The organism is Methanohalophilus euhalobius (assembly GCF_900215215.1).
In the GTDB taxonomy this organism is placed as follows: domain Archaea; phylum Halobacteriota; class Methanosarcinia; order Methanosarcinales; family Methanosarcinaceae; genus Methanohalophilus; species Methanohalophilus euhalobius.
The window spans coordinates 115,067-172,737 of record NZ_OBDR01000001.1 but is presented as its reverse complement, the minus strand read 5'-3'; the positions used below and the strand labels follow the sequence as shown (position 1 = coordinate 172,737).

Sequence of the window (57,671 nt, the reverse complement as noted above, 5' to 3'; positions counted from 1 at the left end):
AGAAGGCATAGGTATCCTTTCCTATGCCTCCATTATCGTACCCCACGATTATAAACCCGCTCGGGTCCCACCCCGTCAGGTTATGTTGAGAGAAGGTTTCTCCCAATCACCACATAAACTAATAGGATGTTTGTCTATATAGCATAATCTCTCTTGATTTTTAAATATCAATATAATATTATAGTCCCGTTAAAAATTACAAAGAGACATTAAATTCATCGTAGGAAATACTTATCCGAAAATAGCTTACAGGCAATTTTGATATTGTCATTGTATATACAGTAACATTGCTGCGACACTTAAAGATTTTGGATTTTTGAGAAGTTGGATGTGAATAATAGTTGATATTTAACCTGCAAAAAACCAAAAGTAGATTGAGAACATGGATGCCCAACCATGTTCTCATTTAATCCTCCACTCCATGTATCAGCCGTAGTCCCCCTACCCGGCTGATACAGCCCGGAACAATGCTGCACAAATCCCGGACAATTCTTACATTGTCATGGACAGATATAACACAACCGGATTGAAATAGGATAAAGACCCTGAAATTTTTTAAGAGTTAAAAAATTTCAAAGCCATATTAAGGCTTAATCTCATTCTTGCTTTCTGGATTCGATTATTTCCAGACTGCGACGAAGCATTACTTCTCCCAGGAAGAGCAACAGGGCAGCCAGGATAAAATACATCTTCCAGCTGACAGGCTCCATGCGACTCTGAAGAGAGTTCTGCCGGGCATCTGTGAGGAGATTTGCTCTGGCTTCCTTTTGGCTGTAGACCTTACCACCATTTCCGATAATTAGGGAAGGCAAGTCTTCATTGAGGCCAACATCCCTGTACTCAATGGCATAATTCACAGCAATTGGATAACCACTCACATAATGCATCCCTATTGTTTTTGGGAATATCTGGGCTTCATAGGTGTTTTTCCCAACAAAAGCCAGTTCCAGTTCATCACCCCTGTATGTAAGTTCCGGAACTTTCTCATCATACATTGTAAGAGTGATTGTGGCAGGTAGCCCGAACCATGTATCCGGTGCCTCCACAACCGCGCCTTCTTCAGGTTGTGGGTTGGCTATGGCCCAATTTACGGTTGCTGATATCAGCTGTGAGTTGTTACCGGAATACATCTGTGAACTCCAGCCTCCATCCTTGCCATTATCTGTGGTGATCGAAGCAACTCTTCCAAGTCCGTATCTCCATGTAGTTACAACAGGTTTCCCATTCGAAGCAACGACAAGCCTGTTAGCTCCGGGTTTTGGAGTGACATCATTGTAGCCGGTTATATTTGCTTTCACATTTGAATTCCGGGTTATGAAATGAGAGGGATTGAATTCGAAAAGCTGGTAAGATGAAGTGGATTCATTTTCATCTAATGGTGGTTCAATGGATTCATCTGAGATTATATTGGCCCGTTGCCCGGCATCCAATTTGAAGTAATTATTGGTTGTACCTTCTACGTTTTCAACAAGTTTTTCAGCATACACATTACCTGACTCATCTTGCTGGGAGGGAGCTGAAGACCGAATATGAACAAAATAGAAGTTCACATTATCTTTCTTCAGGTCTTTGGCCATGTTTAGGCTTTCTTCATAGGAATCTTCTATACCCCCGTCAGAAATTACCACCAGATCCAATGTCCCGGTTTCTGTATTAAGCCATTCCTGTGCAACTTCAAGACCCTGATGGAGCGATGTTTCACTTGTGGTACTTGGTCGCAATTGGCGTATTTCTTCTTCCAGAAATTCCCGGTTGCCTGCCGTACCAAGATACTTCAGTCCACCAGAAACATCATGTCCCTCCTTACCAAAAGCGATAACTCCCATATAGGCCCCTCTTAGTTCCTCCTTCTGGACCAGGTATATCGCATTACCCAGTATTTCTGGAAGAGTGCCGTGTTTTTCAGTACTAGGAGAAATATCAAGTACAAGGACAATATCCCTTCCTCCTTTCCATTGTGTCGGTGTGGAAGTTACCGGTAAGATATCCTCAATTGAAGAATTCAGGTAATCACCATATTCGTAAGATCGCTCTCCTCCGGTGACAACAACGCCTCCTCCATTGGATACATATTGTTTCAGAATTGATACATCTGATTCGGAGATTCTATTGGCGGGTATATTATCGATTACCACAGCTTTTTGTGAATCCAGATTAGAAATGTTGGAGTTGGTAGAGGTATCATAAAGGTTGTACAGGATATTGGATAGTGGAGAGTCCGGTTCATCAGTTATGTACTGTATTTTGGGTTTTGGTACCACGTAGACCGATTTAAGGAAATTATTATTAATATTATCGGCCTCATCCGCCTGTGTGCTCAGCTCAATTTTGATCTCATGTGCACCGAGCTCATTGAATCTATAAGGGATTTGATAGCTGCGTTGTCTGCTGCTCTGTGTGAAGGTGCCACTGCGTATCAATTCATCATCCGCATAGGCGTTGAATGTATATTCCACAGGTACTTCTTTAGCCTGGGATACAATTATTTCAAACCGGTATTCATTCCCTTTTACTGCGGTTTTGTCACCTTTTACCTGAATACTGAGATCGTTTGATTCAATTTCCGGTGTAACTGCATATACAGTGGATCCTATATTTTGTGCAAAATCCAGTCCTTCTTCAAGGTCCTTGCCGTAATTATTGTTCCCATCAGTCACCAGCACGACCTGGTTATCACTGCTGGCATACTGCACGATGGCATCTCCCAGAGCGGTTTTGTCACCTGTCAGCCTGACAAGGGTGGTCGGGGTTTTGGTGGTAAGGCTTTCATAGAGTTCATCGGCCACACCTTCCTCGAAGAGCTGCATACTATCGGTTTCATCCGAGATTATCACAAGCTGCGGGTTTTCCTGTTCTGTTACCTGGCTTACCAGAGTAAAGGGGGAAGCAAGGGCCACTATCAACAGGGACAGAACAATTGCCCTGGAAATGAGCAGTTTTTTGTTACCGCCCTTAAGCATAAGGTATAGGGCACCTGCCAGCACGGGTAATATTAATGCAAGTATAATGGGTTGTTCAAAGGAAAGCATCACAGTTCACCCCGGTTGCGTATAATCAGGATTTCAAGTATTGCCAGTAGGATAGCCAGTATAATCAGGTAATTGTCCAGATAGTTCTTTGCCTCATAACTATCCTGGCGGACGATATCTGGACTGTCCCTGTTCTGGTCTGAAACACGTTCCATTACCTCCGATCCTTGCCTGGTAGTATCCGATTCACGGTCACTGTACAGGTTGACCGCCACGGTGCGTCCTCCGATATTATATGTCCCGACCTGTTCGAACAATACCTTCTGGGTGGTTATTGTACCGGTAGGTGTCTGTACTGTCATTTCCCGGGCAAGGGATGTGACATCTCCGGTTTCCAGGTTATAATCACTTATATCCCCACTGCCACCGAGCCAGGCTGTAAGCCGTGCCCAGAGCACCGGGTATTCAGGCAGGTTGTGGAAATTGTTCCACGGCTCACCCAATTCATCATTGAAGCCGAAATATACCAGTGTCCCGTCTCCCACAGACCAGTGGGCAAGTAAAGGGTCTCCCTGCTCGGTTGCAACCAGAACGGTTGCATCATTGCGCGGTGTGGCATTGAGATATTTATACATGGCAATCTCGTTGAATTTGACATCATCGGTAAGACTTGAGGACTGGACAACTTCCAGATCGATACCCAGGATATTCTGTGTTTCAGCCACATCACCGGGTATAACCGGGAGCATGCTCTGGAACTGGTCTGTGGCATTGCCGCCTGCAAGCATCTGGCTGGCTATAACCACTACCCGGCCGCCATTGTTCAGGAAACTGTCAAGCCTTTCTACCTCGTTGGATGCAAGGGAGCGGTTTTTCAGCCCGATGACCATTATCCGGTAATCATCAGTGGAAGAAGGAATGCCCTCGGCCGTAGAAATATCCACAAACGCCAGTGTAGAAAGAGCAATTTTTGATGGTAACTTCCCTTCATCCGAAACAAACAAAGTTTTCGTATCCGATTGGGTTGGAATTACAACATATGCATTATTGTCTGCAGGCAAATTATCCTCATCTGCGATTGATATTGATGTAACCCCCGAAGAAAGGGGATTCACACGAAACTGGGCTGTATCCGAGGGTCCCACATTAAGAGAGCGCTTTACTGAACCAGCCGGGTTTTCAATTTCTACATCAACCCTTTCGGTAAAGTCATTATAATTCTTGACAACACAGGTATACACGTAATTACCATCTTCGATGCCTATCCAACCATCTATGATTCCCACATTACCCACTGCTGAGCCTACATCAACAAAAGCAGTGTCAATCCCATAGGACTGGGCAAGCTGTTTTGTAGATACCGGATCTTCTCCCTCCCAGCTGGCAAAATCGGACAGCACAACCATTGTACCGCCTCTCTGCGAAAGGAGTCTCATACCTTCGGACATTGCCCCAGAAATATCAGCTATCGTGTCGCTGGGCTCGATATTTTCAAGCGCATCGGATGCTTGCGATGAATCAGTGTTCTCAACAACAATTTCCGGACTGCTTTTGGCCAGTATTATACTGTTCTTCTTGCTGAGATATCCTTCAGCCAGGCGTGTTGCATCATCAAACCGATTGCCTGCCTGCATACTTGCGGAGGCGTCAATGACAATTACAGTATGTTCATCACTCAGCTCTTCCTGTGAAGTGTAAAATGGCGCTGCTGCAGCTGTGGAAAGCAGTATGAGTACAAGTAACTGGATAAGAAACAGTGGGTCCTTCAGAAATTTCCTGATCGATGAAAAACGTTTTTTCTGCTTTTCCACCTGCATTAAGAACATCAGGGAAGGTATACTGAGCTGGACAGGTTTGGGCCTGAGAAGATAAATTATTATTAAGGGGATCACACTTGCAAGAGCGGCAAGGGCCATTGTATTATCAAAGGGTATTACCATCGCCTCCTGCTGCTCAGTGTTTCAAGGAAAGCCTCAAAGATTGGTTTATCGTTTGAAAACTGGTAAAAATCCGCACCTACATGATCACAGGCTTGCTGTATCCTGTAGACATGCTCATTGAGCAATTCCTGATAATTCTTCTGGAAATTCTTGCTGACATAGGTTTGCAATTCTTCACCACTTTCCATATCAGTCAATTTTGCCAGACCATCAATTTGTAGGTCCTTTTCAGTTTTATCCATTACCTGTATTACAATAAGTTCATGGATTGAAAGCCTGTATATAGCGGATTCAATGGATTTTGGATCATCCAGAAAGTCAGAAATTATTATTGCAAGGGAACGCGAACGTATCGCTTTTTCATACTGTTTCACGCATTCCTCTATGGAGGTCTCGCCACCGGTTTCTGCTTCTGCCAGCCTGTCGATAGCTCTGAGCAGGTATTTCCTGCCACGTTTTGGCTGACTGAAGCTAACATTGGTGGCAAATGTGGAAATTGCGAATTTGTCATTATCTTTTGTTACAAGATAAGCAAACCCGATAGCAAGCATCGCCCCATATTCGAATTTGGTAGGCCCGTCTGATGAATATTCCATGCTGTTACTTGCATCCAGCAGGATATGGTTTGTCAGGGATTTACTTTCCTCAAATTCCCTTACATAGAGTTTTTCGGTACGTGCATAGGCATTCCAGTCAATAGTCCTTGGTTCATCACCCCAGTGATACTCCCTGTATCCTCTGGTATCCAGTCCCTTTCCGCTGTGAATTGAGCGACGGCTACCGGCGTACACACTGGATACGCGCTTGCGTACCATAAAGGAAAACCTGTCAAGTTCCTTCAGGAAACTAACATCAATGCTATGTCTTTTTTCAGTCATTGAAGAGGCCCTTTGTTATTTTTGGGAAAGTTCATTCAGTTCTTTTGATGATCTCATCAATAACTTTGTCCGGAGTAATACCTCTGCGCTCGGATTCGAATGTCAGCATTATACGATGCCTGAGTATTGGATAAGCCATTGTATCCACATCTTCCTTGCTTACATAATTACGCCCGTGAATAAGTGCGCGGCCCTTGGCTGCAAGTATCAATCCTATAGAGGCACGTGGGGAAGCACCGTATTCGAGGTGTTCTTTCCAATTACGTGTTGTCATGACGACTTTGATAGCATAGGCCTTTATGTCCTCAGCAATCGGTACTTCCCGGGTCAGGCGTTGCAGTTCCAGCACCGAACTTTTCTTGAGAACCCGGTTTACTTCAGGTATGTCCACCATGGTGTAACGGCGCACGATTTCCTTTTCCTCATCAAAAGAGGGGTAATCCAGCAGGATCTTGAGCAAGAACCTGTCCAGCTGGGCTTCGGGTAGAGGGAATGTACCTTCCATTTCTATGGGATTCTGGGTTGCCAGAAGAAGGAAGGGTTTGTCCAGGATAAATGTATCATTCCCAACAGTCACCTGTTTTTCCTGCATTGCTTCAAGCAGAGCTGACTGGGTTTTAGGGGATGCCCTGTTTACTTCGTCCGCAAGCACGATATTGGCAAAAACAGGTCCGGCTTCGAATTTAAATTCCTTGTGCCCGCCGCTTTCCTCTATAATATGAGTACCTGTAATATCTGCAGGCATCAGATCCGGAGTACACTGGATTCTACTGAATGTCAGATCCATAACCTTTGCAATTGTGGATATTGTAAGGGTTTTTCCCAGACCTGGATTACTTTCCACAAGTGTATGCCCATTACACAGGATAGACACAATAATCTGTTCCACTGTTTCTTTCTGTCCTACAATTACCTTTGAAATCTCATTGAAAAGATTGGTAAAAATATCACTGGTATTACGGTAGATATCCGTTTCACCTGATTGAGAACTTTTGTCCATATAATTACTCCTGCTACATTATCTGGTTAATTCTTCAAAATATGATTTTATGATTGGCTCATACCCTTCCGGAAATTCTTCACGATAAGCCGGAGCAGTCATCTGTCCGACTTCGTATGAAGAAGAGGGTTTGAATTTCGGTTGGTTTTCATCTTCCTGTCCGGTAGGTGTAAAGCCGGATTCCGATCCTGGTGGAATACTCAGGTCCACTTCTTCACCTTCCACCACGACTACCACAGGTTCACCTGTAATATTTTCCTTTCCCGCCTCATCTCCTTCTCCATCAGAAGGGAAATAATCTTCAGGGGTATTATCATTACCGGGAATCCCGGGGATGTTGTCGATTACTTCTTTCATTCCTTCGGGAGTTATGTCTGTGCGAAAATCCGAATATATAACTATACCCAGGGCCGAGATAGTGAAAATCAAAAGGATAAATACGACCTTGAGTTTTTTCCTGTCAAGAAAAGCAGATGAATGAATTTCCTTTGTACCTTCCAGTACTGAATAAATCAAATCATTGATTATAACATTGTTCAGATTGCGGTTATCGTAGGCTGTCCTGAGCCTTTCTTTCAGGATCGGATATTTCTCTTCTGCCAGTAAGATAACTGAAGTGTTTTTTTCTCTTCTATAGAGCAGCAAAGTTATTATTAGGGAAATTCCAATTGAAATAAGAAGAAGTGCAATAGTTGAAAATGAAATTGTCAATGAAGCAACATCATAACTTTTATCGGCATATAATTCCAGTGCTCTTACCAGTCCAAATGCGTTTTCCATATTTATCAAAAGCAGGATAGTATAAATGGCAAGGGTCAGGATGACAAATTCTGCCAGTTTAAACAACCGCCGGTATTTGCGAACAGCATTTTCCTGCCGATGAATGAATTGTTCAAGATCCTCTGCCCCGGTCATTGAATTTCACTCTTCCATGTAACTCTGGTAGGAACCCAGATTCTTTAACATATAAACGTTTTGATTCAAGCTATCAAGTGCTTCTTTTACATTGGGATCTTTTGTACTGCCGTTCATATCGATGTAGAACACATAATCTCCCAGGGACATTTTGGAAGGGCGTGATTCAATCCTTGTCAGGTTGATCCCTCTTGTAGCAAGTTCCCCCAGCATCTCATAGAGAGCACCCGGGTGGTCCCTGTCAAGATAGACAATAATTGAAGTTTTACAGTCATGTGTACAGGTTTGAATTCGCTTGTCTTGCTTTCTGGCAATTACTACAAACCGGGTGAGATCAGGTTTCCAATCCTGTATATCTTCTGCAAGAATGTCAAGCCCGAAACTTTCAGACGCTTTTCTGGAAGCAATGGCAGCCATTTCCGAAAACTCCGTTGCAAGTTTGGCAGCATGTGAAGTACTACCTGTAGTCCTGATTTCCACATCCGTATAATTCTTCCGGATGAAATGGCGACATTGTGCCAGTGCCTGAGGATGGGACAGAATTATTCTTATATCCTCTTTCTTCCCCTTTGAAAGCAGGCAGTGATGGATATGAACCACAACTTCCCCAATGATTGAAAATTCATGCTCCAGCAGCAGGTCAAGAGTAACACCGACAGATCCCTCTATAGAATTTTCTATTGGGACAACACCATAGTCTATGGAATTATCCTGAAGGGTCTCAAATACTTCTGAAATATCCTTCAGATATGAAATATCCGGATTAGTTCCAAGATGTGCTTTCCATATATTTGCAGCTTTTTCGGAATATGAACTTTCAGGCCCCAAAATGCCGATTTTCATTGACTTTTATAGAGTACTGATATTTAAAATAATTTGTGATAAACTAGCATATAGATAGATGTCTCCAAATCCCTTAAAAACCCATCAATTGCGCATTATCCTGAAAATCATTGTCAGACCTGTGAGATTAATAACTCCTATCAAAATCCCTCCCACAAGGTGCATGTTGTTTTCCGGAGAAGTAGTAGAGTCCTGATTTTCATCTTTTTCCTTTATTTCAATTACCCTATCGTTCTCGATAGATAGTGTATCCTTGTACGTCTCACCACTGCTATCAATTACTGTTTCCAGGGTGTATTGTTTATTTTTCTCCAGACCGGTTATGTAGTACATGGAATCATTGCTTCCAGAACAAACTTCTTTACCACTACTGCTAAGTTTCATGCTGGTAATTCCCGGTGACACGACTTTTAGCACTGCATATTCTTTCAGGTTTTTTTCCTTTCCCTCGCAAAAAGCAGGCCTATCCGCAATGCCAAGCGTACTCAACAGAATTGGTGCTACATCTTCCTGGCCAATCGTTTCCTGAATTCGTTGTTGTTTAATGTTGGGGGACAAAATTATCAATGGCACATTGCGAACCTCATTTGCAGAGGCATATTTCTCTGATTTTGCCCCACCTCTTGATTCAGCATCAGGAAATGCCATACCATGGTCAGACGTGATAACCAGTGCCAGATTGTTTTCCTGACATGTTTCATAAAGGGGCACGATCAGGGAATCAAGGTTTTCAATACACTGGCTATAACCTTCATAGCCCCTGTAGAGTCCTGCTGTGTCAAGTGCGGCAATATTGACGGTTATGAAGTATTTTCTATCCCTGCCTTCCTTTTCAAGGATATTGATAGAATCCATTGCAGCATCCAGGGCTAATTTATTGTAGGTATAATATCTCTGGATTGTGCCGGAAGGCGTATTTTCCACCCTGGATAGTGCCCGGGACGCGTGTGTCTCAAACTCTGTTGTAAGAAGTGGAAGGGGATGATCTATATCCTTATTTTCGGATGTCGAAATCTGCATTACAGGTTCATTTATGGAATTGGTTGTGTCATGGAGAACAAGGTCATTTTCTGCAACTACTTCTTCGGAGTCCCCTCTCTCCAGTACCCCAACTGTCAGGTATCCATGTTTCTTTACAACGTCATAAATACTGGCATTATCATAACCTACCATTGTGTCATCTGCATCCCTGTTACCTGTCATGATAACATTGTGTCCGCTATTACCTTTCAGTTTAGGGACATAAACAGAATCGAAAATCGCAGCCTGATTATATATTTTTGGAAGATTTGACAAAACGGGTTTTTTGAGAATGGAACCATCGATTGCTTTTACATCCAACTCAGGATTTATGTATCCGTTGCCAAGACCATCAACTATCAGTACCACTACACCATCAGGATTATTTGTATCTCCTGCTTCAATAAATGTTGCACATCCGGCCGGATTTATTGTTATGCATAAAAATAATAGGAGGAGAAGTATTTTCCCAACCTGCCAGATTTGCCTTCTGGAATATATCATCAAGAACAAAAATATTGTTTCATATTAGTATTTTATGCTATGATGTTTTATTTTTATGTTGATTGTTGCTTTCGAGTTTACTGATATATAAAGATATTCCTCTTCTTTGAAAGAGATTGAACTTTAATATTTCGTTTGATAAATAATCGGTACCAATAAGCATTTTATATTTATCAATTACATGATGTCGATTTGTAATTACAATTATTTTTATATATTAGTTTATAAGACGTTGATTTTAACTATAATATATAAGTATTTTTACTACATTTTATCTATTAGTACCTAATATACAGACAATAGTATTGAAAAATAAGTAGCAAAAAACATGTTTATTGATAATATAAATTCTTCATCTATGAATTGATATTTGCAAAACCTATATATGTAACATATAAGAGATAAAAACCTTTATATATAATAAAATTGCAAAATTAATTGATCATAAGGTGCCTTAGATAAGGCACCTACTCATAGATTGGAGTGTTGAAAGTATGTCAGAAATGACCCAAAAAACCAGATTAACGAATGCTTTAAAGGGCGAGTCTGTAGACAAAGCCCCGGTTGCCTCTGTTACACAGACCGCAACAGTAGAACTCATGGAAATGACCGGTGCATCCTGGCCCGAGGCTCATTCAGATGCTTCCAAAATGGCAAAGCTGGCATTGGCATCCCATACTGAAGCCGGGTTGGAAGCTGTAAGATATCCATTTTGCCTGACGGTTCTTGCCGAAGCCATGGGTTGTGAAGTAAACATGGGTACCCAGAACAGGCAACCCTCAATAACAGAACATCCCTACAAAAAAGGAATTGATGATCTCAAAATGCCTGATAACCTGGCTGAACTGGGCAGGGTCCCGGCAGTAGTTGAAGCTGCAGGCATTGTTAGGGATAGTGTAGGTGAAGATGTACCGATTATAGCAGGAATGGAGGGACCGGTTACCCTGGCCTCAGATCTTGCCAGTGTCAAGAAATTCATGAAATGGTCTATCAAAAAGCCCGATGACTTTAACGCCATCCTTGATTTTGCCACTGACGCGTGTATCGAATATGCCAATATCCTTCTGGATAGTGGAGTAGATATGATATGTGTGGCAGACCCGGTGGCTTCTCCTGACCTTATGAATCCAACCACATTCAATGATACCCTCAAACCCTGTCTTGCAAAATTTGCAGAAGCTGTTGATTGTGTAAAAATATTGCATGTATGTGGAAATGTAACACCAATCCTTGATATGATGGCAGATTGTAAATTTGAAGGCTTGAGTATCGAGGAAAAGGTAAAGGATGTTAAGGAGGCCAAAAAGACAGTTGAAGGACGCGCTACACTTGTTGGTAATGTATCCAGTCCTTTCACAATACTCAGCGGAACTCCTGATAAGGTAAAAGAGGAAGTGAAAAAGGCCCTGGATGATGGGATATCTGTAGTTGCCCCTGGCTGTGGTATTGCTCCAAATTCCCCACTTGAGAATGTAAAGGCACTGGTTGAAGGAAGAGATGAATACTTTTCCTGATTGTATAAGGGATGCCTGATCACATCCCTTTTAACTAAAAGAGGTGGTTATATGAAAGTGGGAGTTGCTATTGATCTTGGAACCAGTGGTTTCAGGGCTCAGAAAGTAGATATTGAAAGTGGTGAGATCCATAAAACCGTGATTACCATGAATAACCCTCTTCCGGGAGCCAATGTCATGGATCATTTGGATTTTGCCATGAATTATGGACAGGATCTTGCCCACGAACTAGTAATAGGTGCTTTCCGGAATATTCTTGAAAAACTTGGGATTCATTCATCTCCTGATAGAATCGCAATTTGTGGAAATCCTATCCAGCTATCCCTTTTTCAGGGCATACCAATTGATGACCTTGCATATGCGGGACAGAGAAAAAAAGCAAAATATAACATAAAAGAACAGGAACGCAAAGCTGCTGTTGTAAAAAGTATTTTTATCCCGGGTCTTGAAAATCTCGATAATTGCAGTGTCGTTATTCCTCCTGCAATCAAACATGAAGTGGGAGCTGATGCTCTTGCACTTATTGTTAAATCCGGTATGCTGGACAATGAAGACATTTCAATTGCAACGGATTACGGAACAAATGCAGAGATGGCTTTGAAAGTAGGAAATGTAATATATACAGGTTCAGCTGCAGCCGGACCGGCCCTGGAAGGACAGGAAATTTCAAATGGTACGATTGCCCGCCCTCATGCTATATCCGACGTGTCCTTTGAAGATAAAGCACTGCGTAATTATGTCCTTAATGATAATATGGATACTGTACAGGGTGACCTCGTAAAACCCGATGATGGTACGGTAATAGATAAGGGAGACATAGAAGCATATGGTATTACAGGAACAGGTGTAATTTCTTTAATTGATGAATCTATCAATAATGGTCTTGTAGTACTCCCAAAGATAAACCTGAAAAACAGCATCATCCAATTGCAGGATGGAATAAAGTTTAACGAACATGATCTTGTAGAAGCTGGCAGGGCGATTGGGGCTATCAGGGCAGGTCACATAACTCTTTGTAATGCTGCCAAAATAGCAATGGAGGATATAAAAACTGCATATATGTCAGGTGCTGCAGGAACCTATATGGATGCTATTAAGGCGCACAATATTGGTATGATCCCTTATGATGTAGACCAAATTAGCCAAATTGGGAACACATCCTTGATAGTTGCCAGAGAAATTTTGCTATCAGAGGACAGGTTATGGGAATTACAGAAAATTGCAGAGGAAATCGTTGGAACACATGTCATGTTTGCTATGGATGATGCATTTAAGGAAGCCTATATTCTCGAACTTTCCTATTGGGGAGAAGGCATGCCTTTCAAAGTCCTCAAAAAATACCTGAAGAAAAAGAAACTACCTACAATAGATGCTGTAAAATCGGTCCCTGCTATTGAAAAGCGTGTAGTGAAAGATATTCCTGTACTGGGGGAAGAAGGTCTTCACGTTCTTGACAAGGTTGGAACCTATCTTACGATGATCATTGAAGGCTGTGAAGCCTGTCATAAGTGTGTCAAGGTCTGTCCTAATGATGCCCTTACAATGGAGGACGAAGACAACAGAGTAATGATACGTACTGATTTATGCGATGGTGCTCATTGCCAGAAATGCATCCATGCCTGTCCCCATGATCTGTTTAAATGGGAAAATCTGGATATTATGATGCAGGAATCATCAATGGAACAATAATCTAGAGAAGGTTTAACGGATGAAAGTACTCGTGGTGGGAGGATTTTTAGGAAGTGGGAAAACCACTACAATTCTCCGCATTGGAAAATATCTTGGAGAAAAAGGCCAAAAAGCTGCTATAATAGTAAATGAAATAGGGGAAATAGGAGTTGATGGCGATGTTATTTCCAGTTACGGTTTTGACTCAGTAGAACTTACAAATGGATGTATTTGTTGTACCCTAAAACGAGATTTGAAATATACAGTATCACAGATTAAAAAAGACTTTGATCCACAGATATTGATCATTGAGCCTACAGGCATAGCTTTTCCTGCTACAATCAGGGATGAAATTATGCTGATGAATCTGGATGATGTGGATTTTGCTCCTCTGGTCACACTGGTCGACGGAAGCAGGTTCAAACAGGTGATGAAAGAAACAAAACAGTTTTCCCAGAGGCAAATTATTGATGCTGAAATCCTCGCAATAAATAAGATCGATTTAATTGAAGAACTATACATACCCGTAGTTGAGTCATCAATAAAGCAATTGAATCCAGAAGCAGAAATTTTGCGTTTTTCAGCAAAAGCAGATTATGGTGAATTATCCGGGTTTATTGAGCATTTACTGGGTGATGTAGTTTATCCAAGGCTTGCTGAGAGAAAAATAAATGCTGAGAGAAAAATAAATGCTGAGAGAAAGATGAATTCTATACAGTGTTCTAACATGGCCACTTATGCATCTGAATTTACATTAAATAATGGTTTTCTTGAAACTTCCAGAGCACGCTCAATTGCATCAATTTTGATGAATGGGCTAAAGGAAGAAATTGTAAAGATGAATCCGGAATTCGTTGGCCACTTGAAAATCATTTTCCAAACCGGTATGGTAAAGATCCGTTCCAGTGTTACAGGTGCCTGTGAATCACCTCAAACCGAAATGGTTGAATCGTTTTCTCATCAGCCATCCATAAAGATTCTCTCTGCCGTTTCAAATGTTTCTCGTTCAGAATTAATGGAACTTGTGGATTTCTTTGTCAAGGAAATTTTCACAAATCATGGTATTAAAATAGTGAAAACTGCTGTCCATCAGCACAACCACGACAATCACAACCACTCAGAAGGTGTGTAAGATGTAACTGTTGCTAAAAGATACGCTCACACCTTATGAACACGAATCATCGATTGGAGTGAAGGAAGCGAGTCTTAGGTGTGAGCATCGTTACCATTGAAAGAGGATACATATATTAGTTACGCAATACCCTTATAAACATGAGATTAATTTGCATTATATAGTATTAATTGTCAATATATTAGCAGGAACATTATGGAAAAACCTACTTTAAAAGAAGGGCAAATTAATCTGGAGCCCGCATTAGATTTTCTGGACACTGGTATTCTTTTACTTGATAGAAAATACAATATAATATATGCAAATTCCAAAATCAGCAGTTATTTAGGAATTCCAGAAAACCCTTATGGAAAATCAGTTTTTGATATTGGAATATGGCCCTTTACCAAAAAAGAAATTGTCCAGTCCCTCAAAAGTATCCCCTCACAAAATAAACCAACGATTCATTCCATTGAAGATAGCGCAGGTGAAGCCTACAAATTCACAGCTCATTACTTGAATCCTGATTCGTCTGATACACCTGCATTTATGCTCACACTAGAAAAACATCCCTTTTCTGAAAACGAATCTGAAAAATATAAAAACTTGCTCTCCATTTTCGCATCGGGTATTTCTGAAGGAATAATCATAATTCAAGATGAGAAAATCCAGTTTGCAAACCGCAAATTCGGAAAAATTGTTGGTAAAAAGTGGGATGAAATAAAAGGCACACATTTTTTGGATTATTTTCCGATTCAATATCGGCGAATGTTGTACAAAAAATATACCAAAGATATTGAAAAAAAAACATACAGGGAAATGACATATGAGGTCGAATTACTGTCAACATCAGGTAAAGTCACTCCTTTCGAACTTTCATCCTCACTCGTTGAGTATGGCAATCGGCCTGCATTAATGGTCGTATTTCGGGATATTTCGGCTAAAAAGGAAGCAGAAGAACATCTCAAAGAGGCTGAAAAGAAATACAGGTCAATATTTGAAAAGACACCTATTGGGATTGTTTATTTTGACAGGAAAGGCAGAATAAGCAACTCTAATGAAGCCTTCAATTCTATATTTAAGACTATTATTGATGAAAAGAAAGAACCTGAAATTCTTGATTATATTCCCGATAAGGATGTGTCTGGCCAGATAAAAAAGGTGCTTTCCGGAAACGCTCTTTCTTACAGGGGAGAATACGAGGTTAACACTCAATATTCATCCAAATCTATAAAAATTACATGCAATTCCTTGCTTCTGGATGGAGTTTTACAGGGTGGAATAGGTATCTTTGAAGACATTTCCCTGCAAAAAAGTGCTGAAGCCACTCTTCTAATGAACAAATCCCGACTTGAGGCCCTTGTAAAATTAAATCGGCTGGAAGTTTTTTCTTTCGATGAAATAGCTCGTTTTGCCCTTGAACTTACAGTTGAACTTACAGACAGCGATTGCGGCTACCTTTGCAGGATGGGAAAGGATAGCAACCCTGAAAAAATACTGTATACTCCTGATACAGAAAATCTGGAATCATTTGTATCTGGAAGATTTGAAAATCTTGATTTCAAAGATCGAAAGTCCAATGTTATGGATGCGGGAAAAACCATTGAAATACCTCTTTTTGAAAATGAACAGCTTGTAATTGTTGCAGGTTTTAGCAGGAATATAGCCTTCAAGGAAATGGAAATAAATCAATTAGAACTTTTTGTACAGGATATATGGACTACAATCAAACAGAAAATGGCCGAGAAATCATTACGTGACTCTGAAACCAAATATTCTTCCATTGTAGAAAACGGCAATGATGCAATAGTAGTAGTTCAGGATGGTAAACTTAAATTTGCAAATTCGAAGTTTTGTGAATTTGTGGGCAAAGATTGTGATTCAATACTTAACACGGATTTTAGGAATTATGTTGCTGAAGAATATCGTCGTATGATGACAAAAAAAATCCAGCAGTATATGCAGCAAAAGGAGATGTCTCATTCCAGGGATGAAATTGAACTTGTTACAAAAAAAGGCAAGAAAATACCTGTAATCATAAGCACATCTGTAATCGACCATGAAGGCAAACCCGCAGTAATGGCATTTATAAGTGACATTACACAACAAAAAGAAAAAGAAAATAAACTTCTTGAAACATTTGAAGTCCTGAAAGTACTTCAATCTGTAATTCGTACCAGTCCTGCAATAGTTTTCTTTTGGGCCCCGGAGGAAGATTGGCCGGTGGAATTTGTATCTGAAAACATTGAGAATTTTGGTTACAGGACCGATGAATTTACGTCCGGAAAATTACAATATGGAGATATAATACATCCCTCTGACCTCGATTATGTCCATCAGAAACTTGCAAAATATTCAGATGAAGGAATGTCGGATTACAATCTGGAATACCGCATAATCACAAAAAAGGGAGACGTGCGCTGGGTTGAAGAACGAGGTTCCATACAATATGAAAATAATAAAATAAGCCATTACCAAGGTATAATCCTTGATATCACTGAAAGAAAAAGAGTAAATCGCTTTTTGGATATAGATATGGATATTGGGAATTTCCTGACACCCACCGGTGATCTGCAAGAAATGTTTGATCAGCTACTCGAGCTGGCCCTTCATATCGAAGGTGTGGATGCAGGTGCTCTCTATATTGTTGACAAATCCAGTAAAGACTTAAATATTGTCTCTCATCGCAATATTTCCGATGAATTTGTTGAAGATAATTCTACAATTGAAAAGGATTCACTTAGAGGAAGATTCCTGTCAGTACAATATCCCGTATACAAACTCTATTCTGAGATCTATCCTTTCTCTAAATCCAAGAAAGGCAAGGATAGCCTCCTGGCAACAGCCATTATTCCTGTAATAACCAATGATAATTTATCTGCAGTACTGTTTTTGGCATCCCATAAAAATTATGAAATTCCATTTTCTATACGTAACTCGCTTGAAACTGTGGCAAACCAGATAGGTTCTGTGCTTGACAGGATTGAAAAAGAGGCAGGTATCCAGAAAAGCCAGTATGATCTACAAGTGCTCTTTGACACAATATCTGAGCTGATTTTTGTAGTGGATTCGGAAGGTTGCATCCTTTACACCAATCTCAATGTCGCAAAAACCCTGAAATATTCCAAACAGGAAATAACAGGTATGAATTTCATAAAAATTCATTCACATACTCAGGTACTTGATGCTGCAAACGCTTTCAACGAAGCACTCAATGGCAACAAGCAGAAACACTTGTTCACTTTGATGGACAAAAATAATAATCTAATAAATGTTGATACTACAATGCAAAAGGGGGAATGGAACGGTAGTGATGTAGTCGTAGTTGTCAATAGAATTGTTGAATAACAGATAAATTCATAAATTATTACTACAGAGTCATAGAAAATCATTAATGCATTTACAGTGGGGAAAAGATGATAGATATAAATCCTAAAAACATCTTGATACGCTACAACATATTGGTTGAAAGTGATATGACTCCAGAAGAGGTGGCAGAACAGCTGTTCCCCACAGATCCCTATATTCGTCAGATAGCCAAAGCTGTTTTTGAAGGCGATGAGGATGAAGTTGTCGCTGCTTTACAAAATACAATTGATTCAGGAGTAGACCCCCTTTCACTTATAAATGATGCCCTAATGGCAGGAATGGAAGTGGTGTCTACTCTCTATGATTACGGCTTGCTGTACCTGCCGGATGTTATTATCTCTGCCCAGGCAATGATCGAAGGTATAGAATACTGCAAGGAGCAATCCAAACAGGTTCATGAATCAAAAGGCAAGATCATTTCTTATGTTGTAGAGGGTGACATTCATGACATCGGGAAAAAGATTGTAACTGTTCTTTTACGTGCCAATGGTTATGAGGTTATTGATCTTGGAAAAGATGTCCCTGTTGAAGAGGTTGTGGCCGCAGTCAAAAGAGAAAAACCTATCATGCTCTCAGGAACCGCGCTGATGACCACGACAATGCATGCTTTCAAAGACGTGAATTCGCGATTGCTTGCAAGTGACATAAATGTACCTGTGGTCTGTGGCGGGGGTGCTGTTACCCAGGACTTTGTTTCTGATTATGATCTGGGAGTATATTGTGAGGAAGCTGCAGACGTACCAAAAATTGCAGATTCCATCCTGCAAGGGTTGGATATAAGGAAACTAAGGGATACTTTCCATAAACACTAAGGAGATCCGTATTATGTCTGTTAAACGTTATTCTTCCATGGAATATGATAATTTTGAAGACCTTCTTTTTGGCCACTCAAAATATCCTGTGAAAACCGGTCTTAATCTGGAAATTGGTGCTGGGTATACCACTGCTGAAATCAATTATGCCCCCCGTCCGGATGCGGCTGAAAATAAGGCAACGCTTGTGAACGAATATGAGCGTATTACCCGTGACATAATGGAAAGGATGGTTCAGGTTGGTTTCCCTTCAATTGTACTTGAAACCGAACATGTGCAACAGATGACACACAACCCTGAATGGGGGGCTGATATTGCAACTGCCCAAAAAGCAATCATGGAAGAGTATCATGATGAATATGGCATCAAATGTGCCCTCAGGCATACAGTTGGTGATGTCCGGGGAGACAGGGAAAGAATTGATCTGCGGGGGGATGCTTATTCCCGGATACTTGAATCGTTTGAGCAAATCGCTTCTTCAGGAGCGGATATGTTGTCGATTGAATCCCTGGGGGGTAAAGAAGTATTTGATCATTCAATCCTGAGGAATGACATGCGGGGAGTTGTCTTTTCAGTTGGTATACTTGGCGCTCTTGATGTTGAATATATATGGAAGGATATCTGCAGTATTGCAAAAAAAAATAAAGTAGTACCTGCAGGCGATACGGCCTGTGCACAGGCAAACACTGCAATGTTTGTTGCAGGTGGTCTGCTTGACTTCAAATTATCCCATAGCGTGGCATCTGTTGTAAGGGCAATTTCTGCATCAAGATCCCTTGCTGCATATGAAGCAGGGGCAGTTGGTCCGGGTAAGGATTGTGGATATGAGAATAATATTATTAAGGCAATTACCGGTTACCCCATTTCCCAGGAAGGCAAAGGTTCTACATGCGCCCACTCTGATTTGATGGGCAACATGGCCATGCAGTGTTGCGATCTTTGGTCAAATGAATCCGTGGAATACCGGGGAGATTTTGGAGGAACCACTGTGCAATGTTGGGGAGAAACTCTTTCTTACGATTGCAGCATGATGAATACCGCACTGGAAGCCGGAGTTGGCAAAACCTTGCGTGATGTGCTAATGGTTTCGGACAGATACAGGGATCCACAGGCATTTATACTATCTTATGATAATGCCTACCGTATTGGAGAAGTAATAACTGCCCATCCGGATGACATGTACCTGAGGGCAAAAGAGGCAGGCATGAAAGCTTGTGAACTAATCGAAAGTGGTTCCGAAGGATTTCTGGAGTTATCCAAGTTTGAAAAAGCTACAATAAAAAAGGCCCGGAATGACCTGAAATCATTAGACGAAAATATGGAATCTTTTATTTGTAATTGTCTGGATATCTATTCATCTGAAGTGGATACTTTTGATCCATCAAATTATGGCCTTTAATTTCTATAATTTTAACTACTAGTTTGGTGTTTCCAGATTTTTCCTATATATAGTTATTTCTATCTACCACCTAATAATTTAATTGTTTTTAATTTCATATTAAAAACGCTATGCAGCAAATCATGTATACTTCCAATTATATTTTATGTTTATTCGATTGTAGGTATCTATTTATATTATCTATTCAGCCAGTTCATTTCATTATAGTATATAATTATTAGTATAACTAATAATCCCTATTTTTTGAATTTGTGCAAATATACTCAAAAAAAAGCAATCAAGCAATGTATTTCTTACTATAGAAAATAGTTAATTTGAATTAAAAATAATGGACAACATTTATATACAACCATTGAACAATAGAAATGTTTATATAGTATAGAATCTCACTTTAAGATGAGGTTTGATTAAACCTCACAAAAGATTGGAGTAGGGCCAATCGCCATCAGGCATTGACCCTGAATATATTTGAAACAAATATGGAAGGAAGTGTAGAATGACCAGTTTGGACGTAGATCCCAGTGAAATTCTGGAAAGATATAACGTCAAAATGGAAAAAGCAATGACGCCGGATGACGCGGCAGCAGAACTTTATCCAAAAGACGATCTGATTCGCCCTATTGCAGAAGCAATCTATGAGGGAGAAGAAGATGACACAGTAGAGGGCCTCCAGAAAGCAATTGATGCCGGTAAGGATCCAATTGCCTTAATAGATGATGCCCTGATGGTAGGAATGGGAGTGGTAACAAAACTCTACGATGAAGGAATAATTTTCCTGCCAAACGTAATGATGTCTGCAGATGCAATGCTTGATGGTATTGATTTTTGTAAATCCCAAGCCAAGGAAGCACCTGTATCCAAAGGTAAGATCGTATGCCATGTTGCAGAAGGTGACGTGCATGATATCGGTAAATCCATTGTCTCAGCCCTCCTGAGAGCAAATGGTTTCGATGTAGTGGATCTTGGACGTGATGTACCGGTAGATGAGGTAATTGAAGCTGTGAAGAAAGAAAAGCCAATGATGGTGACAGGAACCGCTTTGATGACCACAACAATGTATGCATTCAAGGCTGTCAATGACAGGCTTCTTGAAGCAGGCATAAAAATTCCATACCAGTGTGGTGGCGGTGCTGTAAACCAGGACTTCGTATCAACCTATGAACTAGGAGTATACGGAGAAGAGGCTGCCGATGCACCAAAGATGGCAGAGGCAATTCTTGCAGGCGCAGATCTTGGCAAACTCAAGGAACAATTCCATCAACACTGAAGAGGTGAGCAAAATGACAGTAAACAGATACACCAAGATGGCATATGCCAGCGCAGACGATATGATTTTTGGAAAGTCCCCCAATCCTGTAAAAGCAGGGCTGGACTTAGAGATTGGTGCCGGTTACACCACACCTGAAGTAAACTATGCACCAAGGCCAGAAGCCGGTGAGACCAAAGAGAAACTTGTAAAGGAATATGAGCGTATTACCCGTGACATAATGGAAAGGATGGTCCAGGTAGGTTTCCCGGCAGTTGTACTGGAAACAGAGCACGTTCAGCAGATGACCAATAACCCAACCTGGGGTGGAGAGGTCGCAAATGCACAGAAAGCCATTATGGAAGATTACCATGATGAATACGGCATCAAATGCGCTCTGAGACACACTCCTGGTGACATTCGTGAAGACCGTGATTATATGCAGTTGAGGGGAGAAAAATACAACACCCTTATGGAATCCTTCGAAGAAGTTGCATCAAACGGTGCAGATCTCTTATCCATCGAAACTATGGGTGGTAAAGAAGTCTTTGACCGTGCAATTCTAAGAAATGATGTACCGGGTATGCTTTTTGCAATTGGTTGCCTGGGTACTATGGACATGGAATACATCTGGCAGGACATTGCGGGAATTGCCAAGAAGAACAATGTCGTCGCAGCTGGTGATACTGACTGTGCACAGGCAAACACTGCAATGTTCATTGCAGGTGGACTTCTTGACAAAAACCTGGCCCATACCCTTGCAATAATTGCCAGGGCCATATCCGCACCACGTTCCCTTGCCGCCTATGAAGCAGGTGCAGTTGGTCCGGGTAAAGACTGTGGTTACGAGAACACCATTGTAAAATCCATTGCAGGTGTGCCGATTGCCCAGGAAGGTAAAACGTCTACCTGTGCTCACTCCGATGTAATGGGTAACCTTGTAATGCAGTGCTGTGACCTCTGGTCCAATGAATCCGTGGAATATCACGGTGAATTCGGTGGTACAACTGTACAGTGCTGGAGTGAATCCCTTGCATATGACTGTGCACTGATGAATGTCTCCCTCCAGACAGGTCAATCCAAGAACCTCAGGGACATGATGGTTCTCTCCGACAAGTACAGGGATCCACAGGGATACATCCTGGCCTATGACAATGCCTACAAGATTGGTGAAGCAATTGTCAAGGATTCAGATGATATCTATCTGCGTGCAAAGAATGCTGCTGTAGAGTGTGTGAACCTGCTTGAAAATGCAGATCCCAAACTACAGATGACCAGATTCGAAAAGAATGCACTTGCCGATGCAAGCAAGGCTCTGGCCGGACTTACTGATGATTCAGATAAGTTCCTCAGCGACTCCCTTGAACAATACAAAAAGGAAGTCAAGGTATTCAGGCCGGAGAACTACGGTCTCTGAGCGGGCAAACATACAGAGTTTAGCTGTGGACTCTTTAAGGGTCCACAGTCCCAATCACCTTGTAATCTTCTATAGTAACTAACTACAAGGAGGAGATATAAAAGCAATGCAATACTTACAACCTCCCTTTACTCCTATTTTTTTAGTTTAAATTTGTGAGTTATTGTAACTTTTAGTCTGTATCGATCTATTAACTCAAATAATAGAGGTGATATTTATGGAAGGAAATATTGAAATGGTGCAAGCCGAAGTAGCCGATAAAACCGCCAACCCGGCTCCACTTGGTTTCACAGGTCTTGGGCTTTCAGCAGTTTTGCTAAGTCTGACATATGTAGGTTTATTCCCACTTGATTCAATGATAGTCTCAATGGCAATATTCCTGGGAGGATTTGCCCAGGTGTTTGCAGGAATAATGGCATGGAAGAAAGGAGATGTATTTGCCGGAACTGCTTTTAATGCATTCGGGCTTTTCTGGTTCTCATTTGCAGGGCTAATTATTCTGCAGGCTCTTGGATTGGCCGCTGCAGCTGAACCAATATCAATGGCTGCCTATCTTTTCATATGGGGTGTTTACACCTTTGTGATGCTTATAGGTACCTTGAAAATGAGCAATGGCAGCAGAGCCATGCAGTTTGTGTTCCTTACCCTGTTTATCCTGTTCATCCTGCTTGCAATTAGCAATGCTACAGGAATGAGCGGTTTACTTGTTATTGCAGGTATAGATGGATTACTCCTGGGATTTGGATCACTATATACAGCTCTTGCTATGGTACTGAATGAAATCTGTGAGAAACCTGTGGCTCCAGGTATTTAAAACAAAATATAGGGATATATTTATGTCATTTGTTTTGGAGGAATGGAAATGTGCAGGAAAACATTGCTGGAAAAATATTTTTTCATATTTGTTTTCCTGATTTTTTTTATTTCCATACCAAAGATATTGTATGGATATTTTTATGATATAATCTACCTGGAGACCAGTGGATATTATTCACTGTTGAGAGGATTTTCAATCGTGTCTATTGCCGGTAGTTTTTATGTCACTTCCCTTTCACCTAATTCCCTGCACCCTTATGGTTATTCTAAATATTTAAAAATGGGTCAGTTTTTGGTAGCTCTTGGAATTGGAATAATTTCTTTAATTTTAATAGGCCATTCACTTATAGGCAAATATAGTTATCAGAAAGTTCCGTTTATTGATATGTCCGGATACATTATAGTCCTGCTCTCTGTCATATTTTATCTTTTGTTAATTTATTTCATGAAAAAAGTTCAATTCTCATTGCAGGAAGAAAAAAAATATAATAATTCTAACAATATCAAAAAAGAAGTGGGTTTAACCATTATTACATTAATAGGTCTGGTAGGTATTGAACATGGATATTTTTTCCTGGATGTTGTCCTTTCAATCTTTTTCTTTTCATTTTTGGTAAAAGAAACCCTTTCTGTAATTTGGGAAAGCAGCCGTTTTTTGAGTGACACATTTAGCCTGGATGAAAAGCAAATATGCAATCTTGTAAACTCAATAGATGGGGCCAGTGAATGTCACAATGTAAGGGCACACGGAACTGATTCCGACCTTTATGTTGATTTACATGTATGTATGGATCCAAAAATAAAGATCATCCAGACCAAACCAATTGTTGAACAAATAGAATCATCCTTAAAAGCAAGTTATTCATCAGTCAGGGATGTTACCGTACATATTGAACCTGCAAAAAAGAAGGGGAACTTTATATGAAATATAGTCTGGGCATAGATGCCGGTGGAACTTATACTGATGTAGTCATCATTGAAAACAATTCAGGAAAAGTAGTCAGTTCAAACAAAGCACTTACAACATATCCTGATTTACTTGAAGGCATCGAAAATTCAATTGACGGACTTGATTTTCAATATCTTGAAGATATTGCAGTCGTTTCTGTCTCTACAACCCTTGCCACAAACACGGTCCTTGAAAATACCGGCTATCCCGTAGCACTTATACTTATTGGGGAACACGGAAGCGAAAGCGAAGGTTTTCCTTCCCAGCATATATTTCATGCAAAAGGTGGCCATGATCACGAAGGCCTGGAAATGCAAGAACTTGATGTTAAGCCCATCGAGTCCTTTGTTAAGGATGTAAAGGATAAAGTATCTGCATTTGCAATTTCATCCCATTTCAGCATCCGTAATCCGGATCACGAAATAAAAACAAGAGAATTGATTCAATCAATTGTTGATATGCCAGTTGTTTGTGGTCATGAGCTCTCTCAGGATATAGGAGCCTATGAAAGAGCTGTAACAGCTACACTGAATGCACGGCTTATTCCTGTAATTAAGCAATTTATTGAAACTATAATCAAAGACATCAGAAGAAGAGGGATAAGTGCCAGACTCTTGATGCTTAAATGTGATGGTTCTGTAACAGGTATCGAGGATGCACTCAAAAAACCTATAGAAACCGTATTTTCAGGACCGGCTGCAAGTCTTATCGGAGCTTCTCATTTAAGCGGGAGGCATACCTGTGTCACAATAGATGTAGGGGGCACAAGTACTGATATTTCATCCATTTCAAAGGGGGTCCCTGAACTAAGTGAGTCTGGCGGAATTGTAGGAGGATGGAAAACCAGAGTACGTGCAATTCATATGGAGACCTCTGCAATGGGAGGGGATAGTGGAATCTGGACGCGTAAAGGAGAACTTTTCATAGGACCCAGACGCTTAATTCCTCTATGTGTTGCAGCAGAAATGTACCCGGGATTCATATCGAAATTAAAAAATGCTTCTAATCCACAAAGGGATCTCTTTGATGAAAATATCCAACCAGCCAGATTTTTCGTAAAAAATGGCTCTGGCAAACATGAGTTAACAGACAGTGAAAGAAAAATACTTGATGTACTTGGTAGTGAACCGATGTCTTACAGGGAACTGACATCCCTCACCAGGAGCCACATTTCATCAAATATGTTGGACTTACTTATAAGCAAACGATTCATAAGGGTTATAGGTTTTACTCCGACAGATGTATTACATGTATTGGGAGATTATGAACAATGGAATGTAGAGGCCGCATCAATAGGGGCTGACATCCTTGCAAGGTTTGCTTTTAGCAGCAAATTTGAAATATGTGAAACACTGAAAGAAAAATTTGCTCTCAATATGGCATATGACCTAATATGCTTCGCCCTCCCTAATATCGAAAAAGAGAGTATAATGGAAACCCTTACTGGTAATTATCCTGCTACTTTTAAAATGAAATCACCTGTAGTTCTTATTGGTGGCCCTGTAGCCTCCTATGTAAAATCACTTGGGAAAATTGTGGACGCTGACATCATTCTCCCCGACCATGCAAGTGTAGGAAATGCAATTGGGGCTCTATATGGTAAAGGAATCAAAAGACTTGAATACCTTATAAGGCCTGCATCCTTATCCGAACCCGATCAGGATTTCCTTGTTTTTTCCCAAAATGGAAGAAAGAGTTTCCAGACTTACACTCAGGCCTATGATTATTCCATAGATAACGGCAAAAATGTACTATTTGAATATATGAAAAGTTGTGGTATCAAAAAAGATCAGATATCTTTCAATATAAAGGAAAAGAAAGTAATTCCCGAAGGGTGGAAACATCCTCCCATGGAAACACAATTGACAATTATGGGAATAGGTACATCCCCACTTTAATAAAACTTTTATCTAACTTGAATGCCGGGACTGACTAACAATATGAAAAATATTCTTTTTAACTTATATACTTTCATTTAACCTTGTTTTATAATTAACAAAAAGAGTCAGGAAAAGGAGAATTGCAAAAATCGCAAATATTATTTCCAGTCCCACAAATCCCGACAGGGCTCCTGCAAATATAGGCATGATTGCAAGACCTCCATAAGTACATGTGCTGTAGAGGCCCATTGTGATACCCTTGTTCTTACTCATAGACGCCAACAGTGTTGGCAATCCGACCATTGCAAGTCCTGACCCGGATCCCAGCAAAGCAAATCCTACAAAGGGCAACCATATGGTCGCCAGAGTTCCTGAAGCTGCTATCACAATGCCCATATTGATCATTTTATTTGATTCCACGGATGTATGTGAAATCCAAATGGAAGATATCATTGTGCTGATATAGCTTACGGCAATGACGATTCCCAGTTCGGCTTTGGAAAGCATGCCTGTACTGTAATCAGGATACAAAGCGAGTAATACACCATTGGTACCTATCAGTACAAAAACGATTATCCAGATACCCGTATAAGATCTGTCTACCAAAAATCCTGAGGTTGTGGAGACTTTTTGCCGGATTTCAGCAATAATTGGAGACTGTAATTTTTCTTTATCCCGGCCATTTTTGTACAGGTATCCCATCCCTGCAATAAGGGTCAAGAAAGATATAATTGTAAAAGCCATGATACCATATTTTAAGCCCATGCTAGCCAAAAAACCACTTAAAGCAACACCTGCAGCAAGTCCTGCATTTAATAGGAAATTAAATTCTCCCATATACTGTTTTTTCTTGTTGAATGAACCAAGATAAGAATATGCCGCAGGGAAATATGCACCACAAGCAGTCCCTTCCATCAATCTTGCAAGAATCAGCAGGTGAATTTCATTGGTAAAAAGCATTATAGCTCCCGAAAAAAAGGTTAGCAACAGGCTGATTGTTACAAATCTCATAAAGCCATATCTTTCTGCCAGTATTCCAAAGGGCAGCATCGTAAGTAGAGCTCCTATAAAGTAGGCAGAAAAAAGAAGACTTGACAATTCGACTGCATGATTTCCAGATCCAAGTCCTGCAAGTTCAGGAAGGATAGGTATCACTGCATTGGACAATCCCATTATAGTAAATATAGATAAATAAACAAGTAATCTACCCTTTTCCATTCATATACCGCCTGTTGAACTGACTGCACAATGGAGGAGTATATTAATAACAGTTGCTATTGCCATCTGAAAGTATTATAACAAATAGAAATCCTCAGAAAGATGAATATCCAAGATGGCCAGAATGTGTTCGAAAAAGTTAGATTAATAAGCCCTTTGTCAACGCAGGACTCGGTATTTTCGGAAGAACATCGAAGATTTAAGTACAGAAACGGTTCCGTTATTACGTTTGACGATATAATCGCCCGCTTTGCCGTTTACGGTTCCTCTCTTTGTTTCCACACTGAAGTCTGTCAACATCTTTAAAGCGTGACCCACTGGGTTTTTTTCGTTTGTTTCCATCATTTCCGAAACTATAGTCTCTTTGCTTAGTTCACTCATATTGAAACCTCCCTAGAATAGACCCGAAAATAATTATGATACTATAACGTATATACCTAACCGATGAATTAAAATTTTTAATTAGTAAATATTCATTAATTTGCAAACATTGCATTTATTCCCTAATAAAACCAAGTGATATTTATGATCATTACCCTAATTGGAATGGCCGGTGTCGGAAAAAGCACTATTGGTAAACTCCTTGCCTCCCATTTAGGCTATAAATTTATTGATGTGGATGACCTTATCGAGCAGAGAATAGGTGGACCTTTACAGGATTATCTTGACGAAAAAGGAGATTCAGCTTTTATCAAAGTTGAAGAGGATGCCATACTAGATTTGGATTTAGAGGATAAAATTGTGATTTCTACAGGTGGTAGTGCAATCTATTCAGAAACTGCAATGAAAATTCTTTCTGAAAAATCTTTGATTATACTTCTTGATGATACCTTTCCCAATATAAGAAAAAGAATATCCTATCCCTGGAAAAGGGGGATTGTGGGTTTCCGGGAAAAAGGAATTAAGGAATTGTATTTGGAAAGATGGCAATTGTACCGGAAATATGCAGATATTGTTGTTGACATCAATGGAATGGCAAACAAAAAGAAAGTTGTAGATGATATTGTGGAAAAGAGTAAAGAACTCTGTAATTCCACTTTTGACACTTTCAATTTGTGAGTGCCTGTATTGGCGCCGGGATACGCCCTGCCTTTTTAACAAACTCTTCAGAACTGAATTTGTGGACAGGCATGACCGGACAGCTTCCAAGCAATCCTCCGTACTCAACCATATCTCCTGTCATTTTGCCTGGTGCAGGAATGATGCGCACTGCTGTTGTTTTCCTGTTTATCATTCCTATAGCCATTTCATCGGCCATAATGGCCGAAATCGTAGAGGATGAAGTATCTCCGGGAACTGCAATCATATCCAATCCAACCGAACATACCGATGTCATTGCTTCGAGCTTATCCAGTTTCAGTGAACCACGTTTCACGGCTTCTATCATTCCTGCATCCTCGCTTACAGGTATAAAGGCCCCACTTAGTCCGCCTACAGAAGATGATGCCATTGCACCACCTTTCTTTACCGCATCATTCAACAATGCAAGAGCAGCTGTGGTTCCGTGGGTGCCACAGCTTTCCAGACCCATTGCCTCAAGGATAGCCGCTACACTATCACCAACTTCAGGTGTGGGTGCAAGTGAGAGATCCACAACTCCAAAATCAGCTTCCAGTCTGCGGGATACTTCCCTGCCGGTCATCTCTCCCATTCTTGTGATTTTAAAGGCGGTTTTTTTTATACACTCAGCAATTTCTCCAAGGTCAGGATTATCCAGATCCCTTATAGCAGAATTCACTACACCGGGGCCACTCACGCCCACATTTATGACACAATCAGTCTCACCGACTCCGTGAAAAGCACCAGCCATAAAAGGATTATCTTCCGGGGCGTTTGCAAAAACTACGAGTTTAGCACAGCCAATACCGTCCCTATCCCTGGTAAGATCTGCAGTTTCTTTAATCACTTTTCCCATAAGATTCACAGCATTCATGTTTATGCCGGCTTTCGTAGTTGCCACATTAACAGAAGAACAAACCTTTTCCGTAACTGCAAGAGCCTCAGGGATTGCATTAATAAGTCTTCTGTCACCCGCTGTCATCCCTTTATGGACAAGAGCGGTGAAACCACCTATGAAATCAACTCCAATCTCATTGGCTGCTCTGTCAAGAGTTTTTGCAATGGAAACTATCTCTTTCTGTGTGAATGTTTCTGCAATTGTGGCAATTGGTGTAACAGATATACGTTTATTGATTATGGGTATGCCATACATTTGTTCGACTTCGTCTGCAACATCAACCAGTTTGCTGGCGCAACGTGTCATTTTTTCATGAATGTTGTCGTTAAAGGTCTCAATATCAGGATGAGCACAATCTCGCAGGTTGATTCCCATTGTGACAGTTCGTATGTCAAGGTTCATGCTGGAAATCATATGAATGGTTTCCATTATTTCTTCAGGATGAATGAACATTTATACCACCTCTTTTGGGAATTCAGATACGGTGCATGAAGCGGAATACATCGTCTTTCTGTACCTGGATCTCAACACCAAGTTCATCTCCAGCAGCATTTATTGCATTCTGGAACGCATCAATGTCAAATCCCTTTTTTTTGGTCTCTGTCAGCATTATCATGGTGAACAGATCTTCCATTATAGTCTGGCTTATATCCACAATGTTCACCTCGAATTGGGCTAGTACATTTGTTATATGTGCTACTATCCCAACTTTATCTATTCCAATTACAGTGATAACAAAACGTGTGGATGTCATAATCATTTCTCCTCGATATGTAGAATACGGTGGAACTACGATTTCATCATATTTAATAATGCATCAATATCTAACATTGCTTCAAGTTACATGGCAAAATAATAAATGTATAAATTCAAAGAAACTAATAGTAAAATAATATTTGAATAGAGTAGAATGCAAAATTAAAAAAACTCAATAGTCAAGAAAGTTTAATTTCCAAAAGGGGTCTACTATAGATTGGCCAGTTTTACTAAAGTTTACTTGTTCATTCATAAAAAATAATTTTTAATAAGTGTTATATATGATGCAGTTGCAACTTTTAGCTACAAGATAAAAAGGTGATTAATACATGCCTTGCTGGGAATATGATATAAAACCAATAAGAACTGATGACTGGAGTAAAACAAAAGACGAATTAAATGAAATGGGCAATGAAGGTTGGGAATTAATCAAGTTCTGTGGACCTCTGGATGGACAGGGAGCTTCTGATGCTTTCTTCAAAAGGCTTGTTGATGAAGCAAATATCTGAGTGATCTTCACTCTGTCATTTCATCCATATCTCTGCATATGCAAAACTTGCATAATGCAATCTCCACATCTTTTTGTTTGTTTTTCGCGAGACAATAATATTCATTATCCTCTTTTTGCATTAAATCTATACGCTGAATTAGTTCCAGGCAATCTTCCCTGTCAAAAGTTGAGATTTGAGGGGTTGCGTTGTATTTTTTTATCTCCTCTATGGTTTATAAAGATGCCTGAATAAATCCTCGCCATATATCTGCCTGTATTTTAGAGGAAGGTTTTCAGTACTTTGCAACATCAGATATCTTATTTTCATAAAATCTGAGGGAGTAAATCGGTTTGCCTTCTTTTTTAGATTGGAAATTAATTCTTGTTTATTGTCTAAATGGTTGTAGATCATACTTATTTCCAGCCACATTTTCCGGAACTACACATCTCCATTTTTTCGAAATATTGCTGATGATAATCTTCTGCAGGATAAAATTCAGAAGCGGGCTCTATTTCTGTAACTATAGGTTTGGATTTGCCTGATTCCTGTAACTTATGAAGACAACTCAAAGCAATTTCTTTTTGTTTTTTGTTATGATAAAATATTGCAGAGCGATATTGTGTTCCAATATCCGGCCCCTGTCGATTAGATGTTGTAGGGTCATGAATATTCCAGAAAATCTCCAGCATTTGTTCATAACTTACAATTTGTGGATGATAGGTAATCTCAACAGCTTCAGCGTGGCCTGTACGCCCGGTACAAACTTCCTCATAAGAGGGATTGGGTGTACTCCCTCCCGTGTAACCAACCCTTGTGCTAATAACGCCTTCGACTTCCCTAAATGCTGCCTCTATTCTCCAGAAGCATCCGGCAGCAAATGTCGCTTTTTCCATAGATTTTAAACTCATTTATAATCCCCATGACCTCATTGGTTTTCTGTCAGATATATATTATTCAATAGTTTCTAGGGAATGGTTTATATATCATGTTCGCATATGTTCGAACAATCTTTTTTTACTACACCAGAAGGTAGAGAACATGAATGATCGCAAAAAAGATGACAACAATAGAGACGAAAATAACTCTTTTGAAGACATCGAAGACCTTCTTCAGTATGTTTTTGAAAAGATGAGGGAAGGCAATGGCAATAAACCCTTCGTATATGGGTTTTCCATTGCTCACAATCCCATGAATAATGACCACTTCAATGAACAGTCACCGCCAGCAGAGGATACACCAGAGGATGTTTTTGTAAAAGACCAAACTCCCCTGGTTGAGACATTTAAGACTGACGATGAAGTTTACGTAACAGTCGACGTTAAAGTTGACGAAGATCTTGTGTCAATTACCTCACGCTACAATGAAGTAGACATTGCGGTCCATTTCCCGGATGCTGGACGCACTGAGACACAACACGTAACTCTGCCGGCAAGTGTTGACCCAGGTAGTGAGTCAATCAGCTGCAGCCACGGGGTAATGGATATCAGGTATAAACGGAAAGTTGCTTCCAGTTTGAATTGATTTTATTTTTACTTTACTTCTCCTGCTTTCTTTGCCAATAGGTTCAATTATTGCAGGTGCATTGTCTATAATATAAACAGTGGTACCTATGTTGCAAAGATTGTATGTGCAAGGATTCAACGGGGCCAGATGGGAGGAAAACCGTCTCTAGGTATGATTCACAGCCAGCCAATGAAAAATATTATACTACCCCCGAACATTTAAAAATATTTCCCCTCTCCTCACTTTTCCCGTTATTGCAAGGAAGATGAACGAAGAACAAGCAATATTCGTGCAATGGAAACCCTCACAAAAGGCATTAACGGACAAAGCAAATACCTATCCAGCCTCTCTTTCAGGCGGCCAAAAACAGAAAGTTGCAATTGCAAAATTGGGTCTTCTTCATAGGTGATGGATTGGTAGTGGAAGAAGGTAGCCCTGAGGAACTTTTCACAAATACCCGACATGAACGGACAAAATCTTTTCTTAGTAAAGTTTTGTAACCTTCTTTTTTTTATTGGTTCTTTATTAAGATTCTTTTGAATTAACCAGTCAAAAAAATATAGTACTCAATGTACAATTTTTTAAAAAATTTATAATGCAACAATTTATCTTAAATATATTATATGACATAGATAATATAATATATATTATTAGAAAACATTAATACTATAGTGGATTATATACTATAAAAAACATATGTTATAATATATATAACTTATGTTGTTGTGTACACAATATTACTAAACAAAAAATGCAATTCTCACTTTAAAATTACAGTATCCACGACCTCTTCCTGAAAAGTGAGAGAGAAAACAGTAGATGAATATTATAAGTATATATTTATATATTCATTATTGATCCAATACTCCTACACCTAGAAGGTATAAAATGCAATATAAAACATAGGTATGTTTTTCACCATAATGATTAAAAGCACGCCACAAAAAAATAACTCTTCAAGCACCTTTATCAAAAGGAGAGATCCTTCAGGTAAAAGTATCTGCATGTACCTACAATTTTCCTTATTCATATAATATATATGAACGGATTTGTCTGCCTGATATAATGCACAGATTTAGTAAACACAAATATTACAAATACTATAAGAATATGGCCGTTTCACTCCACTACCGCCCCCTTTAGTGCACAGAAAAATAGAAGAAACGCATATTTATCAAAAAACAACATTTCATTCATATATTATATGTAATATACTCAGAACCACCGATCCAGCATATTATATATCAAACTTCACTAAATTATAACTCACTTTACAAGATATACATAATAATAAAATTCAGATTTGTTTCAAAGAACACATCTTAAATTTGATAAATGTATTAGTAATAAATATTGCAAGGTAACTTCAAGTAAAAATAACTATTGTCATTTTAAAATATTACATAAAATGAGAACATCCCAAGTAATTATCATCTATTACATATTATAAAATTAAGTGAATACTTCTAACAAACAACCTCAAAATAATTTCAATGTAGGCCAACCCCACATCACCATAAATTTAACAACTAACATAAAAGAAAATATTTTGTCAGGAATTAGTTAGCAAAAAGTGAGATTTAAATCTCCAGATAATAACCAAATAATTCATTGAACAGCGAGTATTTTTTTCTTGCATTATAGAGATACTGGCGAACATAGTTTTCACCCTTTGATTTTTGAATCATAGCTTCAATTTCCCTGGGCGAAAAAACAGTTTCCAGTTTTACTGCTGCAATGTTTTCAATATCTGATATAGATTTACTTTCAATTAAATTGACACTGTTTTGTGAGGCGTCATCGATAATTGACACCGGGTACTCCCCAACCCATTCCCATGCAGGATCAAAAAGAATTATCCTTAAAAGAGAACAATCACCACAGCGACATACTACTGCCGTATAATCCTGAAAATTGTGATAAGTGAAGGAAAATAACAGACCTTCACACTCACTGCATACACCCATTTCATTTTCCTCTTCTTCAAAAGGAGGAATTAATCTATTATCATCTATGCACAATAGCTTATTTGGTAGTGAATAGCGCAAGGTTGATTTATCAAAAGATACTTTCATTATATTAGGCCTCTATTAAGGTTACAGAAACAACATTACTTTACAAACATATAAATAGTTTGATTGTATATATATGAATTAATACATAGATAGGGGTAATTCTATGAAAGCTATTAGATCTAAAATAAAAAACCGTCTCAAAAAGTTCGTAGAACTTGACGTGAGCGGACTGCGTACCCATATACTATCTATTCTTCTCAACGTAAAACAGTTTACGGTTGATGATCTTCACGAAAAGATCAACAAGCAGTTCGACGCATCCAGAAGTGTAGTAGCCTCTATGGTTGGTTATATACATTCAAAGTTGGGTATTCTGAGATCCCATAAGGAGTCATACAAGACCCCTACAACATATTCATTGAAGGAAGAATATGTGGACTTGATACAGAATGCCATTACCGCGCGAGAAAAACCATCCACATGAATGAGTATTCATGGTAGCAATAAAGGATGCTCCACGTACATCCACCACCCTAATAATACGTTCGGATTCCGGATCCAGAATCACACATTCCAGAGATCCTTACTATAGCCTCATGCGCAGGCTTTTTCAGGAAGATGCTACTGCACGACGCGGACAGCAATTTCTGACTATAATCGAAGAGCGCCAAAAGAGTGGCAATGCTGTTAAAACAAGTGAATGGGAATCAATAATGAAAGAGCTGGACGTTGGTCGAGCATCTTTCTATGCAATGCGCAACAAATTACTTGGCGCGGGACTCATTTCTAATAAGAATAAGGAATACCGTTTATCGAGCCAGTTCAGTAAAGATCTTATAGATATGGCCAACTGGTGGTCTACTGCTATATTAAATAAAGACCCGGATGAATTATAAATCCCGATAATTTTATATACTAAATATCCAATGTAGGATACGTTTTCGTAGCAGCCCGGTAGTGTAGTGGTCAATCATGTGGGACTCTGGATCCTGCAACCTCGGTTCGAATCCGTGCCGGGCTACTAAATTTTTTTGCTAATTTTTTAAGTGTTTGGTTTATTGCCATATAACTGATCGTAAGTGCAACATATAAATATATACAATAGATACTGAAATATTAGTGATATGTAAGTAATCTCCAATATACGATGTGTTGGAGGCAATAACATCAAGAATACGGAGGATAAACCGAATACAAAATGTGTCGAAGCTGCATTAAGAAAGCGGACACATGACCTGGAAGAGCGGGCCAAGGAACTAGACTGCCTCTACCAGATATCCAGAATTGTCGAAAAGGAAAGAAATCTGGACACAATTTTACAGGAAATAGTCGACTTCATTCCTTCCGCCTGGCAATATCCATACATAGCTTGTTCAAGGATTACCGTGGAAGAAAATACATTTATGAGCCCGCATTTTCAGGAAAGCCAGTGGAAACAGGCCGCCCCATTAATTGTTGAGAACAAAAATGCAGGTTGCCTCGAGGTTTTTTATCTTGAAAATAAGCCACAAGCAGCGGAGGGGCCGTTCCTCAGGGAAGAGCGCAAGCTGATTGATGCCTTGGCGGAAAGGGTAGGAGACGCCATCGAACTGATGCGTGTAGAAAAAGAACTCAGCAACTACCGCAAGAACCTGGAAGAAATCGTAGAAAAACGTACTTCTGAACTAACCTTTGTCAACCAGCAACTACAGAAGGAAATTGCTGAACGGGAACGTGCTGAAAAGTCCCTCCGTGAATTTGAAGATATGAGGATTAAAGAAATTCATCACAGGGTAAAGAACAATCTGCAGGTTGTCTCCGGACTGCTGTATCTTGAATCGACGAATTTTAACCATAATGAAGTAGTAGAAGCTTTCAAACAAAGTGAAAATCGGGTACGTTCGATAGCTCTTATACACGAAAAGTTATATCAGTCCAGCGACTGCAAAAACCTCGACTTTTTGGATTATGTTAATGAGCTTATGGAATATCTTATGCATTCTTATGATCTTGATAATAACAAAGTGATTGTAAACGTCAATGTGGATAAAATCCATCTTGAAATGGACAGGGCCGTACCCCTTGGAATCATAATCAATGAGCTGGTTTCCAATGCCCTGCAACATGCTTTTAATGAAGGACAGGATGGTGTAATCGAAATTCATTTCGCTAAAGAAAATAGTGGTTATAGCCTGATTGTGCATGACAGTGGTGACTTTCCCAAAGAAATAGATTTCAAGAATACAGAATCTCTTGGACTGCAACTTGTAACCAATCTTGTTTCCCAGATAGACGGTACAATAGACCTGAACACAGCTGAAGGTACTACTTTTACGATACACTTCTGAATACAGGAAAAAATCATATCTGACCTAAAAAGTAATGATAGCAACCCCGGAAAAGGTTGCTGAAATGTTTTCATTTCCCAATACTTTTCTCGGTTTCCATCACCTTGAGATATATTTTGAGTATCGAATCTGGATTCAGAGAAATGGAATCAATGCCTTTTTGCACAAGGAATTCAGCAAATTCCGGGAAATCACTTGGGGCCTGACCACAGATCCCGCTGTGCTTATTATTTCTTTTTGCACCTTTTATTGCCATGGATACCATCGCTTTTACAGCCTCATCCCTCTCATCAAAGGTTGAAGCCAGGATCTCAGAATCCCGATCAACCCCCAATGTTAGTTGTGTCAGATCATTGGACCCGATCGAAAAACCATCGAAGTATTTGCTGAATTCATCGATCAGGAGTGCATTACTGGGAATCTCACACATCATATATACCTGCAGGTTATTTTCACCCTTTTTAAGGCCGTGTTTGTCCATTTCTTCGATAACTTTGCGGGCTTCCTCCACACGTCTGCAGAAAGGAATCATTAGAATAAGGTTGGTAAGCCCCATTTCATCCCTAACCTTTTTCATCGCCCTGCATTCAAGAGCAAACCCTTCCCTGTACCTTTCATCATAATAACGTGAAGCTCCCCGGAAACCAAGCATGGGATTATTTTCCTTTACTTCAAAATCTTCTCCACCCAGCAGGGTTGCATATTCATTGGATTTGAAATCGCTCATGCGCACAACTACTGGCTTTGGGTAGAATGCAGCTGTGATTGTCGCGACACCTTCAGCAAGCCTTTCCACAAAGTAATCCCCTTTATCTGAATAACCCTGTGTCAATTTTTCAATCTGATTGACCGCACCCTGATCTTTGACTTTTTCCGTATGAACCAGCGCCATCGGATGAATCCCTATATAACTGTTTATGATAAACTCAAGTCGAGCCAGCCCGATTCCATCATTTGGTATCCGGGACAGTGCAAAAGCCTCTTCAGGATTTCCCAGATTCATCATTATTTCTGTTTGGGTCTTGCTGACATCTTCCAGCTCTGTGGTTTCCTTATGGAATGCAAGTTGGCCTTCATAGACCCTGCCTGTGTCCCCTTCAGCACAGCTTACAGTAACTTGACTACCCGTTTCAAGGATTTCTGTGCTGTCATCCGCCCCCACAACTGCGGGAATGTCAAGCTCACGACTGACAATAGCTGCATGACAGGTCCTGCCTCCTTTATTGGTAATGATGGCTGCTGCATTTTTCATCACAGGTTCCCAATCCGGAGTGGTTGTATCTGCCACCAGGATTTCCCCGGGTTTGAAGGAAGACAAACCAGAGACATCTTTGATAACATGCACCCTGCCCGAGGCTATCCTGGACCCAACACTTCTGCCTGTGACAAGCACCTTGCCTTTTTCATCCATGTAGTAGGTTTCAAGCACATCCTTCCTTTTCTGGGATTGTACTGTCTCCGGTCTTGCCTGAACGATGAATAATTTTCCTGTATCACCATCCTTTGCCCATTCTATATCCATAGGCATTGCCTTATTCGATTTCCCGGAATAGTGTTTCTCAATTGTGACAGCATATCTGGCAAGCTGCAGTACCTCCTCATTGTTGATACAGAAGTCTTTTCTGTCACTTTCAGGAACATCCACATTACGCGTAAGTACTCTGGAATCTCCCCGGCCGTAGATCATCTTAATCTCTTTGCTGCCGACCTTTTTGCGGATAATGGGCTTATAGCCTTCTTCAAGGGTCGGCTTGAATACGTAGAACTCATCCGGATTTACCAGTCCCTGTACGATATTCTCACCTAACCCATATGATCCGGTGATAAAGACTACATCCTCAAAGCCAGTTTCTGTATCGATGGTGAACATCACTCCGCTTGATGCAAGGTCAGAACGCACCATTTTCATTATACCAATCGACAGGCCTACATCAAAATGATCGAATTTGTTATTTATCCTGTAGGAAATGGCCCGGTCGGTGAACAAAGAGGCAAAACAGCGGCTGCATGCATCATTCAGGGCGTGATAGCCGTGAATGTTGAGATAAGTTTCCTGCTGGCCTGCAAAAGATGCATTTGGCAGGTCTTCAGCAGTGGCTGAACTGCGTACTGCAACATCGGTATCTGCACCATACTGTTCACACAGTTTGTCATATGCAGTTTTAATTTCATCCCATAGATCTTCAGGAATAGGTGCATCCAGGATTGTGTGCCGTGCCCTTTTGCCTATATCAGCAAGGTTACTGAGAGTCTTCGTGTCCAACTCATCCAGAATCCTTCGTAGGTCTTCCAGCACACCTGCCGAATTCAGCACATGCCAGTAGGCCTCAGCAGTGATAGCAAAACCATTAGGAATACAGATGTCCTTATCCGTAAGTTCCCTGTACATTTCACCCAATGATGCATTTTTCCCTCCCACCAGGGACACATCATCAATAGTAATCTCTTCAAACCATCGTATGTATTTGTTATCGCTCATTGTAACCCCACTACTATTTTCAATTAGTTGGTTATATGATTCCGGAATGTATTATATGTTCCTGTGGATACTAAAAATCCATAATTGAACAAACTGCGATACTTTTAATAACTATTAAGAACAAATAGGTAAGGAAGTTATGAGGTTAAATTATCTGGGGGGCCAAATTAATTTCATACTGGTTAACCACAGGTATAACTGATTGCTATGACGTGTTTCTGCTTAGAAAGAATTAATCCTGTAAAGTATTTTTATTGGGTTATCCCGGCGGGCCTATCCAACTATACATCAAGAGGAGAGAAAAGGTGTAGGACAGTAATACCACATTCAGAGAAATTGAAAATGAATGGATAATCATGCCTGATGGCTGCAAACTTGCAGCCAAAATATGGTTACCAGAAGGTACGGAGGAAAAGCCCGTACCTGCTGTTCTTGAATATATTCCCTATAGGAAACGTGATTTCAAATCGATTCGTGATTCCAAAATACATAGATATTTTGCCCAAAATGGTTACGCTGCTATAAGAGTGGACATGCGTGGCAGTGGGGATTCAGATGGGGTACTGGAAGATGAATATCTGCCACAGGAACTCAATGATGGTGCCGAGATCATCGAATGGATTGCCTCGCAACCCTGGTGCACTGGCAATGTAGGAATGATAGGGATTTCCTGGGGTGGTTTCAATGCCCTTCAGATAGCAGCAAAGGACACACCCCATCTAAAAGCGATAATTACAGTTTCATCATCCGATGACCGTTATGCAGATGATGTTCATTACATGGGAGGTTGCATGTTAACGGACAACCTTTCATGGGCCTCGACAATGTTTTCCTATAACTCTCTTCCACCAGACCCTGCTATTGTAGGGAATAAATGGAAAGAGATGTGGCTGGACAGACTGGAAGGAAGCGGTCTGTGGCTTAAGAAATGGCTTCAGCACCAGAGAAGAGATGAATACTGGAAACATGCTTCAGTTGCAGAAAATTATGAAGCGATTTCCTGCCCTGTTTTTGCAGTAAGTGGGTGGGCGGACGGATATTCCAACACTGTATTCAGGCTCATGGAAAACCTGCAGGTCCCACGCAAGGCCCTTATCGGAGGATGGGGCCATAAATATCCTAATTTTGGGGGGGAGGGGATTGGAATTGACTTTTTAAGAGAAGCCACACGCTGGTGGGATAGATGGCTTAAAAAGATCGATAATGGAGTAGATGAAGAACCCAGGTTACGCCTCTGGATGCAGGATAGTGTCTCTCCCCTGATTTCAAGTTGTCCTGGCAGATGGATAGCAGAAAACAATTGGCCTTCTGCCAAAATTGAAAATCAAGAATTTTACTTATCGAAAGGCAGGATCCATCTTGAAGAAGATGAAATCAAAAATGAAGATATGAGGATCAGAAGTCCCTTAAGTGTCGGACTTTTTGCAGGTAAATGGTACTCCTACTCAGAGTCAACCGACCTTCCCCATGACCAGAGCGAAGAAGACGGAGGGTCTCTTGTTTTTGATACACCTGAATTAGAGGAAGATATTGAAATACTTGGATCTCCGGAAGTAGAACTCGAATTAGAATCAGACCAGCCTATAGCTATGATTGCCCTGCGCCTAAACGACGTATGCCGGGAAGGAACCTCTACAAGAGTTACTTATGGACTTCTTAACCTTGCACACAGAGATGGTAATGAAAATCCTATTGTGCTTGAAGTTGGTAATACATACAGGATTTGCATAAAAATGAATTATGTGGCACAAAATTTCCCCGCTGGCAATAAAATACGACTGTCGATTTCAACTTCGTACTGGCCGTTTGCGTGGCCAAGTCCTGAACCTGCAGCTTTGACTATAAAGAGCAAGGGTAAACTCATACTACCTGTAAGACCAAAAAACAAAGAAGATGACAAATTACCAGATATAGGAGAACCGGTCTTATCAGAACCAATTCGCTCCACACTTCTGGAGCCTGCAAAGAGAGAATGGACAGTTCAACATAATCTTGCAACAAATGAAGTGAAACAACAGATTATCAATAATGATGCCTTCTTACGGCTGGATGATATCAATCTGGAAATTGGAAAAGAGACAACTGAAGTTTATTCTTATTTGAATAACAATTACAATACAGTTAGAGGAGAAGTGGAAAGTACAAGAAGTCTGGCGCGTGGAGATTGGAAGATTGAAACCCTGACAAGAACAGTACTTACATCCACACCGACTCATTTTCAAATTCGGGCAATCCTTGATGCTTATGAGGGTGATACACGGATTTTTAGCAAAAGCTGGGACGATTTGATTCCACGTGATATGATGTGAGGAAGATAAATGAAGAAAAATATTTTTGTTGTAGGAATGGATTCCTTCAACCTGGAAAAACTTAGAAAAGTGCCGGCCGCCAAAGAATGTGTATTTCATTCAGCTATTGACATTGATGAGATGCGGCATGTGGATAAATTTGATGTAGAGAAACTGTTATCAGTTGCGGAAAACAGAATGAGGGCTGTTGAAGGTGGACCAGCCGGTGTAATTACATATTTTGATTTCCCTGCACAGGACATGGTTCCAATTCTGGCATCAAGAATGGGTTTACCGGGCCCAAGTTTTGAAAGTGTCCTTAAATGTGAACACAAATACTGGAGCCGGTTAGAGCAGCAAAAAGTAATCTCAAAACACATACCCGCATTCTGTGCCTTTAATCCTTTTGATGAAGATATATTTGATTCTATAAATCTGCCTTTTCCTTTCTGGATAAAGCCTTTCAGGTCATTCCGTTCATTCCTTGCTTTCGAAATAGAAAATCGCGGACAATTCGAGGCAACACTGGAACAAATACGTGAAAGTATTGATTTCATTCACAAACCGTTTATGCAACTTTTACAGAACCAGAATCTTCCTGCAGATATAACTCAAATGAAAGAGAGCTGTATCGCAGAAACACCTCTTTACGGAAGGCAATGTACCCTGGAAGGATATGTGTACAAGGGAAAAGTAAAGGTGTATGGTGTTGTGGATTCTATCAGGGACCAGCATTTTTCTTCATTCTCACGTTATGAATATCCTTCATCATTACCAAAATGGGTCCAGAAAAAAATGATGAAAGTTTGCAAACGATTCATAAGATCCATTGGACTTGATAATTCGGCTTTCAATGTCGAATTTTTTTATGATCCATTCCATAAACAGGTATATTTACTGGAAATAAACACCAGGATATCCCAGTCTCATGCTGACCTTTTTGAAAAAGTCCATGGTGTTTCACATCATCAAATCATGCTACAACTTGCCCTTGGAGACAAACCAAAACCTCTGGGCAATAAGGGCAAATTCCGGTACGCAGCAAAATTCATGCTCAGGACATTTGATTCCGGTAAAGTGGTTGCAGTTCCGTCAGATGAAGAAATTGCTTCGGTTATGAATGAAATGCCGGGTACAATAGTCAAAGTGCTGGTTAAAGAAGGACAGCAACTATCAAAGATGGAGTTGCAGGACAGTTATAGTTATGAACTTGCGGATATTTTTATAGGAGCAAATAAACGGTCTGAACTTGTGGATAAATATGACAGGGTTATTGAAATGATAACTTTCAGTATAAAGAAGGATATCTAATAATTTAAAAGAAATACATACTTATTAGTAAATCAGGAAGCAGGGCAGTGTATTCTGTTTAAGCTTCCAATCCAGCCATAACAAATAACTTTTTAAGCGTCTGGATAGATATAGATAGTTAGAGCATCACCTAGCTGGAAATAGTTAATATGAATACTAAGTGGAGGATTACATGTTAGAAGTAAAGGACCTTACTGTTGAGGTTGGTGGAAAAGAGCTGCTAAAAGATGTCAACCTCAAAGTGGAAAAGGGTTATACAAATATCATTCTGGGGCCAAATGGTGCAGGAAAAACTGCTCTTTTGATGACATTGATGGGATTTAGTGGTTACAAGATAGTAAGCGGGCAGATATTATTCAAAGGTGAGGACATAACTCATATGTCTATTGATGAAAGGGCAACAAGGGGAATTGGAATTATGACCCAGCGCCCCCCAAACATGACTGGAGTCAAACTGAAAAATCTCTTAAAACTGATAGCAGGGGATAAAGATATGGAGCAGATGGCTGAATCCCTTGATATGATTAGATTCATGGAAAGAGATATCAACGTGGGATTTTCAGGCGGAGAAATCAAAAGATCCGAATTATTACAACTTGCTGCACAAAGTCCATGTATCTATTTGTTTGATGAACCCGAATCTGGTGTAGACCTTATGAGCATTGACATTATCGGAAGCACAATAAATGATCTGGTCCATGGTGATTCAACCTGCCCGGGTGACCGTAAAGGTCATGGAAAGTCAGCTTTAATAATTACACATACAGGTAAGATTTTGGATTACATCGAAGCAGACCGTGCTTATGTCCTCTGCAACGGAACAATAATGTGCGAGGGGAATCCCAGGGAGATGCTTCAGGAAATCAAAGAAAACGGTTATGAGGAGTGTATTACATGCAAACTGAAGAAAGCCTGAAAAAAAGGGCTAAAGCAGCACTACGAAAGGAAGCTGCATACGGAGAGAAATTTGATCTGGATGAGTATTCGATTGCTCCAAAAGAAACTAAATACACTGATAACCTGAATGAACTCGATGAGAAATCCCAGAGAACTCTTCTCAATGTAGGAGTTGTTCCCAGCGGGGAAGGCAGAGGTGGCAGCCTTGTAATGGTTGATAATGCCATATCTCATTCCTCAGTTTCCGATAGAGAAATTGAATTGATGCCTCTTCACTTTGCAATGCAAAAGCATGATTGGCTTAAAGATTATTCCTGGAATCTGGTACCTGTGGATGCAGATAAATACACTGCGACCAGTTATCTGGAGAACGCCAATGGTTATTTTATAAGAGCTCCTGAGGGAGTCAAAACAAAATTACCCATCCAAACCTGTCTGCTAATGGGTTCAAAAGACGTTTCTCAGACAGTCCACAACATTGTGATTGTAGAAGAAAATGCCAGGCTGGATGTAATTACAGGTTGCTCCACAAGCAGCGATGTGGATAAAGCTATGCATCTGGGCATTTCGGAAATGTATGTAAAGAAGGGGGGTACCCTGAATTTTACCATGATCCATAATTGGGCAGAGCAAATCGGTGTACGTCCCAGAACAGTAATTCATCTGGAAGAGGGTGCTACCTTCATCAACAATTATGTTACGCTCAAAGCCGTAAAATCCATCCAGAGCTATCCGACAGCCCGCCTTACAGGCAAGGGAGCCTTTGCCAGATTCAATACCATTGCTGTGGCACATCCCGGTTCTGAATTGGATCTTGGTAGTCGTGTTATATTTGATGCACCCGACACAAAAGCAGAGCTTGTCTCCAGAACGATCACAACCGGTGGGACTGTTATTGCAAGAGGAGAAATGATAGGAAATGCAGTCCAGTCAAAGGGGCATTTAGAATGCCACGGACTTGTCCTGAACAGTAAGGGAACACAGAGGGCAATCCCCATCCTTGAAGCAAACGTGGATGATATTGAACTGACACACGAAGCAGCGGTTGGCAGGATTGCAAGGGAACAGGTAGAATACCTTATGGCGCGTGGTCTTTCTGAAGAAGAGGCTGTAGGAATGATAGTGCGCGGTTTCCTTGATGTAGGTATCTCCGGGATCCCGGATGAGCTCCAGAAAGATATTGATGAAACAATCGCACAGATTGGCAAAAGTGCAATGTGATGCAATAGGCATCACATATTCTCTATTTTCAGATCAGTCACTTACCATTTTTGCAGCTTCATCCAGTTCCTTTAGTTTTGTAGGGATGGGATTGTCCCTCAGAAGTTTTGCCATATAAGCAAGATTGTTTACCATATACCTGACAGTCCTGTTTGTGTAGAGGTGTTTGTCTCCTCCTGCATCAATATAGCTTGGACCCGGACCTGCATCACCCACCCAGTAACAATCAGCATTCGGAGGAATTGTACAACCAAGATGGGTCAGATTGAAAAGTGTGTTTGCAGAAACATTGTGTGCTCCATCCTCATTGCCCGTCACAATAACTCCGGCTACCTTGCCATAAAGTGGATATTGCCCTGTTAGGGGTTCAGCATCTCCATAAGATCCATCCAATCTTTCAAGTACCATCTGTGCCACTGCAGATCTTACTCCAAACCATATTGGGGATCCTATTACGAGTATATCACAGGCTTTTATTTTTTCGAGAATCTGTGGCCATTCATCATCGCCTCCTTCATCCGAGGAAACCCCAAAAGCTATGTTGTGGTCTACAATGCGTATTACCTCACTATCTACACCAAGGTCCTGAAACAGTTCAACTGCTTTATCAATAAGGGCTTTTGTATGCGATACTTCAGGTGATTTTTTCAGTGTACAGTTTAAAAAGAGCGCTTTCAATGACATAATGAATATGTTGGTCAGTTGTGACATATAACCTTTTCCTATAATGAAATCGACACTGTTCAGTAAAAACATCTTTCCCATTGATAAGGCGTATATGAATTTAGATTTTGATGATTTCTGATGTAATTATGGTAAGCGATAAACATATTGATCCAACTATTGATATATTGGACCAATCCCTCTTTATGTGGGAAATATTTATCGAACATCTTAATCCTCCTTTTAAAAGATTTGACCATCGCTCGATATAATTTCTGATATCCCCGGATATTACAGTTCTCTGAATCCCGGGTTTCGCTGTAGCAGTGTACCATGGCCCCCACTACAACTGCCCTCTTTGGCATTTCTCCATATATTCGTTTCAAATCCTTAAAGAAAGATTTCGTAGTTAAGTGGTTCCTTGTAGGGTATATCTTGGCATAGATTATTCTTTTAGAATCGGGATTTATAGCCGCGTATAAGAACCAGTACTGGCTTGCAAACTGTACTTTCAACTACTATGGTGTCTGGTAATTTACCAGCATAAAGCTGTACGCACAAGTCGAATTTCTGTACCCGGTAATGTACTCCCCTGTAACTTATCGATTCACCAAGATATGATAATAGTTCTGAGGTTTTCCTCAAACTTAAGTCCCTGCTGGTACACAAGTATGGATAATGCTATGGCTTTTAGATTTCTTCTTTTCCTTTGCACGAAAGATTTAATGTCTACCGGTATTAGATTTAATAATACATTCTGTTCCATTTTTTCATCCCCTTTAAATAAGGGATGAATCCCCCCTATTTATTTCTTAACTGTAACAGTGCCGCTCAAAAGAGCATAACTTATTTTTCCAGTAACCTTGTGACTTCTGCAAGCATTTCCGGTATGGGTATTTCCTGAGGGCAGCGCTCTGCACATTGTCCGCAATCTATACAGTTGGATGCCATTCGTTCATCTCCTACGTGGGATGCATAGGCCCTGCTGGCATCTTCTATATTTTCATAAAGCATAGCATTATTGAGGTACTTGAAGTTGAGGGGAATCTGCACACCTGCAGGACATGGCAGGCAATACCTGCAACCTGTGCAATCAACAACAAGTCTATCACGGTAGATTTCCTGTACCTCACGTATCAGTGAGTGGTCTTTTTCAGTCAGGGAATGTGGCAATGCTTTATTTGCTGTTGCTAGATTTTCTTTCAGTTGCTCGAGATTGCTCATACCGCTTAAGACCATACTTACCTGCTCAAGATCCCAGATATATCTCAATCCCCATTCTGCCGGTGTACGTTTGACTTCGCTTTTATCCCAGATTTTCATTATGTCATCTGGTACCATATCGGCCAGGCAGCCTCCCCTCAAAGGCTCCATAATTATTACTCCAAGGTTTCTTGATGCTGCATACAGTAAACCTTCGTGGCCTGCCTGATAATCGATGTCAAGATAGTTGTACTGGATCTGACAGACATCCCATGGGTAGGCATCAACGATTTCTTTGAACAAAGAGACTTCATCGTGAAAAGAAAAACCCACATAACGGGCTCTTCCATCTTTTTTAATCTGATCAAGGAAATCAAATAGTCCAAGTTCCACAAGTTTTGGCCAAAAGTCCCGGTTGAGAGTATGAATTAGATAAAAATCAACGTGATCCGTACCAAGTCTTTCAAGTTGTTCATCAAAGTAGTGATCCATATCTTCCCGGCTTTCAATGTTCCATGATGGCATTTTGGTGGCGATATTTACTTTATCCCTGTAACCATTTTGTAACGCTTTAGCCAGCAGAGGTTCACTTTTACTTTCGTGGTAAGGGTATGCGGTATCAAGATAATTTATCCCCTGGTCAATGGCATAGTGAATTATCTCGCAAGCTCTTTTCTCATCAATGTGCCCTGGATCGCCGTTCATTATGGGCAGCCGCATACAACCCAGCCCAAGGGATGAAATTTTCTCACCTGTTTTTCCAAGTGTACGGTATAACATGCTAAAATGTGGTATTTCGGTGATAATAAGCTTTGGTATTCTGACTATTAGGTTCTGATTATTCTTACGAACCTGTAGTACATAATAATTATGAGTACTACATTTGTAAGAATTTACAAGTTATTTATGGTATTTTTGCACAGATAGTATTTTGCAAGCAAATTCATATTCATTATGGATTGCAAGTGATGGTACACATGAGACGTGGTAAACTCGAAATTATGATAGACATACTTAAAATTGTACAGAGAACAGAAGCAACAAAAACTTCTATCGTATATAAGGCAAATCTGAATTTTAATCGTGCTGATAATTACCTTGAAGCTCTTATAGATCAGGGACCTATCACAAAGGCATCAAATCGCTATTTAATTACAAATCTGGGGGCAGGTTATCTCCAGAAAATGAGTGATGTCAGAGAGGTGTTAGAAGCACCAACCTGTTGAAATAACTTTAGGTCAAATTTACAATTATTAAATTTATTGATCATTGCTATCGTATTGACGGTAATGCTAACTATTTTTACTGATTCCTCAATACAATTATTCATAAAAAGTAACTTTGTTTTCGGGAATTGTAATAATAAAGTTTATAATCTATGCTGTAAAATTGCAAATGGGGGTATATAATTTGAAAATAAGAATGTTGAATTCAAGAAATGAAATTAACAGACTGGGCAAAGATGAAAATTTCATCCACTTTTCGTTTAGGCCAAGTGACATAGATATTCTGGAAATACTCAAAAATTGTCCAAACCTCAAAGCAGCCCAGATTCCGCCTTCTTACATGAAATCCCTTTCGGAAAATGTGCCAAAAATACTGAAAATGCAGGGAGTGGAATTACTTAAAGGGGATTTGAAGGGTACTAAAGTTATAAAGTATATGGAAATTACAGATAAATAATTTTGTTTTTATTTAATTTAGAAGTAAAATAATTGCAGTTGAGCCATTTTCAATTTCTGTATGGAATATGCAGAATTTTCTTTTTGGGAAATGTGAATAGGAGTCCTTGCTTCTTATCCATAGTTATGAAATAGTATATTACAAAAAAAGAGATGTATGGTGCTCCGATCGGGATTCGAACCCGAGTCTTCGGCTCGAAAGGCCGGAATGATTGGCCGGACTACACTATCGGAGCACAGTTGACCGCTATCTAAAAGCGACCCTACTATACGTTACTATTATATATAGTTTTTGTCAGGTCTGATTTTGTTTTTCCTTGACAAGTCTTAATATCCATTCAGTAAGAGCTTCGCAATGTTCGGGGTGACACGCAAGCCTGCAACCTGTGCACGGAGAGAACATTCCTGCTGCAAGCATAAGTTCATAGGATTTCTCATCCGGTGTTGTCGCTTTAATAAGATAGGTGCGTGACCCGTTGGTTACAGCTGGTTCCCTGGTGATCTTTCCTTCTTTCATCATGCGGGAAATCAGACGGGAGCACTTACGACTATCAATGTTTAGATCCTTCCATAGTTCATTCTGATAAACACCGTCATGGTGCTTGCGAATTAGACTCAATGCCTCTTCTTCAATTTCCATGAATAACCCGTAATTATTGTGTTTCAGCCGGTACGATTAAGATAATGTTGTTTCCTCTCAATACTACAGAGCCCAATGAACGCTGACGCTCCTCTTCAACCATCTCAAAGGTATCCTCCAGATGGAGATTCATATAATCATCGGCACTTTTCAGAATACCATCAAGTAAACTGTGGTCGCCTTTCATTTCAACCTGAATTCTGGATCCAACAAGTTTCTGTACCTTCTTATTCGGGAACAAAATAAAATCCTCACACAAATATCATTTTTAAATATAGATTAAATCAAAATACGCGAATGTAAACTGTAGTCTCCCCTATTTATGCCTAACGATTATAATCCTGCAGGTTTAAATATATTTGCTCCCTGTTCAGATATACCCTTGAAGATGTGAACTGTCATCATCTACCGGCTTTTTGGCAGAAGTATTCTGCGCACTCTTCCGGACAATCGGGCCAAAAGCAGCTTCATATTCTTTGATATGTTGGTCGAGCCATCTGGAGAGTTCCATTGCGGCCAGAGGGGACAGGATTACTTCTGATTCGAGGTTACGCTCGATAACCTGTTCATTGTCATTTGAAACTCCATGAGGGGTATCATTATAAAAACATATCCTGAAATCGTAAGGACTGTGTCCACCCATTGCCCCGATGGCATATACCTGATTGAAATGATCTGGTTTATGCAACTTGATTTTCATATTCTTCTTTTGAGATTGCCCTTCTTTTTTATCCTCAGCCATAACCTTATCCTCGTTTCCAGATTTCATAAACCTTATGCCTTAATATGTTTTGCATTTCATCTGCCGGCTTCCACACTCTTTTTCAAATCCTTTGCCTGTTTTGCGATATCCGGTTTTGAATGGGCACTTGCCATCATTTCAATAGCATCAAGGTTGCGGATAACGCCATCAAGGTAGCCATAAAGATCACCAACATACGCACTTATACCATACTTTTCGTTCAGCCTGGCTGCAATCTTCTCTGGATCGCGACCACCAGCGCGCATCCTGATTATCATTTCGGAAAAATTCTTTTCAGCACATCCACAATACGGGCTCTCTTTACATCCACATGTCAAAAAATCAGTAGCGAATTCGAAGAGTTGATCCCGGATCTTCTCTTCCAGCTGGGATAGGTTATCTCCTTCAAATACAATATCCAGAGCCGCTCCCTGAAATACCCGGGATGGCATATTCACGTTCAGTGCTGCTGATATCTGGGGTGCAAACTTAAAGTAAACCGCATCGAAGAATTCCAGATTGGCTGCAATCTCGATCGGGTCCTGACCTGCACGTACTGCATCCCGGATAAGGAATGCACGTGAAGCAGAGAGAAAGTGTCGGGCTGCAATACTGCCCATTCGGGTCAATTTGATACCATCGCCTTTCTGTGTCAGGAACCGGTATTTTTTCAATTTATTTACAATGGAATTAAGATCAATATCCTCCACCATTTTGCTGCATATATAGTTCAGGTCGGTTTTTGAATTTGTGACTGCAACCGAAGCCAGAACTTCCTCTTCCTGCTCTTCCTGACCATATTTCAAATTCATTTCTTCCATCCGGCCTTTGAGCAGTTTTACCGCCATCTCGTCTTCTGTCACGGCCTGTCCGCCCCCGTATGTCTTATCAGGACTTGCAAGCAAAACTACCACACCTCTGTCATGATAATCCGGTCTTCCTGCTCTTCCAAGCATCTGTAAGAATTCTTGCAGGTTTATCCAGTCAATTCCCATTGCAAGGGATTCAAATATCACCTGTGAGGCAGGGAAATCAACACCTGCTGCCAGAGCTGCTGTTGTCACTACCACAGGAAGTTTTCCTGAGGCAAACCTGTCCTCAACTTTTTTACGTTCCGGATTGGCCAGTCCCGCATGATAAGCAGATGCCTGGATTGGCAGGGCATTTGCAAGACGATGACAGTTTCTACGGGAATTTGTAAAGACGATGGTCTGGCCCTTATGACCTTTTGAAGATACCCGATTGTATTCCTCACGTATAAGACGGGTCATTATTCTCAATTTGCTTTGCTGGGGGCAAAATATAAGATGTCTCTCAATCGGGACCGGACGATGTTCATACTCCACAAGTTCAGCATCCAGATGTTTTGCAAGGGCGTGGGGACTTCCTACAGTTGCAGAAAGATAAATGAACTGTGCCCCTGGTGCTGCATATTTGAGACGTGCAATAACACCATCAAGACGGTGCCCGCGTTCTTCATCTTCCAGCATATGGACTTCATCTATGACCACTGTACCAATTTGACCCAGCATATCTGCTTTGGAAGAACGCATAATGTAGTCGATCCCCTCATAGGTTCCGACAATAAGGTCCGTATCAAGAGAACGTGACATTTTTTCCGTTTTGCGCGTTTTTATACGAGAACTTCCTATACGTATTGAAGTCTGGAGTCCAAAACCTTCATATTTTCCAGTGAACTGGCTATATTTCTGGTTTGCCAGAGCAACCAGCGGCACCAGATAAAGCATCTTGCCTCTTTTTTTCAGAATATTCTCTATACCGGCCATCTCCCCGATCAATGTTTTACCGGTAGCTGTTGCCGAGGTCACAAGAAGGTTATTTCCTTTTAGTAAACCCTTGCGTACAGCAATACTCTGTACAGGTAATAGGTTTTTAGATTTTTTTAATAATGACTTCTTGAATTGGCCGGATATTGGAAGTTTACTTATTGGATATGGGTTCTGATCTTCTTTTGAAGCTATTGTGTCGTATCTTGTAACTTCCGAATCAATTTCTTCAGGATCTAGCATGCCGATGGTGCGATCAAGGTCTTTTGTCTTGTTTAAAACATCAAATATGCGCTGTATGGCCTCATCAGAATAATGGCATTGGGAGTTACGCAGAGCCCGTTTCAGTTCTTCCTGTGCACACGTTTCACAGATGCGTTCTCTCTGATGAGAAATAGATTTCTTGTTCACAAAATTGAATTCCTTATTGAGCAGACAAAAACGACACACATCTACCATTTCACCCGTAAGGTGGAATCCGCCGAGCATTTCGATAATTTTTTTGTGGGTTTTGGCATTTCCCTGCCTGGTAATCAATATTCTCTCCGAACGTCTGAGTATCTCTATAAATTCCTCGGGTGCACGGTAATCCTGTTTCTTATCTTTCGATACCAGAAATCGTAAGGGTCGTGGTCCTGCGCTGGTACTTCGCAGAGTTAGTTCACCTACTATTGCAGGAGTTTTTTTTCGGTCTTTAATCAGCATTACTGTGACCTTTCCTTTTAAAGGATAGAGAAGAGTCCAGAGGGTCATATTCTGTCATAGACGTATTTCCCTATTATAAAGTAAGCGTCTTCTTCGTATCATACTATATATTTGATCAATATTATTCAGTATATTTTAGCGTAAAGTTTTATAAATATGCTCCATATAGTAATAGTTAGTAGTGAAGGGTATGATATGCAGAATAACAATAATGGACATCTTGAAATTCAGCAAATGACACAACCACCAAAAAGCAAGAATGTTTTGGGCAATTCAGATAAATATTCAGGGAGTGTATCTGCTGATGAATCAAAACCTATTATTATGCCTACGGGAATATCCTTACTTGATGACAGTCTCAGTGGGGGTCTTCCGTCAAGTTCATTGGTCTATTTTTCTGCAGATCCTCTATCGATGTCCGAAGTTTTCCTGTATCAGTTTTCCCAGACAAGGAAAACTTACTATTTTGCCACAGGTCGGCGCCCCAAATATATCCATCAGGACATAGTAAACTTAGGCTTTGATCCATCCAATATTATTTTTGTTGATGTTTATGGAGAATACTACTTTACGCAAACAGGAGAAATGGTCAGCAGTGTGGGCAATGAGTTTGTTGATTCAAAGATAATCGAATTCACCGAATACAATTTACAAAATATTGCTCTGGATGCGGAAGATGATGAGGTAAATGTAATATTTGATACTTTTTCCTTTTATACCAACCTTAATGTCAATACAGGCCTGATCAAACGTCTATTAAACATGCTTTATGAAACAACAAAACAGATGGTTTCACTAACTTATCTTTACAGTCTGAAAAGAAGTAGTCCAGAAGCACTTGAAAGTGATCTCTTCAATTCCGCAGATGTGATATTCAATGTATTCATTGAACGATCATCTGACAAAATAATAAACAAACTCTCAATCCCAAAGATCAGGGGGATGGTCCCTACTTCTGATGTTATTAAGTTCAATGTGGCAAACGGAGTCCATATTGATACATCAAAAGATGTTGTCTGATCTTAAAGGCATGCATGATCTTTTGCCAGCCTGCATGTACATGTCCGCTTCTCATTCATGGAAAGGAATGAGCTGATAACAAGATCAAACAGTACCTTTTCCCGGTTTTTAATAACGCTAACTACTTCATCTGCGGTCAATCTTTCATTACCCAGGCCACATGCAGGGTTGGTAACTGTACATATTGAGGCATAACAGATTTTCATTTCACGGGCAAGTATAACTTCCGGCAGGCCGGTCATACCTACAACATCCCCAAATGAAGCCATCATTTGTATCTCTGCTTTAGTTTCAAAACGCGGCCCTTCAGTACATATATATGTTCCTTCAAAGAGGTCTTCCCTGTTTTCCTGCAAAGTATTTATGAGGGATTGTCTGAGTTTCGGGCAGTAGGGTTGGTTCATGTCCACATGTACCGTCTGGTCATGATAATATGTGGATTCGCGCCCTTTTGTAAAATCAATGAAATCATCAGGGATAAAAAATGAGCCTGTAGGGTGGCCTTTCATGGAACCTACAGAATTTGTGGCTATTACCTGTTTGACACCAAGTTTTTTTACTGCACATATTATGGCATGATAGTTGATTCTGTGAGGGGGGATATGTGGGCCTGTTATCGAATGTCTGGGTATGAAGGCAAAGTTGATACCCCTGGTTTTACCTATAAAACACTCCGCATCCCCGTAGGTACTTGAAATGGTCATTTTTTCATAACCATTACTTTTGAGGAAACCTACGCCTCCAATTATAGCAAAAGAAATGTCCCTGTGCATTTTTATTTCTCTCGATTGCCTGAAAAGGATAACTTTACACCTGCAAGAGCCGAAATTATGGATAACACTATCGAGTAAATGAAATATTGTAAGCTGAAACTGCCTGCTGTAGATTCGGATGGCAGGGAACTTATTGATAATATATATTCACTGGAACCCCATAGGAGAAAACCTGCTGCAATTACAAAGAGGACAGGAGATAGTTTTCTCCAGCAAAAATGTTTTTCCATTTTTAGGTCAATTATTTTTCCTGCAATCGCAAAAAGGAAGGCTGAAACATACCACCATACGGATTTGTTTATGAAAACAGTCACAAGAGTAATCAATCCATAATACCAGCCACCTCCTGTTGTATAGTAACCCCACAATTCCAGAGCTCCCATTATGGTTGCGATTATTATCAGCAACCCTGCGGCCATATAGGTGACAAAGGTCATCTGGCCTGCATAGAAGGCTTGTTTCATCTTTTCCCTGACAACGGCAAACGATTCGTCCAGATCGAATCCCCGGTATAACATATAAATGCCAATGGCAGCTGAAATCCCAATGATTGCTCCTTCCGGATATCGGGCCAGAAGGAAAATGGCATAGATAAGAGCTGCAAGTCCCAGGGGGACAAAAAATGTCTGGGATATCTTGGGATCATTGAATGCATGTTTTAGAATGTAATATGTACTTTCAAGATTTGCGCTTTGTTTAACGACAATCCTTTTTACTGAATCGATTTTTATTCTTGATTGAACAATGGGTAAAAGGGTTTCGTCTTCAGCTCCATCGGAGACAAAAATGGCCTCCTGTGGAGCATAGCGGGAAAGTATATCATCAAGCTGGCGTGATATGCGCTGGTCGGAAATCACACCTACATTCCGGTCTCCTGCAAAAGAGACCAGTTCAACATCTGATCCTTTTTCTTTCAGCTCGTCATAAACATGGATTCCGCCAAACAGTGTATTGACATCTGAATCTTCCGGATCTGCAGACGCAAGCCTGACAGCAGCATCTACGTGAGCCTCTCTGCCTATAATTGGTGTTTGGACCCATGCTTTGTCCCCAAGATCATTGTCCCGGTCTATACAGATTACCAGAGTTTGCATTGAAGTTCTAGATATAAATTAATACAAAGTTATATATAGGTTATCTGAGGCGATCCTTTTCATGCAAATCCTTCAATCAGCCGACGTGCCCAGTTAAGTTTTTTCTTTTTGGTCTCATCGACATTGTCATCATCAAAATCAAAACCTACCAGAGTCATGGAAGTTGCCCCCAATTGATGAGCCATGAAAACACACCGATCGCCGTCTGTAAAGCCTCCAAAGTTGAATAGGCCATGTGGAGGTTTTGTCTGGGATGTACCGATAATATTGGTTAAAAGAGGTACAAAAGAGAGAATTTTGTCTGTATTGTCGCCATGGGCATGCACTACCATTATGGCTCCTTTTTTGTTTGCCTCAATCTCTTTTTCAACATCTCCGTCAAGATCAGTTACAATCACGTCCGGGAGAAGGCCTTGCTCAAGCAGAACTGATGTTGCACCATCGGCAGCAATGATTGCATGGTCTGAAAGGTCTACCTGCTCAAGATCTTTTTTCAGGGTGGGCGCATTACCGCAAATTAATGTATCTTTGCCCTTGATAACATCAGTAAGACCGTTTAGGTCTGCTTTTACAGGTCCGATGAGAAGATTTGAAAGAAGCTGTGCAGCATCAGCATCAGCATTTTCGGAAAAATCGAAATCTTCTACTATTTTTTTGTATATTGGTTCCCATTTGTCATATTCCATTCAAATTCCTCAGTTAGCAGGGGATATTCCAATATGCACATCTATACCTTCCACATTCCAGTCTTTTACCAGAGTGCCTGTAGCATCCACATCAAAGCCAATTAGCTGAACCTGTGATCTGACCTCTTTTGCGATGTAGTTTTCCCTGTCCAGCACCAGGTCGACAATCCTTTCATCATCTATACGGATATGTGCAAGAATGTTCTCATCCACTTCCAGATCGAGTTCCTTTCGCATGTCCTGTATCCTGCGGATCACTTCACGGGCAAAACCTTCGGATTCAATATCTCTGGTGAGGTTTGCATCCACATAGATTCTCCCTCCGCTGAAATCTGCTACAGCAACCATTGAAGGTACTCTGTCCTCAAATTTGACCATTTCGGGGGTTAAGGTTGCAGGTTCACCATCAAGGGAAATCTTCATCTTTCCATTTTCCAGTCCTTTTTTCAATTCATTTGCATCGGCTTTCTGGATATATTGGATGACTTTGCCTGCATCCTGTTTGAAGACCGGTCCTATAGAGCTGTGATTTGGGGAAGCCTCTACTCCAAGTTCATCCCAACTGTTATTAACTTCCACAATATCTATATCCCTGGCATTTGTCTGGTCCATAAGGACAAAACGCAGGTCCATTACAGCATCATAGACCTGTCTGTTTTCAGGTTCAATGATTATGCGGCTGACCGGCCAGCGTAGTTTTCTTTTTACTTTCTGGCGGGCATTGGATGCGGCTTCAACCATGGCACGCACAACCGTCATTTTTTCTTCAAGATCGGTATCCTTAAGTGATTCATCCACTTTTGGCCAGTTACACATGTGAACAGTTAGATATGCATCGGGATCGACGTTTTTCACAACATTTTCATACATTTCTTCTGCCAGATAGGGCATAAAAGGGGCAATTACTTTGCAGAGGTTTACAAATACATCATAAAGAACCCTGTACACTGCCAGTTTGTCAGGATCATTCGCCTCGTTCCAGGTACGGGGTCGAATGAGCTGGATGTACCACCGGGAAAGATCCTCCAATACAAACTCATTGAGGGTCCTGATAGCACGATGCAGGAGGTACTGTTCCATTGACCTGTCCACTTCTTCTATAACGGATTGCATCCTGGATAATATCCAGCGGTCTTCTTTGCGCAGGTATGGCTCAACTGCTTCAAAAGAGACTTCCTGTGGATCAAATTTATCCAGGGCCATGTAGGGAAGAGGGAAACGATAGACATTCCAGAGAATATTTATTGTCCGGTGGATCGTTGCAAGTTCATCCTGGTTAAATTTCAGGTCTTCCCAGGGGGCACTTGAAGAAAGCACATAGCAACGCAGGGAATCAGCGCCGTATTTTTCGATGACTTCATGAGGCTGGACCACATTACCCAGACTCTTTGACATTTTCTTTCCTGTGCTATCCAGTGTAAACCCGTGCATCAGCACACTCTTGTAAGGGGCCTGTCCAAAAGCCACCATGCTGGCGCCAAGCTGGGAATAGAACCACCCTCTGGTCTGGTCATGTCCTTCTGTTATGAAATCTGCAGGCCACCATTCATTGAACTGGTCTTCCCGGTGAGGATAGTTCAGTGTAGCCCATGATGCCACTGCGGAATCAAACCATACATCAAAAACATCTTCAATCCTTGACATACGGCCGCCACAGTCACATGTTAATTTGATTTCGTCCACATAGGGCCTGTGGAGCTCGGTGTCTGGATCAACATCGGCAATTTCCTGCAGTTCCTTGCGGGTTCCTACGACCTTGAGAGATTCACATTCCTCACATCTCCATACAGGCAGGGGGATTCCCCAGTAGCGTTGTCTGGATATGCACCAGTCCCTGGCCCCTTCGATCCAGTCCCTGAATCTTGCAGAACCGGCCCAGTCAGGATGCCAGTCAACCTTCTTTATTTCTGCAAGCATATCTTCCTTCAGGTCACCAATCTTGATAAACCACTGTTTGGTGGCA

The 57,671-nt window shown here is 40.5% G+C and carries 51 protein-coding genes and 2 tRNA genes (1 of these 53 cut by a window edge); 25 read left to right on the top strand and 28 right to left on the bottom strand.

Features of this window, described 5'->3' with window-relative positions; translation table 11 throughout:
* Positions 1–596 precede the first annotated feature (596 nt).
* The 7 genes from CP947_RS00880 to CP947_RS00850 form a co-directional block, all read right to left on the bottom strand.
* On the bottom strand, positions 597–3,029 hold the full coding sequence (locus CP947_RS00880; RefSeq protein WP_096711382.1) for a vWA domain-containing protein: 2,433 nt from the start codon (positions 3,027–3,029) through the stop codon (positions 597–599).
* Entirely contained in the window at positions 3,029–4,909 is a 1,881-nt protein-coding gene (locus tag CP947_RS00875; RefSeq protein ID WP_243641476.1) for a vWA domain-containing protein, read from the bottom strand. Before CP947_RS00875 ends, CP947_RS00880 begins: the two co-directional genes overlap by 1 nt.
* Complete coding sequence (locus tag CP947_RS00870; RefSeq protein WP_096711381.1) at positions 4,903–5,787, bottom strand: DUF58 domain-containing protein; 885 nt, start codon at positions 5,785–5,787, stop codon at positions 4,903–4,905. Before CP947_RS00870 ends, CP947_RS00875 begins: the two co-directional genes overlap by 7 nt.
* A gap of 31 nt (positions 5,788–5,818) precedes the next feature.
* The gene (locus tag CP947_RS00865) at positions 5,819–6,787 is read right to left on the bottom strand and encodes an AAA family ATPase (protein ID WP_096711380.1); all 969 of its coding nucleotides are present in this window, start codon (positions 6,785–6,787) and stop codon (positions 5,819–5,821) included.
* An 18-nt stretch (positions 6,788–6,805) separates the two neighbouring features.
* The gene (locus tag CP947_RS00860) at positions 6,806–7,702 is read right to left on the bottom strand and encodes a DUF7502 family protein (protein WP_096711379.1); all 897 of its coding nucleotides are present in this window, start codon (positions 7,700–7,702) and stop codon (positions 6,806–6,808) included.
* 6 nt (positions 7,703–7,708) lie between these two features.
* The gene (pheA, locus tag CP947_RS00855) at positions 7,709–8,545 is read right to left on the bottom strand and encodes a prephenate dehydratase (RefSeq protein ID WP_096711378.1); all 837 of its coding nucleotides are present in this window, start codon (positions 8,543–8,545) and stop codon (positions 7,709–7,711) included.
* An 84-nt stretch (positions 8,546–8,629) separates the two neighbouring features.
* On the bottom strand, positions 8,630–10,069 hold the full coding sequence (locus tag CP947_RS00850; protein WP_096711377.1) for a sulfatase-like hydrolase/transferase: 1,440 nt from the start codon (positions 10,067–10,069) through the stop codon (positions 8,630–8,632).
* Between the two features lie 494 nt (positions 10,070–10,563).
* Between CP947_RS00850 and mtaA the strand changes: the two genes are divergently transcribed.
* The 11 genes from mtaA (at position 10,564) to CP947_RS00795 (ending at position 26,268) form a co-directional block, all read left to right on the top strand.
* Positions 10,564–11,583, top strand: coding sequence for a methylcobamide:CoM methyltransferase MtaA (gene mtaA / locus CP947_RS00845; RefSeq protein WP_096711376.1), 1,020 nt, complete (start codon positions 10,564–10,566; stop codon positions 11,581–11,583).
* 51 nt (positions 11,584–11,634) lie between these two features.
* Positions 11,635–13,272: a methylamine methyltransferase corrinoid protein reductive activase gene (locus CP947_RS00840; RefSeq protein WP_096711375.1), complete on the top strand. Its 1,638-nt coding sequence runs from the start codon at positions 11,635–11,637 to the stop codon at positions 13,270–13,272.
* 19 nt (positions 13,273–13,291) lie between these two features.
* Positions 13,292–14,383: a GTP-binding protein gene (locus CP947_RS00835; protein WP_096711374.1), complete on the top strand. Its 1,092-nt coding sequence runs from the start codon at positions 13,292–13,294 to the stop codon at positions 14,381–14,383.
* 195 nt (positions 14,384–14,578) lie between these two features.
* Positions 14,579–17,710 carry a PAS domain S-box protein gene (locus CP947_RS00830; protein ID WP_096711373.1) on the top strand — a complete coding sequence of 1,044 codons (3,132 nt, stop codon included), beginning with the start codon at positions 14,579–14,581 and terminating at the stop codon, positions 17,708–17,710.
* A 68-nt stretch (positions 17,711–17,778) separates the two neighbouring features.
* A complete protein-coding gene (gene mtaC / locus CP947_RS00825; protein ID WP_096711372.1) occupies positions 17,779–18,543 on the top strand; it encodes a methanol--corrinoid protein MtaC in 765 nt (254 codons plus the stop codon).
* 13 nt (positions 18,544–18,556) lie between these two features.
* The gene (mtaB, locus tag CP947_RS00820; RefSeq protein ID WP_096711371.1) at positions 18,557–19,942 is read left to right on the top strand and encodes a methanol--corrinoid protein co-methyltransferase MtaB; all 1,386 of its coding nucleotides are present in this window, start codon (positions 18,557–18,559) and stop codon (positions 19,940–19,942) included.
* Between the two features lie 496 nt (positions 19,943–20,438).
* Positions 20,439–21,209 carry a methanol--corrinoid protein MtaC gene (mtaC, locus tag CP947_RS00815; protein WP_096711370.1) on the top strand — a complete coding sequence of 257 codons (771 nt, stop codon included), beginning with the start codon at positions 20,439–20,441 and terminating at the stop codon, positions 21,207–21,209.
* Positions 21,210–21,222: 13 nt separating this feature from the next.
* Complete coding sequence (gene mtaB, locus CP947_RS00810) at positions 21,223–22,605, top strand: methanol--corrinoid protein co-methyltransferase MtaB (protein WP_096711369.1); 1,383 nt, start codon at positions 21,223–21,225, stop codon at positions 22,603–22,605.
* A gap of 217 nt (positions 22,606–22,822) precedes the next feature.
* A complete protein-coding gene (locus CP947_RS00805) occupies positions 22,823–23,419 on the top strand; it encodes an acetate uptake transporter (protein ID WP_096711368.1) in 597 nt (198 codons plus the stop codon).
* Positions 23,420–23,467: 48 nt separating this feature from the next.
* Positions 23,468–24,346: a cation diffusion facilitator family transporter gene (locus CP947_RS00800; protein ID WP_165868946.1), complete on the top strand. Its 879-nt coding sequence runs from the start codon at positions 23,468–23,470 to the stop codon at positions 24,344–24,346.
* A complete protein-coding gene (locus CP947_RS00795) occupies positions 24,343–26,268 on the top strand; it encodes a hydantoinase/oxoprolinase family protein (RefSeq protein ID WP_096711366.1) in 1,926 nt (641 codons plus the stop codon). Before CP947_RS00800 ends, CP947_RS00795 begins: the two co-directional genes overlap by 4 nt.
* A 63-nt stretch (positions 26,269–26,331) precedes the next feature.
* Here the strand turns inward: CP947_RS00795 and CP947_RS00790 are convergent, their stop codons facing one another.
* Positions 26,332–27,468 (bottom strand): MFS transporter, encoded by a 1,137-nt coding sequence (locus CP947_RS00790; protein WP_096711365.1) that lies wholly within the window; start codon positions 27,466–27,468, stop codon positions 26,332–26,334.
* A gap of 159 nt (positions 27,469–27,627) precedes the next feature.
* Entirely contained in the window at positions 27,628–27,849 is a 222-nt protein-coding gene (locus CP947_RS00785; RefSeq protein ID WP_072360989.1) for a hypothetical protein, read from the bottom strand.
* Between the two features lie 144 nt (positions 27,850–27,993).
* Here CP947_RS00785 and CP947_RS00780 point away from each other — a divergent pair, with 144 nt between their 5' ends.
* Positions 27,994–28,527 (top strand): shikimate kinase, encoded by a 534-nt coding sequence (locus tag CP947_RS00780; RefSeq protein WP_096711364.1) that lies wholly within the window; start codon positions 27,994–27,996, stop codon positions 28,525–28,527.
* Here the strand turns inward: CP947_RS00780 and CP947_RS00775 are convergent.
* Together CP947_RS00775 and CP947_RS00770 are read right to left on the bottom strand one after the other, a co-directional pair.
* Positions 28,517–29,878, bottom strand: a complete 1,362-nt coding sequence (locus CP947_RS00775) for a PFL family protein (protein WP_096711363.1) — start codon at positions 29,876–29,878, stop codon at positions 28,517–28,519. The two genes, CP947_RS00780 and CP947_RS00775, sit on opposite strands and share 11 nt — an antisense overlap.
* Before the next feature lie 22 nt (positions 29,879–29,900).
* Positions 29,901–30,179 carry an ACT domain-containing protein gene (locus tag CP947_RS00770; protein WP_096711362.1) on the bottom strand — a complete coding sequence of 93 codons (279 nt, stop codon included), beginning with the start codon at positions 30,177–30,179 and terminating at the stop codon, positions 29,901–29,903.
* A 331-nt stretch (positions 30,180–30,510) separates the two neighbouring features.
* Between CP947_RS00770 and CP947_RS00765 the strand changes: the two genes are divergently transcribed.
* Positions 30,511–30,690, top strand: coding sequence for a hypothetical protein (locus tag CP947_RS00765; RefSeq protein ID WP_072361001.1), 180 nt, complete (start codon positions 30,511–30,513; stop codon positions 30,688–30,690).
* Between the two features lie 7 nt (positions 30,691–30,697).
* Here the strand turns inward: CP947_RS00765 and CP947_RS11000 are convergent, their stop codons facing one another.
* The 3 genes from CP947_RS11000 to msrA all read right to left on the bottom strand — a co-directional run bounded on the left by CP947_RS11000 (position 30,698) and on the right by msrA (position 31,580).
* Positions 30,698–30,811 carry a DUF2115 family protein gene (locus tag CP947_RS11000; RefSeq protein ID WP_123151409.1) on the bottom strand — a complete coding sequence of 38 codons (114 nt, stop codon included), beginning with the start codon at positions 30,809–30,811 and terminating at the stop codon, positions 30,698–30,700.
* A gap of 86 nt (positions 30,812–30,897) precedes the next feature.
* Positions 30,898–31,083, bottom strand: coding sequence for a DUF2115 family protein (locus CP947_RS10995; RefSeq protein ID WP_096711361.1), 186 nt, complete (start codon positions 31,081–31,083; stop codon positions 30,898–30,900).
* A 2-nt stretch (positions 31,084–31,085) separates the two neighbouring features.
* Positions 31,086–31,580: a peptide-methionine (S)-S-oxide reductase MsrA gene (gene msrA, locus CP947_RS00755; protein ID WP_243641475.1), complete on the bottom strand. Its 495-nt coding sequence runs from the start codon at positions 31,578–31,580 to the stop codon at positions 31,086–31,088.
* 130 nt (positions 31,581–31,710) lie between these two features.
* Here msrA and CP947_RS00750 point away from each other — a divergent pair, with 130 nt between their 5' ends.
* Positions 31,711–32,193, top strand: coding sequence for an Hsp20/alpha crystallin family protein (locus CP947_RS00750; RefSeq protein WP_096711360.1), 483 nt, complete (start codon positions 31,711–31,713; stop codon positions 32,191–32,193).
* A gap of 233 nt (positions 32,194–32,426) precedes the next feature.
* Here the strand turns inward: CP947_RS00750 and CP947_RS10445 are convergent, their stop codons facing one another.
* Both CP947_RS10445 and CP947_RS00740 read right to left on the bottom strand, forming a co-directional pair.
* Positions 32,427–32,639 (bottom strand): hypothetical protein, encoded by a 213-nt coding sequence (locus CP947_RS10445; RefSeq protein WP_165868945.1) that lies wholly within the window; start codon positions 32,637–32,639, stop codon positions 32,427–32,429.
* Positions 32,640–33,755: 1,116 nt separating this feature from the next.
* Entirely contained in the window at positions 33,756–34,250 is a 495-nt protein-coding gene (locus tag CP947_RS00740) for a hypothetical protein (protein ID WP_096711359.1), read from the bottom strand.
* Between the two features lie 103 nt (positions 34,251–34,353).
* Between CP947_RS00740 and CP947_RS00735 the strand changes: the two genes are divergently transcribed.
* The 4 genes from CP947_RS00735 (at position 34,354) to CP947_RS00720 (ending at position 36,517) form a co-directional block, all read left to right on the top strand.
* Positions 34,354–34,674 carry a DUF2551 domain-containing protein gene (locus tag CP947_RS00735; RefSeq protein ID WP_072361016.1) on the top strand — a complete coding sequence of 107 codons (321 nt, stop codon included), beginning with the start codon at positions 34,354–34,356 and terminating at the stop codon, positions 34,672–34,674.
* A 10-nt stretch (positions 34,675–34,684) separates the two neighbouring features.
* Positions 34,685–35,086 carry a hypothetical protein gene (locus CP947_RS00730; RefSeq protein WP_096711358.1) on the top strand — a complete coding sequence of 134 codons (402 nt, stop codon included), beginning with the start codon at positions 34,685–34,687 and terminating at the stop codon, positions 35,084–35,086.
* A gap of 52 nt (positions 35,087–35,138) precedes the next feature.
* Positions 35,139–35,211: transfer RNA gene (locus CP947_RS00725), tRNA-Gln, on the top strand.
* 364 nt (positions 35,212–35,575) lie between these two features.
* The gene (locus CP947_RS00720) at positions 35,576–36,517 is read left to right on the top strand and encodes a sensor histidine kinase (protein WP_253247316.1); all 942 of its coding nucleotides are present in this window, start codon (positions 35,576–35,578) and stop codon (positions 36,515–36,517) included.
* Positions 36,518–36,587: 70 nt separating this feature from the next.
* On the opposite strand, the gene ppsA is transcribed toward CP947_RS00720, so the two are convergent.
* Positions 36,588–38,996: a phosphoenolpyruvate synthase gene (ppsA, locus tag CP947_RS00715; protein ID WP_096711357.1), complete on the bottom strand. Its 2,409-nt coding sequence runs from the start codon at positions 38,994–38,996 to the stop codon at positions 36,588–36,590.
* A gap of 356 nt (positions 38,997–39,352) precedes the next feature.
* On the opposite strand from ppsA, the gene CP947_RS00710 reads away from it, so the two are divergent.
* The 4 genes from CP947_RS00710 (at position 39,353) to CP947_RS00695 (ending at position 44,713) form a co-directional block, all read left to right on the top strand.
* On the top strand, positions 39,353–41,305 hold the full coding sequence (locus CP947_RS00710) for a CocE/NonD family hydrolase (protein WP_096711356.1): 1,953 nt from the start codon (positions 39,353–39,355) through the stop codon (positions 41,303–41,305).
* 9 nt (positions 41,306–41,314) lie between these two features.
* Entirely contained in the window at positions 41,315–42,595 is a 1,281-nt protein-coding gene (locus CP947_RS00705) for an ATP-binding protein (protein ID WP_096711355.1), read from the top strand.
* A 172-nt stretch (positions 42,596–42,767) separates the two neighbouring features.
* On the top strand, positions 42,768–43,511 hold the full coding sequence (locus CP947_RS00700) for an ABC transporter ATP-binding protein (protein WP_096711354.1): 744 nt from the start codon (positions 42,768–42,770) through the stop codon (positions 43,509–43,511).
* On the top strand, positions 43,490–44,713 hold the full coding sequence (locus CP947_RS00695; protein ID WP_096711353.1) for a SufB/SufD family protein: 1,224 nt from the start codon (positions 43,490–43,492) through the stop codon (positions 44,711–44,713). Before CP947_RS00700 ends, CP947_RS00695 begins: the two co-directional genes overlap by 22 nt.
* A gap of 33 nt (positions 44,714–44,746) precedes the next feature.
* Here the strand turns inward: CP947_RS00695 and CP947_RS00690 are convergent, their stop codons facing one another.
* Both CP947_RS00690 and CP947_RS00680 read right to left on the bottom strand, forming a co-directional pair.
* On the bottom strand, positions 44,747–45,397 hold the full coding sequence (locus CP947_RS00690; RefSeq protein ID WP_096711611.1) for a flavodoxin family protein: 651 nt from the start codon (positions 45,395–45,397) through the stop codon (positions 44,747–44,749).
* Between the two features lie 825 nt (positions 45,398–46,222).
* Entirely contained in the window at positions 46,223–47,359 is a 1,137-nt protein-coding gene (locus CP947_RS00680) for an aldo/keto reductase (RefSeq protein ID WP_096711351.1), read from the bottom strand.
* Between the two features lie 197 nt (positions 47,360–47,556).
* Between CP947_RS00680 and CP947_RS00675 the strand changes: the two genes are divergently transcribed.
* Positions 47,557–47,805: a winged helix-turn-helix domain-containing protein gene (locus CP947_RS00675; protein ID WP_096711610.1), complete on the top strand. Its 249-nt coding sequence runs from the start codon at positions 47,557–47,559 to the stop codon at positions 47,803–47,805.
* 184 nt (positions 47,806–47,989) lie between these two features.
* Positions 47,990–48,262: a DUF1699 family protein gene (locus CP947_RS00670; RefSeq protein ID WP_096711350.1), complete on the top strand. Its 273-nt coding sequence runs from the start codon at positions 47,990–47,992 to the stop codon at positions 48,260–48,262.
* Between the two features lie 157 nt (positions 48,263–48,419).
* On the opposite strand, the gene CP947_RS00665 is transcribed toward CP947_RS00670, so the two are convergent.
* From CP947_RS00665 to CP947_RS00645, 5 genes are all read right to left on the bottom strand, one after another.
* Positions 48,420–48,497 (bottom strand) — tRNA-Glu (locus CP947_RS00665).
* 59 nt (positions 48,498–48,556) lie between these two features.
* Positions 48,557–48,901 (bottom strand): helix-turn-helix transcriptional regulator, encoded by a 345-nt coding sequence (locus CP947_RS00660; protein WP_096711349.1) that lies wholly within the window; start codon positions 48,899–48,901, stop codon positions 48,557–48,559.
* 13 nt (positions 48,902–48,914) lie between these two features.
* On the bottom strand, positions 48,915–49,142 hold the full coding sequence (locus CP947_RS00655) for an LSM domain-containing protein (protein ID WP_072358175.1): 228 nt from the start codon (positions 49,140–49,142) through the stop codon (positions 48,915–48,917).
* Positions 49,143–49,271: 129 nt separating this feature from the next.
* Complete coding sequence (locus tag CP947_RS00650; protein WP_096711609.1) at positions 49,272–49,643, bottom strand: DUF3467 domain-containing protein; 372 nt, start codon at positions 49,641–49,643, stop codon at positions 49,272–49,274.
* 56 nt (positions 49,644–49,699) lie between these two features.
* The gene (locus tag CP947_RS00645) at positions 49,700–52,183 is read right to left on the bottom strand and encodes a DUF5814 domain-containing protein (protein ID WP_096711348.1); all 2,484 of its coding nucleotides are present in this window, start codon (positions 52,181–52,183) and stop codon (positions 49,700–49,702) included.
* A gap of 147 nt (positions 52,184–52,330) precedes the next feature.
* Between CP947_RS00645 and CP947_RS00640 the strand changes: the two genes are divergently transcribed.
* On the top strand, positions 52,331–53,155 hold the full coding sequence (locus CP947_RS00640) for an RAD55 family ATPase (protein WP_096711347.1): 825 nt from the start codon (positions 52,331–52,333) through the stop codon (positions 53,153–53,155).
* Between the two features lie 2 nt (positions 53,156–53,157).
* Here the strand turns inward: CP947_RS00640 and CP947_RS00635 are convergent, their stop codons facing one another.
* The 4 genes in view from CP947_RS00635 to ileS are tightly spaced (at most 59 nt apart) and all read right to left on the bottom strand, a layout consistent with a single transcriptional unit that may run on beyond the window.
* A complete protein-coding gene (locus CP947_RS00635) occupies positions 53,158–53,928 on the bottom strand; it encodes an MTAP family purine nucleoside phosphorylase (protein WP_096711346.1) in 771 nt (256 codons plus the stop codon).
* A gap of 2 nt (positions 53,929–53,930) precedes the next feature.
* Positions 53,931–55,022 carry a DUF373 family protein gene (locus CP947_RS00630; protein ID WP_096711345.1) on the bottom strand — a complete coding sequence of 364 codons (1,092 nt, stop codon included), beginning with the start codon at positions 55,020–55,022 and terminating at the stop codon, positions 53,931–53,933.
* Between the two features lie 59 nt (positions 55,023–55,081).
* Positions 55,082–55,708, bottom strand: coding sequence for a 6-hydroxymethylpterin diphosphokinase MptE-like protein (locus tag CP947_RS00625; RefSeq protein WP_096711344.1), 627 nt, complete (start codon positions 55,706–55,708; stop codon positions 55,082–55,084).
* Between the two features lie 9 nt (positions 55,709–55,717).
* Positions 55,718–57,671, bottom strand: the 3' portion of a protein-coding gene (gene ileS, locus CP947_RS00620; RefSeq protein WP_096711343.1) for an isoleucine--tRNA ligase. The gene runs 1,217 nt beyond the window's last position; the window shows 1,954 of its 3,171 coding nt (coding positions 1,218–3,171); its start codon lies off the right edge, out of view; the stop codon is at positions 55,718–55,720.

Excerpts from the sequence above, each read along its gene's own strand:
- CP947_RS00880 (WP_096711382.1), bottom strand. The coding sequence starts at position 3,029 with ATGCTTTCCTTTGAACAACCCATTATACTTGCATTAATATTACCCGTG.
- CP947_RS00875 (WP_243641476.1), bottom strand. The coding sequence starts at position 4,909 with ATGGTAATACCCTTTGATAATACAATGGCCCTTGCCGCTCTTGCAAGT.
- CP947_RS00870 (WP_096711381.1), bottom strand. The coding sequence starts at position 5,787 with ATGACTGAAAAAAGACATAGCATTGATGTTAGTTTCCTGAAGGAACTT.
- CP947_RS00865 (WP_096711380.1), bottom strand. The coding sequence starts at position 6,787 with ATGGACAAAAGTTCTCAATCAGGTGAAACGGATATCTACCGTAATACC.
- CP947_RS00860 (WP_096711379.1), bottom strand. The coding sequence starts at position 7,702 with ATGACCGGGGCAGAGGATCTTGAACAATTCATTCATCGGCAGGAAAAT.
- pheA (WP_096711378.1), bottom strand. The coding sequence starts at position 8,545 with ATGAAAATCGGCATTTTGGGGCCTGAAAGTTCATATTCCGAAAAAGCT.
- CP947_RS00850 (WP_096711377.1), bottom strand. The coding sequence starts at position 10,069 with ATGATATATTCCAGAAGGCAAATCTGGCAGGTTGGGAAAATACTTCTC.
- mtaA (WP_096711376.1), top strand. The coding sequence starts at position 10,564 with ATGTCAGAAATGACCCAAAAAACCAGATTAACGAATGCTTTAAAGGGC.
- CP947_RS00840 (WP_096711375.1), top strand. The coding sequence starts at position 11,635 with ATGAAAGTGGGAGTTGCTATTGATCTTGGAACCAGTGGTTTCAGGGCT.
- CP947_RS00835 (WP_096711374.1), top strand. The coding sequence starts at position 13,292 with ATGAAAGTACTCGTGGTGGGAGGATTTTTAGGAAGTGGGAAAACCACT.
- CP947_RS00830 (WP_096711373.1), top strand. The coding sequence starts at position 14,579 with ATGGAAAAACCTACTTTAAAAGAAGGGCAAATTAATCTGGAGCCCGCA.
- mtaC (WP_096711372.1), top strand. The coding sequence starts at position 17,779 with ATGATAGATATAAATCCTAAAAACATCTTGATACGCTACAACATATTG.
- mtaB (WP_096711371.1), top strand. The coding sequence starts at position 18,557 with ATGTCTGTTAAACGTTATTCTTCCATGGAATATGATAATTTTGAAGAC.
- mtaC (WP_096711370.1), top strand. The coding sequence starts at position 20,439 with ATGACCAGTTTGGACGTAGATCCCAGTGAAATTCTGGAAAGATATAAC.
- mtaB (WP_096711369.1), top strand. The coding sequence starts at position 21,223 with ATGACAGTAAACAGATACACCAAGATGGCATATGCCAGCGCAGACGAT.
- CP947_RS00805 (WP_096711368.1), top strand. The coding sequence starts at position 22,823 with ATGGAAGGAAATATTGAAATGGTGCAAGCCGAAGTAGCCGATAAAACC.
- CP947_RS00800 (WP_165868946.1), top strand. The coding sequence starts at position 23,468 with ATGTGCAGGAAAACATTGCTGGAAAAATATTTTTTCATATTTGTTTTC.
- CP947_RS00795 (WP_096711366.1), top strand. The coding sequence starts at position 24,343 with ATGAAATATAGTCTGGGCATAGATGCCGGTGGAACTTATACTGATGTA.
- CP947_RS00790 (WP_096711365.1), bottom strand. The coding sequence starts at position 27,468 with ATGGAAAAGGGTAGATTACTTGTTTATTTATCTATATTTACTATAATG.
- CP947_RS00785 (WP_072360989.1), bottom strand. The coding sequence starts at position 27,849 with ATGAGTGAACTAAGCAAAGAGACTATAGTTTCGGAAATGATGGAAACA.
- CP947_RS00780 (WP_096711364.1), top strand. The coding sequence starts at position 27,994 with ATGATCATTACCCTAATTGGAATGGCCGGTGTCGGAAAAAGCACTATT.
- CP947_RS00775 (WP_096711363.1), bottom strand. The coding sequence starts at position 29,878 with ATGTTCATTCATCCTGAAGAAATAATGGAAACCATTCATATGATTTCC.
- CP947_RS00770 (WP_096711362.1), bottom strand. The coding sequence starts at position 30,179 with ATGACATCCACACGTTTTGTTATCACTGTAATTGGAATAGATAAAGTT.
- CP947_RS00765 (WP_072361001.1), top strand. The coding sequence starts at position 30,511 with ATGCCTTGCTGGGAATATGATATAAAACCAATAAGAACTGATGACTGG.
- CP947_RS11000 (WP_123151409.1), bottom strand. The coding sequence starts at position 30,811 with ATGCAAAAAGAGGATAATGAATATTATTGTCTCGCGAAAAACAAACAA.
- CP947_RS10995 (WP_096711361.1), bottom strand. The coding sequence starts at position 31,083 with ATGATCTACAACCATTTAGACAATAAACAAGAATTAATTTCCAATCTA.
- msrA (WP_243641475.1), bottom strand. The coding sequence starts at position 31,580 with ATGAGTTTAAAATCTATGGAAAAAGCGACATTTGCTGCCGGATGCTTC.
- CP947_RS00750 (WP_096711360.1), top strand. The coding sequence starts at position 31,711 with ATGAATGATCGCAAAAAAGATGACAACAATAGAGACGAAAATAACTCT.
- CP947_RS10445 (WP_165868945.1), bottom strand. The coding sequence starts at position 32,639 with ATGTCGGGTATTTGTGAAAAGTTCCTCAGGGCTACCTTCTTCCACTAC.
- CP947_RS00740 (WP_096711359.1), bottom strand. The coding sequence starts at position 34,250 with ATGAAAGTATCTTTTGATAAATCAACCTTGCGCTATTCACTACCAAAT.
- CP947_RS00735 (WP_072361016.1), top strand. The coding sequence starts at position 34,354 with ATGAAAGCTATTAGATCTAAAATAAAAAACCGTCTCAAAAAGTTCGTA.
- CP947_RS00730 (WP_096711358.1), top strand. The coding sequence starts at position 34,685 with ATGGTAGCAATAAAGGATGCTCCACGTACATCCACCACCCTAATAATA.
- ppsA (WP_096711357.1), bottom strand. The coding sequence starts at position 38,996 with ATGAGCGATAACAAATACATACGATGGTTTGAAGAGATTACTATTGAT.
- CP947_RS00710 (WP_096711356.1), top strand. The coding sequence starts at position 39,353 with ATGCCTGATGGCTGCAAACTTGCAGCCAAAATATGGTTACCAGAAGGT.
- CP947_RS00705 (WP_096711355.1), top strand. The coding sequence starts at position 41,315 with ATGAAGAAAAATATTTTTGTTGTAGGAATGGATTCCTTCAACCTGGAA.
- CP947_RS00700 (WP_096711354.1), top strand. The coding sequence starts at position 42,768 with ATGTTAGAAGTAAAGGACCTTACTGTTGAGGTTGGTGGAAAAGAGCTG.
- CP947_RS00695 (WP_096711353.1), top strand. The coding sequence starts at position 43,490 with ATGCAAACTGAAGAAAGCCTGAAAAAAAGGGCTAAAGCAGCACTACGA.
- CP947_RS00690 (WP_096711611.1), bottom strand. The coding sequence starts at position 45,397 with ATGTCATTGAAAGCGCTCTTTTTAAACTGTACACTGAAAAAATCACCT.
- CP947_RS00680 (WP_096711351.1), bottom strand. The coding sequence starts at position 47,359 with ATGTTATACCGTACACTTGGAAAAACAGGTGAGAAAATTTCATCCCTT.
- CP947_RS00675 (WP_096711610.1), top strand. The coding sequence starts at position 47,557 with ATGAGACGTGGTAAACTCGAAATTATGATAGACATACTTAAAATTGTA.
- CP947_RS00660 (WP_096711349.1), bottom strand. The coding sequence starts at position 48,901 with ATGGAAATTGAAGAAGAGGCATTGAGTCTAATTCGCAAGCACCATGAC.
- CP947_RS00650 (WP_096711609.1), bottom strand. The coding sequence starts at position 49,643 with ATGGCTGAGGATAAAAAAGAAGGGCAATCTCAAAAGAAGAATATGAAA.
- CP947_RS00645 (WP_096711348.1), bottom strand. The coding sequence starts at position 52,183 with ATGACCCTCTGGACTCTTCTCTATCCTTTAAAAGGAAAGGTCACAGTA.
- CP947_RS00640 (WP_096711347.1), top strand. The coding sequence starts at position 52,331 with ATGCAGAATAACAATAATGGACATCTTGAAATTCAGCAAATGACACAA.
- CP947_RS00635 (WP_096711346.1), bottom strand. The coding sequence starts at position 53,928 with ATGCACAGGGACATTTCTTTTGCTATAATTGGAGGCGTAGGTTTCCTC.
- CP947_RS00630 (WP_096711345.1), bottom strand. The coding sequence starts at position 55,022 with ATGCAAACTCTGGTAATCTGTATAGACCGGGACAATGATCTTGGGGAC.
- CP947_RS00625 (WP_096711344.1), bottom strand. The coding sequence starts at position 55,708 with ATGGAATATGACAAATGGGAACCAATATACAAAAAAATAGTAGAAGAT.